A 57,671-nucleotide genomic window follows, 5' to 3' on the forward strand; every position below is an offset into this window, starting at 1 on the left:
GATCACCTCCTTCGACGAGCTGTCCGTCCGGATGCGCCTGGAGGAACTGACCCAGACCCAGATCCAGTTCACCTTCGACTACCTGCGGATCGACGGCGAACAGGAGAACCTGGTCGCCCGCGGCCGGCAGCGGATCGCGTGCATGCGCGGACCGAACACGGCCACCGTCCCCGCCCGGGTGCCCGAGGAGCTGCGCCTGGCGCTGGCGCCGTACGCCGAGGGGCCGGCCGTCGCGCGGGCCCTCGCGGCGCAGGCCGCGCCCGGCGGGCCGGTGGAGACGGGGCGGGCGCTGTGATCGGCAACGGCCGGCTGCCGGTCAACACCCGGCCGACGGGCGTGCGCACGCCGGCCACCGAGAACCGGGCCGTCCTGCCGGGCGCCCTGCGTGAGACGATGGCCAGGTTCGCCACCGGGATCACGGTGATGACCACCGGCGGCGAGTACGTCCACGGGATGACCGCCAACGCGTTCAGCTCCGTCTCCCTGGAACCGCCGATGGTGCTGTGCTGCGTGGCCCGCTCCGCGACCATGCACGAGGCGATCACCGTGACCAGGTCCTTCGCGGTCTCCGTGCTCGGCGCCGAACAGGAGCCGCTGGCACGGTACTTCGCGAACAAGAGCAGGCCGCGCGGGGCCGAGCAGTTCCACGGCCTCGACTGGCAGCCGGGACCGTTCACCGGCGCCCCGCTGCTGGCCGGCTCGCTGGCCTGGCTGGAGTGCAAGCTGGCCGAGCAGTACGACGGCGGCGACCACTCCATCTTCCTCGGCGAGGTGCTGGCCGCGGACTGGGCCGACGACCGGCAGGCGCTGCTGTTCTACCGCGGCGCCTTCCACCGGGGCATCGGCGGGAACCCGGACGGGATCGGCTGAGCGGGGGATGGCTCGATGTTGGTGAGCGTGACCGGCGGCACCGGGTTCGTCGGCATCCACTCCGTCGCGGCGATGGTCCGCGACGGACACCGGGTGCGGATGCTGGTCCGCGACCCGGCCGCGGCGGAGCGGGCCCTCGGCCTGCTGGAGGTGGACCCGGGCGCCGTCGACCTGGTCGTCGGGGACGTGACCGACGAGGGCGGCGCGGCCCGCGCGGTGCGCGGCGCCGACGCCGTGCTCCACGCGGCCGCCGTGTACTCCTTCGACAGCCGGCACAACGCGCGGATGCGCCGGACCAACGAACGGGGGACGGAGCTGGTGCTGGCCGCCGCCCGCCGGGCGGGCGCCGACCCGGTCGTCCACGTCTCCAGCATCGTCGCCCTGCTGCCGTCCCCCGGACGGCCGCTCGGGGAGCACTCCCCGGTCGGCCGTCCCCGGGACACGTACATGGCGACCAAGGCCGCGGCCGAGCGGATCGCCCGGGCCCACCAGCGGGACGGCGCGCCGGTGGTCATCAGCTACCCGCCCGCGCTGCTCGGCCCGCGGGACCCGGGGCTGGGCGACCAGAACGCCCGGCTGCGCAACGCCCTGCGCGGGCTGATGCCGATCTGGCCGCTCGGCGGCTTCCCGGTCGGCGACGTCCGCGACACCGCGCGGCTGCACGCCCGGCTGCTGACCGCGCCGCGGACGGGCTCCGACCGGCACTTCGGGCCCGGCCACCACCTGCCCACCCGGCAGTACGTGCGGACCCTGCGGGAGGTCACCGGGCGGCGCCTGCCCGCGGCCTTCCTCCCCGCCCGGGCGATGCTGCCGGTCGGCGCCCTGGCCACCCTGCTCCAGCGCGGCTGGCCCTGGCACATCCCCGCCGAGTACGGCGCCGTCTACACCTGCGCCTGCGCGACCCCGGTCGACCCCGCCGCGAGCACCGGCGGGCTGACCCCGAGGCCGACCGCCGAGACCATGGCGGACACGGTGCGCTGGCTGCACGCCGAGGGCCGGCTGACCGCGGCCCAGGCCGGCCTGCTCGGCGGGGACGGGAAGGCGTGAGACGGAAGGCCTGAGACGGAAGGCCTGAGTCACCTCCGGTGGCCACCCTGACGGCCGGCCGCGGCGGACCCGAGTCCGCTGCGGCCGGCCGTCGGCCGTTCCCGGTGCCCGGGCGTCGGACGCGGGCGTCCGCCGCGGCTCGACGCGGCCGCCGCCTGCTCGACGACCCCACCGCTTCCGTAGCACCCTGACGGGACCCTGCAGTTCCCGTCCCCCGCATCACCTGGTCAACGGAGAGCACTTCATGCGCACCCTCAGGCTCGGCCTGTTCGACAACGCCCAGACCAACGCGAGCGGCACCGCGACCTGGCGTCACCCCGACAGCCGCCGGCACCTGTTCGACACCCTCGGGTACTGGCGCGGGATCGCGCAGCTCTGCGAGGACGCCGGGCTCGACTTCCTCTTCCTGGCCGACGCCTGGGGCTGGTCGGAGATCGACGGGGTGCGCCCGCCGATCGCCACCGAGGAGGCCCTCGACCTGCCGCGCCTGGACCCGTTCGTGATCGCCTCGGCGCTGCTGGCGAGCACCACCGACCTGGGCCTGGTGGTGACCGGCTCGGTGCTGGTGGAGCCGCCGTACGCGTTCGCCCGCCGGCTGGCCACCCTGGACCAGCTGTCCGGCGGCCGGATCGGCTGGAACATCGTGACCACGGGCACCGCCGACACCGCGGTCAAGGCCTTCGGCATGGACATGGTGGCGCACGACGACCGGTACCGGATGGCCGAGGACTTCCTCGACCTGGTCTACAAGTACTGGGAGGGTGCCTGGGAACCCGACGCCCTGGAGAAGGACAAGGCCGGCCGCTTCGCCGACCCGGCCAAGGTGCACCCGGTCGAGCACGAGGGCCCGTACTTCCGCTCGCACGGCTACGGCAACACCGCCCGCTCCCCGCAAGGCACCCCGGTGCTGTTCCAGGCCGGCGCCTCCCCGGCCGGGCGGCGGGTCGGCGGGCGGCACGGGGAGTGCATGTTCGTCGGCAGCGGCACGGTGGAGCAGCTCGCCGGGCACACCGCGGCGATCCGCGAGGAGGCCGTACGGGCGGGCCGGCGCGCCGACGAGGTCAAGGTGATGTCGGCGTTCTCCTGTGTGCTCGGCGCCACCACCGCCGACGCCGAACGCCGTTGGCAGCGCGTCCTGGACTCCCAGCGCCCGGAGGTCGCCGTCGCCAGCTACGCCATGTTCACCGGCCTCGACCTGTCCTCCTACCCGCCGGACACCCCGATGTCCGAGCTGTCCACCGAGCTGTCGCGGACCCAGGTCGCCCGGTTCGCGGACCGGACCGTCGGCGACGTGCTCGCCGACTGGCACACCCACGGCGTCGGCGCCCGCCCGGTGGTCGGCACGGCCGAGGAGATCGCCGACGAGATCTGCGCCCTGGCGGAGGGCGCCGACCTGGACGGCTTCCTGCTCTCGCCGACCGTGCAGCCGGCGTCCACCGCGGAGTTCGTCGAGTCGGTGCTGCCGATCCTGCGCGCCCGCGGCGTCTTCCGCGGCGAGTACGCCGAGGGCGAGTCGCTGCGCGAGCGGCTGACCGGCGCGTCCGACCGGGCGCTGCCGGCCGGCCACCCGGCCGCACGGTACCGGCGCTGACGACTGACGACCCGTCAGGTGATGGTGCCCCACGGGCCGGACCCCGTTCCCGGAGTCCGGCCCGCGCCGGTGGCCTCGGTGGCCGCGGTGGCCGCGGTGGCCTCGTGCGTCAGGAGGCGGGGACGGAGTCGGTGAAGGACGTCCCGGCGGCGCGGTAGGCGGCGACGGCGCCGTTCACCTGGGCGGGGCTCAGCACCTGGTCCTTGACGTGCAGCACGTAGTCCACCTGTTCCTCGTAGGCACGCTCCTCGGTGCCGCCGTGGCCGGCCAGGTCGGTGAGCCACTGGTTGAAGGCGATCACCATCGGCCGCTCCGGGAGGTACCGGGCGTCGTGGCGGGCGAACTCGACGCCGTCGACGTGGTAGACGATGCCGCCGGCGTCGATGGTCAGGACGAGGTCGTGCCAGCCGGCGAACGAACTCCGGGACGTGGTGTACACGTTGTCGGAGCGTTCGGGGCCGTACGTCTCCCACGAGGTGGCGAAGAAGATGTTCGACGGCTCGCCCCAGCCGCCGTTGGGCAGGTACTCGAAGTCGTACTCGGAGTAGTCGTCGGCCATCGGGGACTTGAGGTCGTTGATCGCGAAGAAGCTCTGCACGAGGTGGTCGCCGTCCGGGCCGGTCACCGGGGCGTCGGCGAAGCGGACCCGGGCGGCGTACGTGCCGTACCGGAACTTCGTCGCCCGGCTGTGGAACTCGCTCTGCCGGGTGGACTCCGCCGTCCCCGCGGTGGTGGTGAGCAGGGTCATCACCGAGTTCCCGGCCTGCCGGGCGAAGGTGACGTTCTCGGCCGCCCAACCCGCCCCGCCCACGCCCGGTCCGCCACCGCCGGAGCGCGCGTTCCAGCCGTGGGCGGCGAGCGTCGGGTCGTCGTGGCCGGTGTAGTCGAGGTCGTCGAACAGCACCTGGCCGGCCGGGACGCCGGGACCGCCGGGGGCGGTGCCCCAGACCTGGACGCCGGCGACGCTGGCGGTGACCTTGGCCCAGTCCGCGTACCCGGTCTGCCCGGCGCCGAAGGAGTAGTCGTCGCCCTGCTCCACCGGCTGCCAGTCGGAGCGGTGGAAGCGCAGCTGCAGGTCCCCGCTGTCCGCCCCGGGGGCCAGCGTCCCGGCACCGGCGGTGAAGCCGATCTCCAGGTAGCGGTCGGCGGCCGAGCCGGGGGTGGTGACGGTGCCGAAGGTGCCGGTGACGTTGGCGCAGCCCCGGACGGCCCAGTCGCAGGCGAAGCGGTAGCCGGCGGGCGGGGCGTCGGCCGTGAAGTAGTAGCGCAGCTTGACCTGGCTCAGCGCGATCGGCGCGGAGCCGGTGTTGACGACCTTGAGCCACGGCGAGGCCTGGGCGTTGCCGCTGCCGCCGTTGCGGTACCGCACGGTGAGCGGTTCGCCGGCGGCCGCGGCCGGCAGGGCGCCGAGGAGGCTCGCGCCGAGCCCGGCGGCGACGGCGGCGGCGAGCGCCGCGCGGACGCGGGGGCGCCGGCGGCTGCTTCGGGTGTCCATGGGGGTTCCTCTCCTGACGTGGGGGCGGCGCGCGGCTCCTGCGGAGGGGAGCCCGGTCCCACCTCGGCGGTGGGGGAGGAGGTGGCGGGCCGCGCGATCAGAAAGTGGCATAGACCAATGTGGCCGTCAACCCCGTCCCGGCCGATCGGCCGGAACCCGGCCGTGCGCCGCCGGGAGTGGCCGACGGCAGGGCTGCCACGGCCGCTCCCCGGAAGGACACCGTCGGATTGACACCACCGTCAGGGGGCCACAGCGTGGCAGGTAGCACTTCTCCCGCCCTGGTCGGTCCCGGTTCCGCCGTGTCGACGAAACCGACGCGGACGGGGACGGCACGGCGGGCCCGTGATGCCCGCCGGACCCGAGAGGAACCGGTACAGACGATGTCGGACGGACGGACGGCCAGGCGCATTGCGAAGTTCATCAAGCCGCTGCGGGTGAAGCCTGGTTCGCGGGTGGACCTCGCGGAGGACTTCGACCCCCGCTACAAGGCGGGCTTGAGGAAGCGCGAGGGCGTCGAACTGCTGCGCATCGGCGTGTCGCTGCTCTCGGAGTACCAGGCGCGGCTGGCGGCCCAGGACACCTACGGGGTGCTGCTCTGCCTCCAGGCACTCGACGCCGGCGGGAAGGACGGCACGATCCGTCACGTCATGAGCGGGGTGAATCCGCAGGGCGTGCACGTGAGCAGCTTCAAGGTGCCCTCCGCGGAGGAGCTCGACCACGACTTCCTGTGGCGGTACGCCCAGCGGCTCCCGGCGCGCGGGGACATCGGGATCTTCAACCGGTCGCACTACGAGGAGGTCCTCGTGGTGCGGGTCCACCCGGAGAACCTCGACCGGCAGAAGCTGCCGGAGGACGCGAAGGGCCCGGGTGTCTGGCAACGCCGGTACCGGGAGATCAACGACTGGGAGCGCTACCTCACCGACAACGGGTTCAAGGTGCTGAAGATCTTCCTGAACGTCTCCAAGGAGGAGCAGCGCCGCCGCTTCCTGGCGCGGATCGACCTGCCCGAGAAGAACTGGAAGTTCTCCGAGGCGGACATCCGCGAGCGCGAGTACTGGGACGCCTACCAGGAGGCGTTCTCCGACATGCTGTCGGCCACCAGCACGCCGTGGGCCCCCTGGTACGTGGTGCCGGCCGACCGCAAGTGGTTCGCGCGCATCTGCGCGGCGGCGGTGCTCGCGCACACGCTGATCGGGATCGATCCGCAGTTCCCCACGCTCGACGAGCAGGCCCGGAAGGGACTGAGCGCGGCCAAGCGCCGGCTGGAGGCGGAGGCCTCCGGGTGACCCGTGCGCGCGGACCTGACGTTCCCGGACCTTGAGGAGTGAAGAATGCCGGATCAGGCAGGGCCGTCCGGCCCGCAGGAGTCCCCGGCCCCCTGGTACGCACGGACGCCCTGGGAGGTCGCGGTCGCGCTCGGGGTGGACCCGGGGGCCGGGCTCACCGCCGCCCGGGCGGCCGAACTGCTCGCCGCGGGCGGGCCGAACGCGCTGCCCGAGGAGAAGACGAGGCCGGACTGGCTGCGCTTCCTCGACCAGTACCGCAGCTACATGCAGATCATCCTGCTGGCGGCGGCGGTGGTCTCGCTGGCGATCAGGGAGTGGACCACCGGCATCCTGCTGATCGTCCTGACGCTGTTCAACGCGGTGGTCGGCCTGCGGCAGGAGGGCAAGGCCGAGAGCGCGATGAACGCGCTGCGGTCGATGATGAAGGCGACCGCGCGGGTGCGGCGGGACGGCACGGAGGCGGAGATCCCGGCCGAGCAGCTGGTCGTGGGCGACGTGGTGCTGGTCAGGGCGGGCGACGAGGTCCCGGCGGACGGACGGATCGTCGAGGCCAGCGCGCTGCAGATCGACGAGTCGGCGCTGACCGGCGAGAGCGTCCCCGCCGCCAAGGACGCCGGCACCCTGCCGGCCGAGCCGCTGGGCCCCGGCGACCAGACCAACATGGCGTTCATGAACACCCCGGTCACCCACGGCAGCGGGCTGCTCGTCATCACCGCGACGGGCGCCGGCACCGAACTGGGCAAGATCTCCGGGATGTTGTCGGCGACCGAGAAGGAGCAGTCGCCTCTCACCAGGGAACTCAACACGCTGACGCTGTGGATCGCGGCGGCGGCCGGTCTGACCATGGTCGTGATGTTCGCGCTCGGCCGCAGCCGCGACCAGGCGTGGGACGCCCTCTTCGTCAGCGCGGTCTCGCTGGCCATCGCGGCCATCCCGGAGGCGCTGCCGACGGTCAGCCAGGTCATCCTCTCGGTCGGCAGCCTCAACCTGGCCAAGCGCAACGCGATCGTGAAGGAGCTGCCGTCCGTCGAGACCCTCGGCTTCACCTCGGCCATCAACTCCGACAAGACCGGCACCCTGACGATGAACCAGATGACGGTCGTGGAGGTGCTCAGCCCCACAGACCGCTACACCGTCTCCGGCACCGGCTACCGTCTCGACGGGCGGATCCACCACGCGGTGGGCTCCGCCCCGAGCATCGAGGAAGCCGTGCTGCCCTACCTGGTCGCCAACGACGCGAAGCTGGTCGAGGGCGAGGTCGTCGGCGACCCGACCGAGGGCGCCCTGCTCGTCCTCTGCCACAAGGCCGGGCTGGACATCGAGGGCACCCGGGAGCGCTTCCCCCGGCTCGCCACGCTGCCGTTCGACCCGAGCTACAAGCTGATGGCCAGCTTCAACGAGGCGAAGGACGCGGACGGCCGGGCGGTGGTGCGGTGCTTCGTGAAGGGCGCGGCCCCCGCGGTCACGGCCCACGCCTCCTCGGCCGTCTCGGACGGCGTGGTCGTCCCCTGGGACGCGGACCTCGGCGGACGCGCCCTGGCGCAGACCGAGCGGATGGGCGGCGAGGGGCTGCGGGTGATGGCCGGGGCCGTCCGCGACCTGGACCCGGCAGACTTCGACCCGGACGGAGACCTCCTGGCGTACGTCCGGGACCTGCGGATGACCAGCCTGGTGGCCATGGTCGACCCGCCGCGCGAGGAGTCCCGGGCCGCGGTCGCCAGCGCGCAGGCCGCCCACATCCGGGTCCGGATGGTGACCGGCGACGACGTCACCACCGGCGCGGCCATCGCCCGCAAGCTCGGCATCGAGGGGGAGGCCGTCCTCGGCGCCGACTTCGCCGCCCTGCCGGAGCACGAGCGGCTGGCCCGGATCGACGGCATCGGCGTCGTCGGCCGGGTCGCGCCCGAGCACAAGGTGCTGCTCGCGGCCACGCTCAAGCAGAAGGGCGACGTGGTCGCGATGACCGGCGACGGCGTCAACGACGCGCCGGCGATCAAGGCCGCCGACATCGGCATCGCCATGGGCAGCGGCACCGACGCGGCGAAGAACGCGAGCCGCATGGTCCTCGCCGACGACAACTTCGCCACCATCGTCTACGCCGTGGCGGAGGGCCGGAAGCTCTACGACAACCTCACCAAGTACATCCGGTTCGTCCTGGTGCTGCTGGTGACGTTCGTGCTGACCTTCCTCGGCGCCACGGTCCTGAACATCGCCGCGGGCGAGCCGTTCACCCCGGCCCAGGTCCTGTGGGTCCACTTCGTGGTCAACGCCCCGTTCGGCTTCGCCCTGGGCTTCGACCAGGAGAGCCCAGGTCTGATGCGGCGCACCCCGCGCCCGCGCGGCGAGACGGTGCTGACCAGGCCCGTGATGGTCACCGTCGGACTCGCCGGGCTGGCGATCACGGTCGCCCTGCTCGGACTGATCAAGCTGGGCGAGGCGCGCTACCACAGCGCGCACGTCGGCAACTCGATCGCGTTCACCGCCTTCGCGCTCTGCCTGATCGTGGCGGCCTTCGAGTGCCGCAGCGAGCGCGCCACCGCGCTAAGCGTCCGCACCTTCGACAGCAGGCAGATGAACCGGGCGGCCCTGGGCGAGTTCGTCCTGGCGGTGCTGGTCACCCAGATGGACGCCTTCCACCGCGTCCTCGGGACCACCGACATCGACGCCCGGCAGTTCGGCTGGGCCCTGCTGGCCGCCGTCGTCCTCCTGCTGCTGTGGGAGCTGGGCAAGTTCGTGGCCCGCCGAACGCCGGCCGCCCGCGCCGCGGCGCCCGACCCCCGCCCGTGACGGTGTTCCGGAGCCCCTGAGGAGACGCATGGCCGCCGGTGCCCCCGACCGAGACCGGCGCCGCATCGTGCCGGCCCTGCCGGGACTCGCGGTGCTCCGCGGCTACCGGCGCGCCTGGCTGCGGGGCGACCTGGTGGCCGGTGCCACGGTGGTGGCCTACCTGGTTCCCCAGGTGATGGCGTACGGGAGTGTGGCGGGCCTGCCGCCGGTCACCGGGCTGTGGGCGATCCTGCCCGCGATCGTGCTGTACGCCCTCGTCGGCTCGTCCCGGCTGCTGTCGGTCGGGCCCGAGTCGACCACGGCGCTGATGACCGCCACCGTCGTCGGCCCGATGGCCGGCGGTGACACCGCCCGGTACGCCGTCCTGGCCGCGAGCCTGGCCGTCGTGGTCGGCCTGCTGTGCGTGGCGGCCTGGCTGGCCAGGCTCGGCTTCGTCGCCGACCTGCTCTCGCGGCCGGTGCTGATCGGTTACCTCGCGGGCGTGGCACTGATCATGATCGTGGACCAGCTGTCCAAGCTCACCGGGGTCGACGTGCGCGGGGAGGGGTTCTTCCCGCAGCTGGTGTCCTTCGCGTCGAACATCACCGAGGCCCACCTGTCGACGGTCGCCTTCAGTGCCGCCACCCTGCTCTTCCTGCTCCTGGTGGCCCGCCTCCTCCCGCGGCTGCCGGGACCGCTGCTGGCCGTCGTGCTCGGCACCGCGATCTCGGCGGCGTTCTCGCTGAAGGACCACGGCCTCGCGGTGATCGGCGAGATCCCGGCCGGGCTGCCCCGCCCGGCGCTGCCGGACCTCGGCGAGCTGAACCGGCTGCTGATGCCGGCGCTGGGCATCCTGCTGGTCGGCTACACCGACTTCATCCTCACCGCGCGCGCCTTCGAGAAGCCCGGGCAGGAGCGGCGGCTGGACGCCAACCAGGAACTGCTGGGCCTCGGCGCGGTCAACCTCGGTGCCGGGTTCTTCCAGGGCTTCCCGGTGAGCAGCAGCGCCAGCCGCACCGCCCTGGCCGAGTCGGCCGGCGGCCGCAGCCAGCTGTACGCGCTCACCGCCGGCGTCGGCGTGGTCGCCGTGCTGCTGTTCCTCAGCCCGCTGCTGCACGACACGCCGGACGCCGTCCTGGGGGCCCTGGTCGTGTTCGCCGCGCTGCGGATGATCGACCTCGCCGGGTTCCGCAGGCTGGCCTCGTTCCGGCGCCGTGAGCTGCTGCTGGCGCTCGGCTGCATGGTCGGCGTGCTGACCCTGGACATCCTCTACGGCGTCCTGGTCGCGGTCGGGCTGTCGGTGACCGAACTGCTCAGCCGGGTCGCGAGACCGCACGACGCGGTGCTCGGCCTGGTGCCGGGCGTGGCCGGGATGCACGACGTCGACGACTACCCCGAGGCCCGGACCGTCCCCGGCCTGCTCGTCTACCGCTACGACTCCCCGCTGTTCTTCGCCAACGCGGAGGACCTCAGGCGGCGGGCGCTCGCCGCCCTGGCCGAACAGCCGGAGCCGGTACGGTGGTTCGTCCTCAACACCGAGGCGAACGTCGAGGTGGACATCACCGCCTTGGACTCGCTGGACGCCCTGAGGCTGGAACTCGCCGCGCAGGGAATCGTCTTCGCCCTGGCCCGGGTCAAGCAGGACCTGCGCGACGAACTCGACGCGTACGGCCTGAGCGAGTCCGTCGGCGCCGACCGGATCTTCCCCACCCTGCCCACCGCGGTGGCCGCCTACCATGCCTGGGCGGGGTCGCAGTGACGCACGGCGGCCCCGCCCCGCGCACCGCGGGACGGGGCCGCACCCGGGCGTGCCGCTCAGTCGAGGCAGAACTCGTTGCCCTCGACGTCCTGCATGTTCTGGCAGGACTCGTTCACCCCGTCGGCCAGCAGCAGGGTGCCGCGCACCGCGCCGAGGGCGACCAGCCGTGCGCACTCGGCTTCGAGCACGGCGAGCCGCTCCTCGCCCACGAGCCCGGTGCCGACCCGCACGTCGAGGTGGACCCGGTTCTTGACGACCTTGCCCTCGGGGACGCGCTGGAAGAGCAGCCGAGGACCGACACCTGAGGGGTCGGTGCAGGCGAACCAGTCCACCGGCTCCTCGGACTCCTCCGGCGTCGGTGCGACGTACCCCAACACCTCGGCCCAGAAGCGAGCGAGGCGCACCGGGTCCGCGCAGTCGAAGGTGACCTGGAAGTTCTTGACCGATGACATCGGGCCACCCTAGCAAGGGCCCGTGGTGCTCGACTCGCAATAAAAACGCGCAGGTTGGCGTGTGGGGCGACCGCCACCGGCGCACCGTTGGGAAACTTTCCTAACGAAAGCCATTGACCCGGGCGCCCGGTACCCCGATTCTGTGAGGCATCTGACGGATCGACGAAAGCGAGTTGGCATGCGCACGACCATGGGAGTCCGTCTCGCCGCCCCGCTGCTGGCCGCCGCCCTCGGCTCGGCCGCCCTCCTGCTGGCCCCCGCGGGCTCCGCGACGGCGGCGGTGCCCGCGGCTCCCGCCGCGGCGGCCGTGCCCGGGATGGCCGCCGCGCCGTACGAGTACCTCGGCTGGGGCGACCCGCAGAAGCCGACCGACGTGATGAAGGCGACCGGCGTCAAGTGGTTCACCCTGGCCTTCGTCCTCTCCGACGGCGGGTGCAACCCGAAGTGGGACGGCAGCCGGGCGCTCACCGGGGGCTCCGACGAGGCCGCCGTCAAGTCGATCCGGGCGGCCGGCGGTGACATCGTGATCTCCGTCGGAGGGTGGAGCGGGAACAAGCTCGGCGAGAAGTGCTCCAGCGCGAGCGCGCTGGCCGGCGCCTACCAGAAGGTGATCGACGCCTACCGGCTGAAGGCGCTCGACATCGACATCGAGAACACCGAGTTCGGCAACGCGACGGTCCGTCAGCGGGTGGTCGACGCACTGAAGATCGTCAAGACCAGGAACCCCGGCATCGTCACCTACGTCACCCTGGGCACCACGCCGACCGGCCCGGACGCCAACGGCAAGGACCTGATCAAGCGCGGCGCGGCCGCGGGCCTGGCGAACGACGGCTGGGTGGTGATGCCCTTCGACTTCGGCGGCCACAGCGGCACCATGGGCCAGGCCACGGTGAGCGCGCTCGACGGGCTCAAGGCGGCGGTCAAGAGCGCCTACGGCTACACCGACGACGTGGCGTACCGGCACATTGGCGTCTCCTCGATGAACGGGAAGACCGACGAGGCGGGGGAGACCGTCACCACCGGCGACTTCCGCACCATCCTCGGCTACGCCCAGCAGCACCACCTCGCCCGCTTCTCCTTCTGGTCCGTCAACCGCGACCGCGCCTGCGGCTCCGGCACGGACGCCGACGCGTGCAGCGGCGTCGCGCAGGCCCCGTACGACTTCACCAGGATCGTCGTCCAGTACCAGGGCTGAGCCCTCCGGCGGGGGCGGGCTGCCGGAGGGTCCATACGGCCGCGCGCATGTCAACCATGGCGCACCTGATCGTGTGTCACAGTCCGGTCCCCGCCGTGTCCCGGCGATTGTGACGCCGTTCGTGGCACCGGAACCGGTCGACCGGCCGTCCTGTGGTGTGTCCGTCGCAAACAGCACGCACCGCCATCGGGGAGCCACCATGACCGTCCGCCGGAACCGCCGTCCGCTGCTCGCCTCCGCCGTCCTCGTCGTCGGCGCGGGGCTCGCGCTGACCGCCTGCGGACCCGAGAACACCGACGCGGCCGGCGGCTCGACGGCCTCCGCGGCCGCCACGGTGGCCGCCACGCCTTCCGCGGCCGCCACGGCCGGCGGCGCGCCCGCCGCCGGGGCGCCGTCGCACCCCGCTCCGCCGAAGCCGTCCGGCGCGAGCGCGTCGGGCGGCACCAAGTCCGACGGGGGGAGCGCCGCCGCCGCCCGCCCGTGTGACATCCAGAACCTCTCGATCCAGGTGACGGTCCGCTCCGGGGCGCCGAGCCAGCGGGTGATCGAGGTGCACAACACCGGTGCCGGCGCCTGCACTCTGAGCTCCTCCCCGGCGGTCGACCTGGGCAACTCCACCTCGGCCGACCAGAGCGGGAACATCCGGCCGGTGCTCGCCAGTGGCACCTCGCGCTTCCCGGTCCCGGCCGGTCAGAAGGCCTACGCGGTGATCGACCTCGACCCGAGCGGCGCCACCACCGGCACCGCCCCCGGCATCGACGAACTCAACGTGCTGGTCGACCAGGACGGCACCAACATGCCGCTCGCGAACACCCGGAACTTCCCACTCGACAGCGGCGTGCGCGTCCTGAACCCCAAGCTGGGTCTCTACCGCTCCACCGTGGCGGACGCGGGCTCCTCCATGGCGGCCGCCCCCAAGTAGCCCCCGATCGGGCCCCGGTGACCGGGGCCCCGGCGGCCCGGGCTCCAGTGGCCCGGGCCTCAGAGCGCGTCCGACGGCTCCCGCCGCCCGCCCGCCGGCGGGTGCGGCGGCAGCGTCATCCGGAGCAGCGCACCGGCCGGCGGCTCGGAAACGACGGTGAGTGCGCCGCCGTGGCCCTCGACGACGGCCCGCGCGATCGCCAGGCCGAGCCCGGTGCCGGGGCGGCCCGACGACCGGGGCCGGCCGCTCCCGTCGTCGGCCCGCGACCCGGCGAAGCCGATGCCGGTGTCCTCCACCTCGACCACGGCGCTGTCGCGGGTCGCCCGGCAGCGCAGCGCGACGGTGTCGCCGTCCACGGTGAACTTCACGGCGTTCTCCACCAGGGCGTCGAGGGCCGCCTCCAGTCGGGACTCGTCGCCCTCGACCAGGACGGAGGGCGCGTCCAGGAGCCAGTCGCGGTGCGAGGCGGGCCGCCACCGCTGGACGGTGCGCCGCAGGAGGGCGCCGAGGTCGACGGGCGCCCACTCGAACATCGCGGGCTCGTAGGCGTCGGCCAGGACGAGCAGCCGGCCGGCGAGGCCGCCGAGCTTGTCCAGCTCGTCCACCACGACGTCGAGGTCGTCCCTGCTCTCCGGGGTCGACAGCTCGTCGCGGACCATCTCCGCGTAGCAGCGGGCCACCGTGATCGGCGTGCGCATCTCGTGCGAGCAGTTGCGCACGAACAGCTCCTTGACCTCCTGGGCGCGGCGCTCGCGCTCGACGAGTTCCCGGGTCTGCGCGAGGGCGGCGGCCCGCCGTCGGACGTGCCAGACCATGCTGAGGAAGACCAGCGCCATCAGCGGCACCTCGGCGAGCTCGTCCCACTCGGCGCGGCCCTGCGCGATGAACCGGCCCAGTGCGGCGCCGGTGACCAGCGTGACCGCGGCCAGCACGGCGGAGGTGCGACGGGCCGACCAGTTCTGGAGGCCGTAGACGATGGACATGCTGATCCACACGAGGTGGAACACCACGGTCTCGAGGGCGGGTTCGACGAGCAGCAACAGCTGGCTGCAGCCGGCGAACAGCACCCAGCCGGCGAAGACCAGCCGCCCGGGACGCTCAGCCGGCACTGAAGGCGTACCCGACGTTGCGCACCGTCTCGATCACCGGCCGGGGCACCTTGCCGCGGATCCGGCGGACCGTCGCGTCGACCACGTTGCTCCCGAGGTCGTCGGTGTGGCCCCAGACGCTCGCGAGCAGTTCGCGCCGGCTGCACACCTCCCCGGCGCGCCGCATCAGGTGTCCCAGCAGCATGAACTCGCGGTGCGACAGGGGTACTTCCCTCCCGGCGAGGCTGAGCGCCTGCCGTTCGAGGTCGAGGGCGGCCGGCCCGACGTGGAGCCAGCGCTGGACCATGCCGGCGGACGGCGCGCGGAGCCTGGTCCGGGCGCGCTCCACCAGCTCCGCGGTCGCGAAGGGCTTGCCGAGGAAGTCGACGGCGCCGAGCCGCAGGCAGCGGACCCGGGTGGCGACGTCCACCACGGCGGACAGGACGAGGACCCGCTGGTCGGGCCGGCGGTCGAAGGCGCGCCGCATCACCTCGAAGCCGTCGTACCCCGGCAGCATGAGGTCGAGCACGACCAGGTCGAACTCGTCGTCCCGCAGGCGCTGCACGGCGTCCGGGCCGGATCCCGCGCCGTCGACGACGTGACCGTCGGCCTCCAGGGCGCGCTTGAGGTAGGCGCGTAGCCGTGCTTCGTCCTCGACGACCAACAGCCGGGCCATGATGGGCTGGTGCCTCCTCCCCTCGCCGCATCGCCCCCAGGGCTGCCGTCTGCGGCTGCGTCGGATCCTATAAGCGCCACACCTGGCATGACAGTCGGATGATAAGCCTGTCATCTTCGCTCCACTCCCGGCGGTTCGACCACAGACTTGTCGCGCGCGCGTCACCCGAGCACGCGAGCGGGGGCAGACCGCCAAGGGGAGAGGAAAGGTGTGTTCACCGAACAGACAATGAGGACGTCGGCACGGCGCACACGGCGCACCGCCGCACTGATCGGCGTCGGGGCGGTGGTGGCGGCCCTGGTGGGCCTGCCGCCGTCGCCGCTGCCACTGGTGCCGGAGGCCGCCGCCGGCGGGCCGAGCAGTGCGACGGACGAGACCAAGGCGCCGCACTACTTCGGCCCGTGGGCGAACTGGGCCAACAGTCCGCTGACCCGGTCGACGGCCGAGGTGTCCATCGCGTCCACCGTGATGGAGGTCGGAAACCCGCTGGTCGACCGGGCGTTCGCGACGGACTTCGCGACCCCGCCGGGCACCCTGGGGCCGGTCCTCGTCGTGCTCGGCGGCTCCCCGCTGCCGGCCGGCACCCTCAGGAGCTTCCGGACCTGGAACCAGGCCAAGCCCGCGGGCAGCCCCTCGACCTCCGAGGGCGGGCTCTTCCACGCCTACGTCCTGCGGCCGACGGGCGCGCCGGACACGTACACCGTCGTGGCCGACAGCGGGCCGAGGACGGTGCCCAAGCCGACCGCGGCGGCCGGGGAGGTCGCGACGTACGACGTCCCCGACGTCGCCGTGCAGGCCGGCGACCGCATCGGCTTCTACGGTCAGGGCATCCCGGTCGACACCGGCGTCGGCGCCGCCACCGACGCCTTCCTGTACCCGGCCGGCGTCGACGGCACCACGAATCCGCCGACCAACGTGCCGCCGGCCGCGGGCGGCACGGTGACGCTCGGTTCGGCCGCCTACCCGCGCTACCCGGCGCAGGACCGGACGTACTCCTTCGGGGCGCAGGTGCTCCCGGCGACCACCGGGACCGGAGCCACGGCGACGGCCACGGTGGACCCGCGGACCGGCGGCATCGCGAGCATCGAGGTGACGTCCCCCGGGCGCCACTACGTCGCGGGCGCGACCACCGTCACCGTCGGCGGCGGCAGCACGACGGCGACCGCGAAGGCCACCGTCAAGACGACCGGGAGCGTGGTCGGCCTCACCGTCGGCGCGGCCGGCAGCGGCTACGGCGGCTTCGCGGTCGGCATCACCGGAGGCGGCGGCAGCGGCGCCACCGCGACGGCCTCCGGCGGGGTGGACGCCGTGACGGTCACGGACGGCGGGGCCGGCTACACCATGCCGACGGTCGACTTCGACCTTCCCGACGACCCGAACGGCACCGCGGCCAAGGGGCACGTCGACCCGGCCGACCTCACCGCGGACGGCACGGTCACCAAGGTGACCGTCGACGAGCCCGGCAGCGGCTACGGCACCGCACCCGGCGTCGTGATCCGCAACGGGACGCTGTCCGACCCGATCAAGGGCGCGACGAAGGCGACGGCCGTCGCCAGCCTGAAGCTGCTCGCCGTCACGGTGGGCGGGATCGGCTCCGACTACACCGCGGCGCCCGACGTCACCGTCACCGACCCGACGGGCAGGGGCGGCACCGGGGCGGCGGCGACGGCCGTGACGGACAGCGGCGCGATCAGCGGGATCGAGGTCACCGACCCGGGAGCCGGCTACCTCACCGTCGGGATGAAGAAGTTCCAGGACACCCTGCCGCTGACCTGCGACCCCGGGACGAACGGCACCGGCTGCCCCGACGTCGCCCAGCTGCAGGCGCCGTCGACGAAGCCCTCGGAGAAGTTCATCCCGGTGGGCGTGCCGGAGCCCGTCACCACCAGTGGCAAGCCGGCCGACGAGTACGTCATCGGCCTCGTGCAGTACCTCACCCGGTTCTCCTCCGACCTGCCGCCGACCCTGGTGCGGGGCTACGTCCAGCTGTCCACGGACGCGGTGCCGGGACGGAAGGTCCCGCTCTACAACGAGCTGATGGACGGCACCAGGCAGCCGCTGCCGTACACGGGCGTGGCCTCACCGCAGTGGATGGGCCCGCTCATCGCCGCGACCAAGGACCGGCCGGTGCGGATCGTCTTCCGCAACCTGCTCCCGAAGGGCGCCGACGGCAACCTGTTCCTGCCGGTGGACAGCAGCGGCATGGGAGCCGGCATGGTCCCGATGACGATGCCCCCGCCGAAGAACGACGGCACCGTCACGGACGCGGTGCGCAACCCCCCGTGCACCGACGACAAGTCCGGCTGCTTCACGGACAACCGGGCCACGTTGCACCTGCACGGCGGCGTCACACCGTGGATCAGCGACGGCACCCCGCACCAGTGGATCACCCCGGCCGGCGAGACCACGTCGTGGCCGCAGGGCGTCAGCGTGCAGAACGTGCCGGACATGGTGGACGCCACCGGGGCGACGCTCTGCGAGGCGAAGGACGACGGCTGCTCGACCTTCTACTACACCAACCAGCAGAGCGCGCGGCTGATGTTCTACCACGACCACAGCTACGGCATCACCCGGCTGAACGTGTACGCCGGCGAGGCCGCGGGCTACACCATCACCGACGACACCGAGAAGGCCCTGGTCTCCGGCGGCACCATCCCGGGCGCGGCCGACACCATCCCGCTGCTCGTCCAGGACCGCACCTTCGTTCCGGACGACGCGCAGCTCAGGGACCGCAAGGACGCCACGGGCAGGACCGTCGCCTACGGCCAGGACCCGACCTGGGACGCCAAGCGCTGGGGCGGCAAGGGCAGCTTCTGGTACCACCACGTCTACATGCCGGCGCAGAACCCGGGCGACCCGTCCGGCATGAGCTCGTACGGCCGCTGGATGTACGGGCCGTGGTTCTGGCCGCCGGCCGGTGACACCAGGTTCGGGCCGATCGCCAACCCGTACCACGACCCGAAGTGCAAGCTGGACGACCCGTCCACCTGGCAGTACCAGGTCGCCCCGTTCTGCGAGCCGGAGCAGATCCCCGGCACGCCGAACATCTCCATGGGCATGGAGCAGTTCAACGACACGCCCGTCGTCAACGGCGTCGCCTACCCGAAGGTGACGCTGCAGCCGAAGACCTACCGGCTGCGGCTGCTCAACGGCGCGAACGACCGGTTCTTCAACTTCCAGTGGTACAAGGCCGATCCGAAGCAGGGCGACGGTACGACCGAGGTGGCGCTGAACGCGGACGAGCTGGCGGCCGCGCAGACCGACCCGAACGTGTCACCCACCCCGGCGGACGCCAACAACGACGCCGCCGGGCCGGACTGGATCCAGATCGCCAGCGAGGGGGGCTTCCTGCCCGCGCCGGCCGTCATCGACGGTCAGCAGCCGACGACCTGGATCACCGACCCGACCCGCTTCGACGTCGGCAACGTGGACAAGCACTCGCTGACCGTCGCGCCGGCCGAACGCGCCGACGTGCTGGTGGACTTCTCCAAGTTCGCCGGCAAGACGCTCATCCTCTACAACGACGCGCCCGCCGCCTACCCGGCGCGCATCTCGTCGTACGACTACTACACGGGCGCCCCCGACCTCACCCAGTCCGGCGGCGCACCGAAGATCCTGCCGGGCTACGGCCCCAACACCCGCACCGTCATGCAGGTGACCATCGCGGACACCGCACCCGCGCCGACCTTCAACCTGGCGAAGCTGCAGGCCGCCTTCAAGCACCACGCGGACGGCTCCGGCGTCTTCGAGTCCGGGCAGAACCCGGTGATCGTCGGACAGGCGGCCTACAACTCGGCCTACGGCACCGGCTTCGCGGCCGGCAGCAACTGCAACGTCAAGAACGGCTCGGTCAAGACCTGCGACGGCCTGGTCCGGGTGAACGACACGTCCACGTTCGGCTTCAACACGCTCAGGGCGCCCACCGCCAAGACCTCGATGCCGCTACAACCGAAGGCCATCCACGACGAGATGAACGCCTCGACCTTCGACGAGTACGGCCGGATGTCGGCCAACCTCGGCGTCGAGGCCTCGCCGCCGACGCCGGGGGCGCAGAACGTCACGCTGTACCCGTACGTCAACCCGCCGACCGAGCTGATCGACGGCACCGCCCTGCCCAGGGCGGACGCGAAGGTGACACCGATCGGCACCGGCGCGGACGGAACGCAGATCTGGCGGTTCACCCACAACGGGGTGGACACCCACCCGATGCACTTCCACCTCTACGACGTCCAGGTCCTCAACCGGGTGACCTGGGACAACATCGTCATCAAACCCGACGCCAACGAGCTGGGCTGGAAGGACACCGTGCGGATGAGCCCACTGGAGGACACGATCGTCGCGCTGCGGCCGACCGTGCCGACGGTGCCGTTCGAAGTGCCGAACTCCGTCCGGCCACTCGACCCGACGATGCCGCTCGGCAGCACGGCGATGTTCAACAACACCGATCCGCAGGGCAACCCGACGGCGGCCATCACCAACCGGCTGGTCAACTTCGGCTGGGAGTACGTCATCCACTGCCACATCCTCAGTCACGAGGAGATGGACATGATGCGCCCCCAGCTGCTGGCCCTGCCGCCGACGAAACCGAGCGGGCTCACGTCGACCGTCATGGGCACCGGCGGCAACGCCCGAATCCGGCTGGACTGGCAGGACAACTCGATCAACGAGACCTCCTTCGTCGTCCAGCGGACGAGTGACGGCGGAACCACCTGGGTTGACGCCGGGACGGTCGAGTCGCCACTGGACCAGTCCAACACCCACGGCACCCGCACCTTCGTCGACCTGGCGGCGCCGGTGACCACGCCGTACCTCTACCGGGTCGTCGCCCTCAACACCGTCGGGTTCGGCGGCGAGTTCCCCGGCATGACGGTGCAGTCGGTGTCGGACCCGCTCCAGGTGACTCCGGCACCGTGACCGGGTGATCGTGCACGACGGGAGGGCGGGCCTGGTGGCCCGCCCTCCCGCCTGTGCACGGAGAGTTGTCGGAGGCGTGTGCTAAGACTTCGTCCACCGACCCTCAGAGGTGCACGATGCAAGAGCTGATCCTCCGTCACGCCGCCGACCGCGAACGCAAGACCGCCTTCGCCGATGCCGACGGCGCGGTCGACTACGGCGAACTCGCTCGCCGCACCGCCCGGGTGGCCGGCAACCTGTGCGTCGACCGCGGCAGCCGGGTGGCGCTGCTCCTGTCCAACGGAGTGCCCGCGATCGCGGCCACCCTCGGCGTCTGCCGCGCGGCCGCGGTCGGTGTCCCGCTCGACCCGCGCGGCGGCGACGACGAGCTCAGGTCCCGTCTGGAGGACAGCGGCGCCGGGCTGGTGGTCACCGACCGCGAACACCTGGCGCTGGTGCGGCGGGTGGCCGGGGTCCGCGTGGTGACGGTGGACGAGCTGCTCGTGGCCACCCGTGACCGGCCGCGGGACGACCTCGCACCGGACGAGCCCGCCTGGCTCCACTACACCTCGGGGACCAGCGGGGAGCCGAAGGGCGTGCTGTCGACGCAAGGGGCCTGGCTCCGCTCGGCCGACCACGCATACCGGGGGCTGCTGGGCATGACCGGCGACGATGACCTGCTCTGGCCACTGCCGCTGTTCCACGCGTTCGGGCACTCGATGTGCGTGGTGGGCGTCCTGGCCCTGGGCGCGAGCGCCCACGTGATGGACCGCTTCACCGTGGACGCGGCCGCCGCCCTGCTCCACCGCACGCCGTTCACGGCCCTGGCGGGCGTGCCGACGGTCTTCGGTCAACTCCTGGACGCCGGGGCACCGTTGCCGCCGCTGTGCCTGTCCGCCGGGGCCCCGCTGCCCGAGGAGCTGCGGGCCAGGTTCCGCCGCACGGTCGGCCGGGAACTGCACGACGGTTACGGCAGCACCGAGGCCGCCGGGAAGATCGCCGTCGACGGCGTCGTCCTGCCCGGGATCGACCTCCGCTTCGAGAACGGCGAGATCCGGCTGCGGATGCCCGGGTCCGAGCGGTGGCACGCCACCGGAGACCTCGGCCACCAGGAGAACGGCCGGCTGGTGGTGACCGGCCGGGCGGGCGAAGTGATCATCCGCGGTGGGGAGAACATCCACCCGGCCGAGATCGAGCGGGTCCTGGCCGGCAGTCCCGGCGTCCGGGAGGCGGCCGTGACGGGCGAACCCGACGCGGTGCTCGGCGAGGTGCCCGTCGCCTACGTCGTGGGCGACGCGGATCCGGCGGCGCTGCTGGCCCTCTGTCGCCGCCTGCTGCCGGCGCACCGGGTGCCGGCCGGGATCCGCCCGGTCAGCCGGATCCCGCGGACCGCCACCGGCAAGCCGGTCCGGCGCCGGCTCCGGTTCCAGTACGTGCTCGACGCGGTCCGCCGGGAGACGGCGGCGATCACCGGTCGAGCGCCCGGGGCGGACCAGCCGTTCGCCGAGGTCGGCCTGGACTCGCTCGGCACCGTCCGGCTGCGGGACCGGCTGGCCGCCGAACTGGGCGTCGCACCGCCGCCCTCCCTGGTGTTCGACCACCCCACGCCCCGCGCCGTCGCCGACCACCTCACGGGCGCGGCCGCCGGCCCGCCGCCGCCCGTCCGCCAGGCGGCCACCGAGCCGATCGCGATCGTGGGCATGGCCTGCCGTTACCCCGGCGGGATCAGCAGCCCCGAGGACCTCTGGCGGGTGGTCGCCGCCGGCCGGGACACGATCACCGGATTCCCCACGGACCGGGGCTGGCCCCTGGACGAACTGTTCCACCCGGATCCGGACCACCTCGGCACCAGCTACGTCACCCGCGGCGGCTTCCTCGACGGCGCGGCCGACTTCGACGCGGCGTTCTTCCGGATGTCCCCGCGCGAGGCCCTGGCCACCGATCCGCAGCAGCGGCTGCTGCTGGAGACGTCCTGGGAGGCGTTCGAACGGGCGGGCATCGAGCCCGCCTCACTGCGGGGCAGCAACACCGGCGTGTTCGTCGGCGTGATGTACAACGACTACGCCGGCCGCTTCCGCGGCACCGCGCACCACCTCGAATCCCAGCTCGCCCTGGGCGCGGCGGGCAGCGTGGCCTCCGGGAGGATCGCCTACGGCCTGGGCCTGCAGGGGCCGGCGCTCACCCTGGACACCGCCTGCTCCTCCTCGCTGGTCGCCCTGCACCTCGCGGCGGACGCCCTGCGCGACGGCCGGTGCGACCTGGCCCTGGCCGGCGGCGCGACCGTCATGGCCACGCCGGACAGCTTCGTCGTGTTCAGCCGGCAGCGCGGCCTGGCCCCGGACGGCCGGGTGAAGCCGTTCTCCGCGGCCGCCGACGGCACCGCCTGGTCGGAGGGCGTGGGGCTGCTGGTCCTCGAACGGGTCTCCGACGCGCTGCGCAACGGCCACCCGGTCCTGGCCCTGCTGCGCGGCTCCGCCGTCAACCAGGACGGGGCCTCCAACGGCCTCACGGCGCCCAGCGGCCCCGCGCAGGCGGCCGTGATCCAGCAGGCGCTGGCCGATGCCGGGCTGACCGGCGCCGATGTGGACGTGGTCGAGGCCCACGGAACCGGCACCGCCCTGGGCGACCCGATCGAGGCGGCCGCGCTGCTCGCCACCTACGGGCAGGGCCGGTCGACGCCGGTCCTGGTCGGCACGGTCAAGTCCAACCTCGGGCACACCCAGGCGGCCGCCGGGGTCGCCGGCGTGATCAAGTCCGTGATGGCGATGCGGCACCGCACCGTGCCCGCCACGCTGCACGTCGGAGAGCCCACCCCGCGCGTCGACTGGTCGGCCGGCGCGGTCCGGCTGGTCACCGAGCCGATGCCCTGGCCGGAGCCGGGGGCGGAGCCCGGGGCGTCGTCAGGCTCGGAGTCCGCGGCGTCGTCCGGGGCGCCGTCCGGCTCGGGGTCAGGACCGGTGGCCGGGCCGGCCCGGAACCGGCCGCGCCGTGCCGGAGTCTCCGCCTTCGGGATCTCCGGGACCAATGCGCACGTGATCGTCGAGGAGTACGAGCAGCTGCGGGTGGCGTTCCTGTTCCCGGGGGAGGGGGCGCGGACGCCCGGCCCTGTTCCCGGCCCGGCCGCCCGGTACCCGGTGTTCGCCGCGGCCTTCGAGGAGGCGCGCGCCCACCTGGAACCGGCGCCGGGCGCGGCGGTCGGCACCGGCTCTGCGTTTCGGACGGACCTCGACCGGGCGGCCGTCTTCGCCCACGAGGTGGCGCTGTTCCGCCTGTTGGAGTCCTGGGGGTACCGCCCGGACGCGCTGCTCGGGCACGGCGTCGGGCAGATCGCGGCGGCCCACGTCGCGGGCGTGCTGTCCCTGCCCGACGCGGCGAGGCTGCTCACCGCCCACGGGTCGGCGGAGTTCGCGGAGGTGGCGGGGAGCCTGACGTACCACCCGCCGCTCATCCCGCTCGTCGGCGCCCGCCCGGACGATCCGGACCACTGGGCGCGGCACCTGCACGAGCGGGACGGCCTCGCCGACCAGGTGGCGACGGTCGCCGGCGCCACTCTGGTCGACCTGGGCCCGGGTGCCAGGCCCGCCGTGCCCGGCGAGGGCGTCATCCCCACCACCGACCCCGAGCGGGCGGTGGCCAGGCTGCGCGGCACCCACGCCTTCCAGCGCCGGCGCTACTGGCTCGACCGCGTCACCGAGCACCCGCTGATCGAGTCGACCGTCGTCGTGCCCGGCTCCGGGGAGGTGGTCTGCACCGCCGACCTCACCGCCGGGTGGCTGCGCGACCACGTCGTCGACGGGACGGCGATCGTGCCCGCCACCGCGATCCTGGAGGCGGTGCTGTACGCCGGGGAGCGGGCCGGCTGCGACACCGTCGACGAACTGGTCCTGCACACGGCGATGCCCCTGCCGGGGACCCGGCGCGCCGAGGTCGTCGTACGCCAGGAGGCCGACGGCGCGAGGCCGTTCGAGGTGTACGCGAACGGAGTCCGCTGCGCCGTCGGCCGGCTGACCTCCGGCGGCCCCCGCGACTCCCACCCCGCGCCGTGGCCGGACCTCGGCACGTGGCCCCCGCCCGGCGCCGAGGAGGTCGAGGTCGACCACGCCGACTACGGACCGGCGTTCCGCGGGCTGCACCGGATGTGGCGCCGCGGCGACGAGCTCTTCGGCGAGGTGCGCGGGGACTTCCCGGACGCGGGGCGGTTCGCGCTCCACCCCGCCCTGTTCGACGCGGCCCTGCACCCGGCGCGGCTGCTCTCGGAGGGAGTGCCGTTCGCCCTGCATGGAGTGCACGTGACGGCGCGGGGCGCCACGGGGCTGCGGGTCCGCATCCGCGAGGGGCGGATCGCCGTCGCCGACCAGGCGGGCCGGCCGGTGGCGTCCGTCGACTCGATCACCGTGCGGAAGACCGCGAACGAGGCCTGGGCCGGGGCGGGGGCCGCGACCGCGAACGGAGCCGGGGCCGGGGCCGCGACCGGGACCGGCCGGGGCGCGCTGTTCCGCCCGGAGTGGCACCGGACACCGGGTCGGCCACCCGGGCGGGTCCACGAGGTGCTGCCGGGCGACGCACCCGAGGCCTTGGCACTCGCCCTGCGGGAGCTGCAGACGGCCGGTGACGAGCACCTCACCGTCCTGGTGCGGCCGGGGGACCTCGCCGGAGCGGCGGTGGCCGGCCTGGTCCGGACGGCGCAGGCGGAGCACCCCGGCCGGTTCACCCTGGCCGAACTCCGCGACGGGCGGGCCGAGACGGTGTCCGAGCGCGCGGACCTGCTCCGGGTGCCCGGCGGACCGACCGGCTTCCCCTGGCGGGGAACCGTCCTGATCACCGGCGGCGGCGCGCTGGGCCGGGCGGTCGCCGACCACCTGTGGGGCAAGGGCGTGCGCGTCGTGGTCGCCAGTCGCAGCGGCGAGACGCGTTTGGATGTCACCGACCGGGCGGCACTGGCCGATCTGGTCGACTCGATCGAGGACCTGCGGGCCGTCGTGCACACCGCCGGAGTGCTCGACGACGGGATCCTGGCAGCGATGACCCCGGAGCGACTGCGGACGGTCTGGCGCCCCAAGGCCGAAGCCGCCTGGCACCTCCACGAGTTGACCGCACACCGCGACCTGGACGCCTTCGTGCTGTTCTCCTCGGCGGCCGGTGTGCTCGGCCACGCCGGGCAGGCCAACTACGCGGCGGCCAACGGCTACCTGGACGAACTCGCACGCCACCGCCGGCGGTCGGGCCTTCCCGCGCTCTCCCTGGCCTGGGGCCCGTGGACGGTCGGGATGACGGCCGGCCGGACGGCCGCCTCCGGCCCGCCGCCCCTCACGCCCGCCGAGGGCGTGGCGCTCCTGGAGGCGGCGCTCGGCGCCGACGAGCCGGTCCTGGTGCCGATCGCCTTCGACCGCCCGCCCGGGCCGGAGGCCCGGAGCACACCGCGACCGGCCGCGCCGGCCGACATCCTGGAGATGGTGTGCGCCGAGGTCGCCGCCGTCCTCAGCTACCCGGACGTGCACCCGGACACCCCGATCCCCGACCTCGGCTTCGACTCGCTGACCTCGATCGAGCTGCGCAACCGGCTGGAGGAGCGGACCGGCCTGCGCCTGTCCGCCACGGTGGTGTTCGACGCCGCCACCCCCAGGGCCCTCGCCGAGCAGCTGCGCCCGCCGCCGGCCCCGGGGTCGCTCGCCTTCCTCTACCGCAGGCTGTGCGAGCTTGGCCGGCCCCGGGAGGCGATGCACCTGCTCGTCTCGGCGTCGTGGGCGCTGCCCTCGTCGGCGACGCTCCCGTCCGTCGCCCCGCAGCGGCTCGGCGAGGACGGCCGAGACAGCGGCGAGGGCCCGGCCATCGTCTGCTTCCCCGCCTTCGCCTCTCCCCCCGGGGAGTACGGCGCCCTCGCCCGGCACCTGCCGGGCCTGTGGGTGCTTCCGCACCCGGGGTACGACGGCGGACCCGTCCCGGTGGACGTGGCGGCCCTGGTCCGGGCCCATGCCGCCTCGATCCGTCGACTCGGCCGACCGGTGGTGCTGTTGGGCCGCTCCACCGGTGGCCTGGTCGCGCAGGCCGTCGCGGAGGAGGCCGCGGAGGAGATCGGCGCCGAGGCGGTGGTGCTGGTGGACACCCATCCCGTCCGGGACGAGCAGTGGCTCACCGAGCTGCCGGTCCGCAGCGCGCTCGGGCTGGACGAGCCCGGCCTCGCGGCGATGGGCGCGTACGCCCGCATCTTCCTGGACCGGCCGGGGGAGACGAGCGTCCCCACCCTGCACCTGCGCGTCGGCGACGTGCCGGGTGACCACCACTCGATCCTGGACGAGCACGTGGCCACGACGGCGGAGGCGATCCGGCAGTGGCTCTCCCGGACGGTGTCCGCGACGCCCACGGCTGCCGCCGGCCCGCCGTCCACGCCGCCCGCCGACCCGCCACCTCCGGGGGCGGGCGGTCCGCATCGCACCGGCATCACGGAGAGTGGCCCCGATCACGGAGGGTGAGTCGGAACAAGGCCTCCAGCGACGGTGTTTCCCGGGTGAACGGGCACGGCTGTCCGACGGTGGTCCACCGCGGTAGGAGGCCGGGATGACATTCGACGACGCCGGATTCGGGGGAGTGGACGGCTCGCGCTACCTGCCGATCGCCGAGCACGGTCTGATCGGCGATCTCAGGTCCGCCGCGCTGGTGGGGACGGACGGCACGATCGACTGGTACTGCTGTCCGCGTTTCGACGCTCCCAGCGTCTTCGCGTCCATCCTCGACGCCGACCGGGGCGGCTCGTTCGAGCTGGCCGCCGACGTGCCGACGCGCACCCGGCAGTTCTACTTCCCCGACACCAACGTGCTGATCACCCGGTTCTTCTCCACCGACGGGGTGGCGGAGATCCAGGACTTCATGCCGGTCGTGGACGACTCGCGCGAGGCCGGCCGGCACCGGCTGATCCGCCGGGTGGTCTGCGCCCGGGGAACCCTTCCGTTCCGGGCCCGGGTGGCTCCCCGCTTCGGCTTCGGAACCGAGCCGCACACCGTGCGCCTGCAGCCCCACGAGGCCGTCTTCGAGTCCCCGTCGATGGCGCTGGCGCTGACGGCCACCGTGCCGCTGGAACGCGACGGCGCGGACGTGTGGTCGCACTTCAAGCTCCTCGAGGGCGAGTCGGCGGTGTTCGCCCTCGACCGGGTCGGCGGTGACGTCACCCCGAGGTCGTGTCCCCGGGCCGAGGCGGAGGACCAGTTCGAGGCGACGGTGCGGTTCTGGCGCCACTGGCTGGCCGGCTCCCGGTACCACGGGCGGTGGCGCGAGATGGTGCACCGCTCCGCGCTGCTGCTGAAGCTGCTCACCTACGCGCCGACCGGTGCGATCGTGGCCGCGCCGACGACCAGCCTGCCCGAGCGGATCGGCGGCGAGCGCAACTGGGACTACCGGTACGTGTGGGTCCGCGACGCGGCCTTCTGCGTCTACGCGATGCTCCGGCTGGGCTTCACCGCGGAGGCCGAGGCCTTCATGGGCTTCCTCTCCGAGCGGGGCATCCTCCGCGGCGGCGGTGCCGGCATCGGCGACGCGGGGCCGCTGCAGATCATGTACGGGATCGACGGGCGCAGCGACCTGCCCGAGCGCGAGCTGCCGCATCTGGAGGGCTACCTGGGGTCCGCTCCGGTGCGGGTGGGGAACGCCGCCACCGGCCAGCTCCAGCTGGACATCTACGGGGCGCTGATCGACTCCGTCTACCTGTACGACAAGTGGGGGCAGCCGATCAGCAGCGCCCACTGGGACGAGGTCGGGGCCGTGGTGGACTGGCTCTGCGACCACTGGGACCAGCCCGACGAGGGCGTCTGGGAGACCAGGGGCGGCCGCAAGGACTTCCTGTACTCGCGGCTGATGTGCTGGGTGGCGATCGAGCGGGCGGTCCGGATGGCGAACCGGCGCGGGCTGCCCGCGGACCTGACCCGCTGGCAGCGCAGCCGGGACGCGATCTACCGGCAGATCATGCGGGCCGGCTGGTCGGCCCGGCGCCGGGCGTTCACCCAGAGCCTGGGCGGTGACCTCCTCGACGCCTCCGTGCTGATGATGCCGCTGGCCAAGTTCATCTCGCCCAACGACCCCAAGTGGCTGTCGACCCTGGACGCGCTGGGCGCGGAACTCGTCTCCGACTCGCTGGTCTACCGCTACGACCCGGAGGCCAGCCCGGACGGCCTGCGCGGGGCCGAGGGCACCTTCTCGATCTGCTCGTTCTGGTACGTCGAGGCCCTGGCCCGCGCCGGACGGGTGGAGGAGGCCCGGCTGGCCTTCGAGAAGATGCTCACCTACGCCAACCACCTGGGCCTGTACGCCGAGGAGATCGGCCCGACCGGCGAGCAGCTCGGCAACTTCCCGCAGGCCTTCACCCACCTCGCGCTGATCAGCGCCGCGTTCAACCTCGACCGCACGCTCGGCTGACGCGGAGTCACCACCCCTCGCCGGGTCGATGTCCCGGGTTGATGCCGGGGTTCCGCGGGCAAGAAGAAGACAACCCGAAGCCGAATGAACAGGGATTTGCGTGCTTCGGGCGAATTGGGCGCTTATCATCTGAGGTCGTACGGGAATCAACAATTCCGGAAATGCTCGATCGCGCACCGAGTATCGACCCCCCTTGTTGTGACCTCTGCCACAACTCGACGCGGCTTCGCGCTTTCCCTGACGGGACTCTTATGGCCGAATCACTTCGTGATGGCCTGATGTCATATGACCGTTCGTCAAACGTTCATAATGAATGGCAGTGTGTAGGCGGTCGTACCCGACCCTTTCTGCACCATGTGTGTACCGATCGTGCACACGATGACGAATGGCTGAACTGTGCGCATGACCCGTTCGGATCGCAACGACGCGACCACGCGGCCCCGCCTCTTAGGCGCAGGCGAAAAGCTCACCCTCGAGGAGTTCTCCGGGCTGGCCGGCCAGGTCGGTGGCTATCCCTATGTGAAGATCGTGCTCGACCGTGACGAGTCGGTGCTCCACTTCATCGACAGTGCCGACGGCATGCTCCACGTCCGCTACATCGGGTGCGAGATCCTCGGCATGTCGATCGACGAACTGGCGGGGCAGCTCGATTCCTTCAACGACGACGTCTACCGGAATCCCGACCGTCGTTTCTGTCTCGGCACCCTCGCCCGCCACACCCGTCACGCCACGGAAAGCGGCGACGAGGCCGGGACCTTCCTCTCGCTGGAGACGGTCGACGTCGACACCATGTCCCAGGACATGCTGCGGTTCTTCTACCACCGGGTGCGCGAGCACATCGACCCGTCGCTGCGGCTGGTCCTCAAGCCGGCCAATCACGCGCAGGAGGTCGACCTCGCCGACATCCCGGAGAGCGAGATACCGCGCGTCCTGTCCCACGAGCTCTACTCCGCGGCCTCGTTCGTGCCGCTGAACCCCGGGACGGCCCACGGGCGGCTGCGGGTGTTCCGCTCGGAGGAGGAGTACCGGGCCGACCCCGAGCCGCTGGAGTGGTACGACATCGTGGTGATGCCCCGGGTGCCCGAGGACATCCCCCGGGTGTCCGGCATCATCCACACCGAGCACACCACGCCGCTCTCCCACATCAACGTGATGGCCGCCGGCTGGCGGATCCCCAACGCCGTCGGCATCGGAGCCGTCGACCGGATCGACCGCGCCGCTCTGGCCGGCCGGTGGGTGAACTACCGGGTCGAGGCCGACGGCGAGGACCTCCGGCTCGAAGCCGCCGAGCCGGGCGACCCCGGGGAAGCCCGGCCGACCCCGTCGGCCGACCTCGTCACCGTGGACCGGCCCGACCTCACGCCCACGCCCGTCACCGCGCTGTCCGAACTGCGCGAGGGCGACCACGTGCGGTTCGGCACCAAGGCCGCCAACCTCGGCGAACTCACCCACCTGCTGCAGCACGGCTCACCCCGCTGGCTCGGCTTCTACCAGGTGCCCCGGCCGCCCCGGGCCGACCTGCTGCGCTACCTGGCCCGGCAGCTCGACCTCCCGGAGGACACGGACGAGGCCGAACTGAACGCCGCCGCACGGCTCCTGGTGAAGGAGTACGCCCACGTGCCGCGCGGGGTCGTGCTGCCGTTCTCCCTCCAGCAGCGCTTCCTCGACTCCTCCGAGCGGCTCCGGGAGGCCGTCGACCGGCTGGCCGCCGCCCTCGGGGACGGGACCCCGCGGATCGAGGAACTCTGCCTCGACGTCCAGCGGCTGATCCGTGACACCCCGCTGCCCGACCCGATCCGCACCGAGATCGACCGGGCGGTCGACCGCCACCTGTACGGCGCCCCCCTCCAGGTCGTCCGCAGCTCCTCCAACGCCGAGGACCTGGCCGGCTTCTCCGCCGCCGGACTGTACGAGTCGGTGGCGAACGTCAGCGGCACGGACGCGCTCCTCGACGCCGTCCGGGAGGTCTGGGCCTCGCTGTTCTCGCCCCGGGCGGTGCTGCTGCGGCGCCAGGCTGGCATCCCCCTGGACCACTGCCGGATGGCCGTGATCGTCCAGGAGCAGGTCGGCGCCACCGTCGGCGGCGTCCTGGTCACCTGCAACCCCCTGAGCCCGCAGGACTTCCGGGACGTCTACCTCAACATCTCGCCGCGTTCGGTGACCGACGTGGTGGACGGCCGGGGCGCCCCGCTCCAGTACCTGTACAACACCATGGAGGGCGGCAGCCGGACCATCTCGCTGGGCACCGCCGCCACCGACCTGGACGCCGCGACCAAGGACGTCGTGCGCCGACTGGCCCTGATCAGCCGGCTGTTGCAGGCGCACTTCTCGCCCGACGAGACGTACGCGGCCCCGGTCGACGTCGAGTGGGCGATCGAGGGCGACCAGATCGGCCTGCTGCAGCTGCGCCCCTTCCGCACCGCCGGCTGACGCGGCCGGACCGCCGTACGGTCCGCCGCCGCCCCCCGGCCTGCCACGGTCCGGAGCGATCCTCCGGGAGCGCGCGCGGGCGAGCCCCACGGGCCCGCCCGTCGGCGTGCCCGTGGACGAGTGAACTTCCTTCAGGAGAAAGTACGTTGAACAAGATCCTCTACGTCTACGTCAAGGGCGGAGCCCCGCTGGAGTACGCGTTCCCGCGCATCGCCGCCTGCGGCGAGCTGCACGTCCTCGCGCTGGCGCCGCTGCCCACGGCCGGGGAGGACGTGTGGCGGCCCAGCTGCACCAGCATCGAGCTGGTGCCCGAGGCCCCGCGCGGCGACGACCTGGTCGAGCTGATCGTGGAGTACGCGAAGGCCATCGGGGCCGACGCGATGCTGACCCTCTCGGAGTTCGCGGTCCTGGCCGTCGCGCACGCCGCGAGCCGGCTCCACCTGGCCGGCCCGGGGGAGGGGATCATCCGCGCCAGGGACAAGCGGCTGATGCGGGAGGCGTGGGAGGCCGCCGGGGTGCCGATACCCGCGTTCCGCCGGGTCGACAGCCTCGCCGACCTGACCACCGCGCTCACCGAGCTCACGCCCCCGCTGCTGCTCAAGCCGGCCTGGGGCGCCGGGTCGGTCGCCCAGATCGTGCTGGACTCGGTCGAGGAGGCCGCCCCCGCGTGGGCCGGCATCGAGAGCGGGCTGCGGGCGGGCAGCCAGGTCGGCATGAACGAGCTCTACGCCGCGGACACCGACCGGGACCGCCTGGTCGAGTCGATCGCCCAGGGCTCCACCGAGGGCTGGTACCAGGAGCCCGGCTACGGCGACTACGTGAGCGTGGAGGGGATCGTCGCGGACGGCGTCTACCACCCGCTGGCCATCACCGCCAAGCTGCCGACCGTGCCGTCCTTCGTCGAGGTGGCCAGCACCTCGCCCTCCGTCCTCGCGGAGCCGCTGCAACGCCGGATCGAGGAGGTCTCGCGGCAGGCCGTCGACGCGCTCGGGCTGGAGAACTGCGGCACCCACACCGAGCTGAAGCTGATGGCGGACGGCGAGCTGGTGGTCATCGAGACCGCGGCCAGGTTCGGCGGCCTGCTGACGACCAGGCAGGTCCACGAGGTCTTCGGGCTCGACCCGATCGGCATGCTGGTGCGGCAGCTGCTCGGCGAGCGGGTCGACTACCCCGCGGTCATGCCCCTCGACGGCGTCGGGGCCGCCGCCTCGCTGGCCGTCGTCCCGGCCGACGCGGCGGGCGTGCCCTGGCGGACCAGCCCGGTCTGGAACCCGCAGGCCGTGGACTGGCAGAGCCTGCTGTCGCCCGGCAGCACCATCGAGGCCGTACCCGCCTTCGCGATGCCCGCGGGCCGGACGGTCCCCGCCTTCGACCCGTCCGCCGGATCGCGCAACTGGCTCGGCGTCTACCTGCTGAGCGCCGTCGACGCCGCCACCCTGCAGCGCGACTGCAACGCCGTGCTGAACGGCATGGAAGCCGCCCTCAACCGGGCCGCCTCCTGATCCCGCGCACCCCGGCATCCCCCCCGACCCCACGACCGAGGTTCCTCCATGCGTGTACTGTTCGCCGGCGTCCCCGGCATCGGCCACCTCTTCCCGCTGGTCCCGCTCGCCAGGGCGATGCGCGAACTCGGCCACGAGGTCGCGGTGGCCTCGATGGACGGTGGCGAGGCCGTCGCCGGCGCCGGGATGCCGTACCTGCCCATCGCGCCCGGGGTCGACTGGCGCAAGGTGATCAGGGAGGCCGGCCGCACCCGTCGGCCCGACCTGATGCAACGGGTGGTCGAGAGCAACTCGGCCGACCGCGAGGCGTTCGTCCCGCTGGCCGCCCACGTCAACAGCGACGTGGCCGACGCGGTGGTCGAGCTCGCCACCCGGTGGCGACCGGACCTGGTGGTGTACGACTACCAGTTCCCGGTGGCCCTGCTCGCGGCGACCCGCCTCGGCGTGCCGGCCGTCCAGCACGACCTGGGGTTCGTCCGAACCCCGAAGCTGCGCGCGCTGATGCTCGCGGAGATGGCGGACACCTTCGCCCGGCACGGGATCGACCGGCTGCCCGAGCCCGCGGACGTCATCGACCTCGCGCCCCCGAGCATGGCCGGCGACGAACGGTACGGCCGCTCGATGCGGCCCGTCTCCTACAACGGCGAGGACGGCCTCCCCGCCCACCTGGCCGTGCCCGCCGACCGCCCGCGCGTGGCGGTGACGCTGGGCACCGTCCCGCCCAAGACGGACGGCCTGACCAGGCTGGAGCGGGTGATCGCGGCGGCCGCCGACATCGACGCCGAGTTCGTGCTCGCCACCGGCGACCTCGACCTCGGCACGCTCGACACCCTGCCCGACAACGTCCGCGCCTGCGGCTGGGTCCCGTGGCGGGCACTGCTGGACACCTGCTCCGCCGCCATCCACCACGGCGGCGGCAGCACCGCCCTCGGCGCCCTGGACGCCGGCATCCCGCAACTCGTCCTCCCCGACGGCTCCGACCGCTTCGTCAACGCCGACGCGGTCCAGGCCAGGGGCGCCGGCCTGCGCGCCGCCGCCGAGGACATCGGCCCGGCCCTCCTCGACCGGCTGCTCACCGACGCCGACCTCACCCGGGCCGCGCGCGAGGTCAGCACCGAGATCGCGGCCATGCCGTCGCCGACCACCGTCGCGGAACACCTCACCCGCCTCGCCGTCTGACCCGGCCCGGCGGTGGAGCCGTCCGCACGGTAGGCACTGCCGTGCGGACGGCGGCCGACCGCTCAGGCCTCGCTCGCGGCGGGGGCCGTCAGCGGGTCGAAGGTCTGCCGGAGGTCGACGACCGTGGTCGGGCCCTTCACCCAGGCGAGCGGGGCGTGGTGCACCCGGACGCCGGCCGGGGGCTGGAGCAGGGCCTCGCCGGCCGTGTTCTGCGGCCACTCCACCGAGCCGGTGGCCGTCCGGGCCGGGACGAGCCAGTAGTCGCCGCGGGTGTACGCGCCGCCCGGCCGGAAGTACACCTGGGCGCCGTCCTCCAGGTCCAGCCAGGCGCCCTCCTGGATCCGCAGGGCGCCGCCGACCAGCGGCAGGGCGTCCCGGCCGCGGGCCGCCCGGTGGTCCCAGCGGCGCAGGAAGGGGTGGCGCTCGGCCAGCCGCCCGACCTCGGGGCCAGGCTCGGCGGACAGCCGTACCCGTCGGCCCGGCAGGTCGGTCTCCTCGACCTGGAGCAGGTCCGCCGGCTCGTCGCGGCTGACGTACGCGCTGTCCCCGACCTCGACCCAGTCGCCCACCGAGAGACCGAGCTTGTCGTCGTCGCCCAGCGTCGTGAGGTCGACCCAGACGCCCTCGATCGAGGCGACCGGAAGGACGACCGAGCCGTTCTCCCGGGACCACTTGAACGTGGCGCAGCCCTCGGCGGAGCCGCCCTGGTGGACCTCCACCCGGTACAGCTGGTTCTCCGGGCCCCGGTAGGCGTCCTCGGGGCGGGCCAGGCACGGGTCCTCGTTCGCCCGTTCCGGCCGCCGGGCGCGCGCGGCCAGCCAGGAGGCGGGCCGCTCGTGCGGTTCGGCCCACGCGTCGAAGGCCTCCCGGACCCGGGACACCCCGCCGTCCGGCACGCTCAACTCCGAGGCGGGCAGGGCGAGTACCTGCCAGACGACCTTGGCCCGGGCCGCCGTGTCGGGCATCGCCGCGCCGAGCGCGACCTCGCGGATCTCCGGGTCCTCGACCGCGGTGACGCTGCGCTCCCAGACCTTCAGGTAGACCAGGAACGGGAAGTCGCCGGGCAGCCGGTCGCCGGGGCGCTCCTCGTCCCGGTAGGCGTCCGGCTGGTCCCAGTACGTCCAGACGGCGGGCGCCTGCCGGGCCTCGCCGTCGCCGCCGCCGGTGCCGCCCCAGTCGCCGTCGTCGGGCACGGCGAGGCCCTCCTCGGGGCGGTAGGACTCGCACAGGATGCCGTCCACGTAGTACCGGCCGCCGCCGATGGTGAGGTCGTCGACGTCGTGGTTGCCCGGCACGTAGCCGATCGCGAACCCGGCCGCCGCGGCCGGCCCGCCGCGACGGCCGATCAGGTCGGCGGCGAGCGTGCGCAGCTGGTAGCGCTCGATCGCGGCCTGCTCGTTGGCGTCGGCGTCGAGCTGGACCCGGCCCTGCTGGGTCAGCACGGCGGAATAGTGCTTGCCGGGCCGGAACGTCAGGCGCGAGAAGTCTGCGTGCACGGTTTCCCTCTCACAGTCAATGGTCGAGCGCAGTCGATGGTCGGGCGGGAGTGGCTGGGCGGGAGTGGCTGGACGGGAGCGGTCGGGCGTCAGGAGACGAACGTCAGGAGACGAAGAAGATCCCGGCGTCGGTGCCGGCCGGGGTGTACTCGGCCAGCCGCGCCCGCAGGTTGTCCTCGCGCTGGGGCTGGAACAGGTCGTGGAAGGCGCCGAGTTCGGAGCGGTCCTCGGCGCCGCGGGTGATCTCCGGCGCGCACCCGGCGGCCAGCCGGCCGTAGTCGGGCGTGCCGTAGCGGAGGCTGGTGAACAGCGGGCGGACCCGCTGGGCCTCCACGTCGCGCAGCCGGGCGGCCTGCGCCGGGTGCAGCTCGCCGCGCTCGACCAGCCCGGTCACCGCCGAGCGCGCCAGGTCGGGCTGGCACTCGTAGCGGCGCGGGGTGCGCGAGCCCGGGGGGACGTAGCAGAACCGCAGGCAGCCGAGCGAGCGGCGGGCCACCCGCAGCAGCCCGGTGAAGACGCAGTCCTCGGCGAGCGGCACCGCGTGGGTGTGCACCTCGCCGACCACCGTGGAGCGGTGGGCGTGCAGCAGCGCGTGGGCGTGCTCGCAGTCGGGCCCGGAGAGCGCCGGCCGCCGGTGCCCGGTGGCGTCCAGGATGCTGTCGCTGAGGTGGATCTCCAGCGGGTCGTCGTCCACCTCGTCGCCGACGACCTGGATCGAGCCCAGGATGCTGCGCTCGATCCGGACGCAGGCCGTGGTGTGGTCCAGCACGAGGCTGGGTTCCTGCGGCGAGTGCGGTTCGCAGTGCGGCTCCAGCGACCAGCCCGGCACCAGGGTGCAGTGCCGCAGGGTGACGGAGGCGAGCGGCCCGGTGACGTTGACCCCGCGGCCGGTGACCAGCAGGCCGTCCAGGACCAGCCGCCCGCCCGGGCTGACGCCCCGGACGTTGAGCGCGTCCGGCCGGTTGCTGTACCAGTCGAGCAGCCGGATCACCGGCCGGGCGCCCTCGGCGGCGCGCAGTTCCAGACGGTCGTCGGCCTCCAGGTCGAAGTCCAGCTGTTCCTGGTAGGCGCCGCTGTGGGTGATCTCGATGACGGCGGCGCCGCCCGCGCCGCCGTCCTGCTGGTCGGCGCGCCACTGCTGGTAGGCGTCGTTGATCCGCTCGTACGGCCCGCCGGGGCCGACCCGGTAGACCGTGCGGTCCCGGGCCTGCGGGCGGTCGCGCGGGTACTCCCCGCCGCCGGTGTCGTCGCCGAACGCGTAGTGGTAGTCGACCCAGACGCCGCGGCGCGGGGCGGAGCGGGCGCCGAAGGCGATCCGGCCGAGCACCGGGTCGACGGCGACCTGGCCGCGCTTGGGCCGGTACGCCCAGTCGGTCAGGTCGGCCACCGTGATCTCGGCGGGCGGGACCGGCTCCTGGGCGCCGTCGCGCCAGATGGCGAAGCTCTTGCCGGGCCCGTAGTAGTCGGCCGGGCGCTCGGCCAGCTGCCGGCGCCGGATCGGTGCCGGCACGTTGTCGAGCGCCGCGAGGTGGGTGGCAGACGGCTCCGGCTCGGGCCGGGTGACCAGCGGGGCGTCGTTCCCGAGGACCGAGAACGTGAAGAGGTTCCTGGCCCGGTCGATGCAGTAGGCCGGCGCCCGGGTGACCGGGTACGGCTTCAGCCGCCACACGTACAGGGCGACACCGGCCGGTGTGCGGCCGCCCTGGCGGCGGGCGGAGGCGGCGCGGCGGACGTCGACGGTGTGCGCCTGCCCGTCGAAGGGCCCGCCGAGCAGGTCCAGCTCGGCGCCGCGCCGCACGTCGACCAGCCGGCCCCGGCCCAGCCGCCGGCGGTCGGCCGGCTCCTCGTCCGGGCGCAGCAGCCGCACCGGCTGGGTTTCGCCGAGCAGCCGGGAGAGTTCCACGGCGCGGGCCGGCCAGTCGGCGACCGAGGCGGAGAGTTCCTCCAGCAGGGCCAGGGTGCCCTTGCGCCGGCGGTAGGCGACGGTGTTCGCGACGTCGCGCCGCGGCGCCAGCCGGGCGGCGAGCCGGTCGCGGGCCGCCGCCCGCTCGGGGGAGGCGCCGCCGTGCAGCCCGGTGGCGAGCACCTCCTCGTAGCCGGGCAGGATCCGGTAGCCGACCAGGTCGCCGAGGTAGGCGACGGCCCAGTCGGCGGCGGTCTCCACGAACCAGTCCCGGTAGCCCTGGTCGATGCCGCCGCGGACGACGTCGACCTGCTCGGCGATGACGGCCAGCAGGGCGCGCAGCGGCTCGCCCGCGTCGGCGTCCCGCATCCGGTGCCACTGCGGCAGCAGCTCCAGCAGTCCGTCCGGGTCCCGCCCGCTCGGGTCGGTCATGAGCGGACCTCCTTGAGGATCAACGTGTCGGGCAGATTCGGTGACAGCATGGCGAGTTGGGCCGGGCGGATGCCGCGGAACACCGTCAGCACCCGGCCGGGCGGCAGCGGGCGGGTGTCGGTGACGTCCGGGTTGAGGCGCAGCAGCTCCGCGACCGGGATGCCGTTGCGGGCGGCGATGTCGGTGAGGGACTCCCCGGCCGGGTCCTTCACCCGGTAGCGCTGCTCCTCGAAGCGGGCGAGCCGGGCCGGGACGGTCGGCTGCGGCTGGGCGAGCAGGTCGGACAGCCGCTCCAGGCCCTCCGGGGTGAGGCTGCCGGGCACGCCCGTGAAGACGTCGACGTCGACCCGGTCCACGCCGGGGACGGCCTGGGCGACGGCGAGGACCTCGGACTGGTGGGCGCTCTGGCCGAGTTGGCGTCCGGCGTAGCCGAGGCGGTCGAGCAGGGCGCCGCGCAGCGCCGGTTCGACGAGGTCCCAGGAGTGGTCCGGGTCGACCTTCACGCTCAGGGCGACGACCAGCAGGACGAGTTCGCGCAGCGCGACCTCGACCGGCAGCCTCGGGTCGCCGTACGCGGTGAGCGAGGAGTGCAGGGTGCGGATCAGGTCGGAGTCGGCGGTGAGCGGGATGTCGTCCACCCCGGCCACCGTGACGTGGACGAGCTCCCGCCGGCCGTCCGAGAGCCGGGTGGCGCCGGCCCGCCCGATCCCGGCCCGGGAGCGGGTGAAGTCCTCGTAGTCGGTGACCGAGACCAGCCGGTCCAGGGCGGTGACGGCGAGCGGGATGTTGCGCCGGGCGAGGCCGGGGCCGTCCGGGCCGGCGCCGCCGGTGGCGGGCAGCGGGTTGACGACGGCGGAGACGCCGAGCGGGCGGGTGGTGAGCTGGGTGATCCGGCCGGCGCCGACGTTGCCCGCCTCGCCGATGCCGATCCGGTAGCGGGCGCGGACGTTCTCCCGGCCGGTGGGCAGGCGCGAACCGTGCACGCCGTCGCCGAAGGTGACGGTGGTGCGGCCGTCGCTCGCGGTCGCGGTGACGTAGACCCGTTCGTCCGGGCCGCGCCCGGCGAGGCTGTCGACCTCGTGCCAGCGCACCCCGTCGACCCGGACCTCCAGGGTGTTCTGCGCGCCCCTGGGGGTGTCGGCGGCCAGCCAGGTGAGCGGCGACTGCCAGAGGGCGAAGCGCTGGCCGGGGACACCGGCGTCGCCGCTGCCGATGGCCTCGTCGCGGGTGGCGCCCTGGGTGGCGCGCACCACGTTGCCGAGGACCTGGACGGTGTCGCGCCGGTAGCGGTAGGCGAGGCGGGCGCTGAGCGTGATCGTGGTGCGGACGGTGTCCCCGGGCAGCCGCGGGTCGACGCCCTGCTCGACGCCGGCGATCATGGCGAGTTCGGTGCCCAGCACGCCGGTGGTGTTCGGGATGTCGGTCCGCTCGCCGCCGACCGCGATCCACCGCCCCGGGGTCAACCCGTCGTAGAGCCGGGCGAGTTCGATCCGGTCGCCGTGGACCTCCTCGGTGACGGGCTCGTCGGCGAGCCGCAGCGACTCGCCGCGGGCGTAGACGGTGGCGTCCCTGATGTCCGAGAGCTGGGTGTCCTTGTCGTCCAACCAGGGCTGCTGCAGGGAGAGTTCGGTCACCTTGCCGGTGATGCCGAAGTCGGCGCGGGAGATCACCCGCACGTCGGTCACCCGGGTGATGACCTCGGCGAGGTCGCGGCTGCCCGGGATGCCTCCGTCGAGGCCCTTGCGCGGGCGCTGGACGACCACCCAACTGCCGGGCGCGATCTGGTCGTACACGGCGTCGAGGGTGAGGACCGTACCGGAGACCGGCTGCAGCTTGGTGGTGAACACGACCTCGACCGCCGGCGCCGACTGGTCGGTGCCGACGTAGCGGTGCACCCGGACGTTCAGCTCGCCGGACTCGCCGGTCTTCTCCTGGCCCGGGTCGAGCAGGTAGTCGAGCGCGGCGCCGGGACCGCCGTCGACCGTCACGTGGACGCGGTTGTCGGCCCGCGGGCGGGAGATGAAGACGGCGCGTTCCGGCAGCTTCGCCAGGAACCGGGCGCTGACCCCGGGTTCGTCGTCCGGGGCGGGCACGGCGGTGCGCAGGTGCGGTGGCGGAGGCGGCGGCTCGGTGGTGACCACCTGGACCTGCCCGGGGCCGAACGGGAAGGTGTGGTCCCAGGGCAGCGAGATGCCGCTGTGCACCAGGCTGCCGGCCTCGACGTACGTGAAGTCGGCGGTCTTCGGGACGGTTCCGGTGGTGTCGAAGGTGACCCGGACGCCGATCAGCGTGCTGCCGGCGAGCGGCCAGTCCACGTAGCGGTCGATCCGGCCGTCGTCGCCGTAGACGGGCTTGAGCGGCGCGGTGGCGCCGAACGGGGTGGCGACCACCCGCATCGCCTGGATCTCGTGCACGGCGAGCGGCGCCGTCAGGTCGACCTGCCGCCAGGCGGGGTAGAGGCCGTCGCGCAGCCGGGGGTCGAGCGCGGACAGCAGCTGGGCGCCGAGGTCCGATCCCGGCGCGAAGAGGCGCTGGGGGTCGCGGGTGAGGTCCCGGGAGCTGAGCGGCGGCCTGGTCGGGGCGGTGCGCAGCGCCGCCAGCAGCGAGCCGAGACCGCGGACGGCCGGGTCGGCGGCCCCGGAGCCGCCCGGGCCGGGCGTGGGCCGCTCCGGTGCCTGCGGCGGCTCCAGCTGGTGGGCGCGGTCCCGCAGGCCGTCCAGTTCGTCGCCGAGGCGGCCGAACCAGTCGGCCACCGGCTGCTGGGACCGGGCCAGTTCGGCCGCCTCGGCCGCCCGGGCGGTCACCGGGACGAGCCGGTCGGCGAAGTCCGCCGGGGTGCTCAGCGGACCGGTCGGCAGGTCGAGGTCGGCGCGCAGCGGGGCCAGCACCTGCTCGTCGAAGTCCCGGATGATCCGGCTGCGCCCGGGCCGGGGGTTCGGGGCGTTCTCGGAGACGGTGATCCAGTCCGCCAGTTCGGCGCGCAGGTCCTTGAGGGTGCGCAGGTCCCGGGGCAGGCCGATCACCGTGACGTCGTTCTCGCGGTCGATCCGCACCTCGGGCACCAGCCGCAGCACCCGGTGGACCGGGTCGGCGGCCCGGTCGGCGCTGAAGACGAACAGCAGCCGGTCGCCGGGCCTGATGTTGTTGGCGGTGCCGGCGGCGAACAGTTCGGCGCGTCCGCCGGGGTTCAGCTGGCCGGGCGTCAGCTGGTACGGGCGGCGGCGCAGTACGGCCAGTTCGTTCCAGGCGGAGCGGGCGGGCAGGTCCTCGGCGGTCTCGAAGGACTGCGGGTCCTCGCCGGGGCCGGGGACGCTCTGGCTGCGGGCGCCGCGCGGGACGACCACGGTCGGGTCCTCGGCGGCCCGCGGGTCGTGGTCGAGCGTGTAGGCGAGGTAGGTGTCGGCGGCCACGCCGGGCCGGGGCCGGTGGCCGACCAGCCGGCCGAGCAGGGTGAGCGAGTCCTCCTCGGTGGCGGTGCGCAGGTAGCCCTCGTTGGCGATCCGCTCCGAGTAGAAGGTGAGCACGTCGGCGAGCACGGCCCAGGAGTCCAGCAGGGCGATCGCCGGGTCGTCCGGGGTGCGGACAGTCAGGTCGCGCAGCGCCGGGTAGGCGGGGCCGGACAGCCGGGCGAGCAGGCTGTCGAGGAACTCCCCGTAGCGGCCGACGCGGTAGCCGACGGCGTCCAGCCCGGGCGGGTTGAACAGCGGGGCCGGGGTCGCGGTGGCGGTGCCCGAGCAGCCGCAGGTGCACTGGCCGGTCATCGGCCACCTCCGATCACGATCGAGAGCCGGCCGTTCTCCGGCCGGTCGGGGTCGTTGTCGCAAGCGGCGACCTCCAGCGCGCCGAGCCGCAGCAGCCCGTCCGCCAGCTCGCCGTCGTCCCGCCCGAACTGCCGCCGCAACCTGGTGACCTGAGCGCTGACCACGCCCGGTACGGCGGCGGCCGCGGCCACCAGCCGGGAGACCCGCACCGGGTCGCCGAAGCCCAGCGCGTCCGGGTGGAAGAATCCGACGCGGCCGTCCGGCAGCGCGCGGCTGCCCAGCACCCGGCGCAACTCGGCCAGGACGTGGCCGCGTTGGTGGCCGGCGGCGGCGCAGATCCGCAGTTCGAGGTCGATCGGTACCAGCACGGCCGGGCGGACCACCAGGTCGTGGCCGATCCGCCGGTAGGCCTCCAGGCCGTCCCCGACCGCCTCCAGCAGGGCGGGGTCGGCCGTGGCCTGCCCGTACGGCTCCACGGCGACGTGGACCTCCTGGACGCTGCCGGTCCAGCGCAGTTCGGCGGCGGCCCGCCGGACGCCCGGCAGGGCGGCGGCCAGCTCCGCGTAGTCCGCGGCCGTGACGGCGCGCAGCCGGGTGTGGCTCAGCGCGAGCGGGGCCGACTGCCGTACCTGGTCGAGCGGTTCGGGCTCGACGCCGCCGGTCGCGGGCAGCGGGTTGCGGACCCGCAGCACCGCGTCCTTCGGCCGGGCGGCGGGGACGCTCCCCGTCGGGCAGGGCGGCTCGTCCTGACAGACCACCAGGCGGTTGATGGCCTCCGCGCCCACGTTCCCGGCCGTGCCGTTGCCGATCCGGTACGCGACCCGCAGCAGCGCGCCGGGCGCGGGCGGCAGGCCGTGGCGGCCGTCGCCGAAGCGCAGCGCGAGGCGGCCGTCGTCCTCGGGCTCGCCCACGAAGTGCCGCTCCCGCGGGCCGTCGGCGAGCAGGTCCCGGCGGGGCGTCCACTCCTGGCCGTCGACGGCGGCCCGGACGGCGGGCAGCGCGGCGCGCGGGTCCTGGACGGCGATGCCGCTCGCCGGGCCGGCCAGCGCGGGGGAGTCGGCGGCGAGCCCGGAGGCGTACCGGGCGCCCCAGCTCTGGGCCACCTCCCAGACGCCGGAGCGCCGCAGCACCCCGCCGGCGCGGGCGCGCGCGGTGAGTACCTCCAGGCGGCGCAGCTTGGCGGCGAGCAGTCGGCCGCGGCGGGCCAGCAGCTCGCGCAGGCCGGCGGCGGGCCGGTCGGCGAGGCGCAGCGCGTGCACCACCTGGGCGCCGAACAGCACGGTCAGCTCGGCGAGTTCGGCGCGGGAGAGGTCGTGGCCGCGGCTCGCCCGGTGCCACAGCTCCTCCAGCCGCTGCCGGACCCGTTCGGGGATGCCGGCGAGCAGGGCGGCCTGCCGGGCGCAAACGTGCGCCAGGTCCGGGTAGGCGGCCGCCTGGGTGACCGGGGCGTGGCGCAGCACCGGGAGGAAGGGCTGCGGCAGGACGGGGTAGCGGGTCTGGTCGAGCAGCGTCTCCAGCGCCGCCGCCTGGGCGTCGGCGGTGGGCGGCTCGACCTCGGCCCCCTGGCCGTCCTCGCCCTCCGCGCCGGCGCCCGGCGCCAGGTGGATGCCCAGCCCGGCCCGCCGTACCGCCGGCTCGCCGAGCAGCGCGTACAGCTCGCGGACCTGCTCCGGGCCGAGCTGGCGGCCGGCCCGGGTCCGGTCGAGCAGCCCGTGGACGGCCTCCGCCGCGGGGCTGCCCTCGGTGCGGTCCGCGCAGCCGCAGCCGCAGCCGTCCGGTTCGCAGGGCGCGACCCGGACCGGCTCCGGCGGCACCGTGAAGGTCTCCGGGGCCCCGCCGCAGAACGTGAGGGAGCGGCCGTGGTCGACCAGGGCGACGTTGCCGCGGGCGACGCTCACGTCGGCGATCGGGCCGCAGTCGCTCCCGCCGCGGGTGGACAGGCAGACCGGGAAGACGAGCGCGTCCTCCGGCGCCCAGGTGACCTCGACGACGGGCTGCTCGTACAGCTCGTCGACCAGGTGGGTGACGGAGGTGAGGCGGACGGCCTGGCGGTGCGCGGGGTCGGCGTCGGCGGCGACGCCGGTGCGCGGGCCGAGCACCTCCTCGACGACCAGCAGGTCGCCGGGGCGCAGCGCCAGGTGCCGGGTGCGGTGCCGCGGCCGGGCGGCGTCGGGGCGGTCGCGGCGCCGCTCGGCGTCGGGGCGGTCGCCGTGCCGTTCGGCCTCGGGGTGGTCGCGGTGCCGGTCGTCGTGCCAGTCGTCGCGCAGGGTGGCGGAGGTCGCGCCCGCGGGCAGGACGCAGTCCTGGTCGCCCCAGGTCCAGAACCGGATGGTGTTGTGCGCGGGGTGCAGCACCAGGTCCGCCCCGCCGAGCGGTTCGAACACCTCGACGGCGGCGGTCCGGGCGAGCGTGTCCAGCTCCTCGTCCGGGATCACCGTGGACGGCTGCGGGCGTTCCTGCGGTCCGAGCCGGCTGACGTCGACGGCGGCGAAGCGGAAGGTGCCGTGCCGCAGGGTGAGGTGGCGGTCCGTCTCCAGCGCGACGAACGCCCGGGCGTTGCAGCCGTCGTGCACGGCGTAGTCGATCAGCCGGACGTGCCGGCGCACCGACACCCGGCGGCGGGCGGTGTCGAGGTAGGCCTCGGTGGCCACCGCGTCCTGCTGGTAGGAGAGTTGGTCGGCGGTGTAGGCGAGCAGCTCGACCAGCGTGACGCCGAGGTCGGGCAGGTGCCGCTCGGTCCAGCCGGGGGTGGTGAGGCTCATCCGGTCCAGCACCAGCCGCCGCAGGCTCTCGTAGTCGCGGGCGGTGTAGTCGATGACCGGGGCCGGCCGGTGGGAGGGCGGGCAGCTCTCCTCGGTGCGGCAGTCGTAGGGGGAGGGGCAGTCGGCGCCGAAGGAGAAGTCGGTGCTCGCGTACCTCGGGTCGAAGCCCGGGTACGGGCGGGTGCCCGGGCGGCCGTAGGCGTCCGCCTCGACCACGGTCAGCCGGTAGCGGGAGGTGTCGCCGGCCCGGTCGAGGGTGACGAGCATCCGGTCGTCCAGCTCCGGGTCGTCCGCGCGCTCGATGTCGACCGCGAGGGCGCGCAGGCCGGTGATCCGCCGGCCGCCGTCGACGCGGATGTTCTCCGGGCCGAGCTCGTCCGGCGCGCGGCCGAGGAAGGTCACGCTCAGGGTGCGCCCGTCGTCGTCCGGCTCGGCGCCGTCCAGGCCCAGCAGCCGGGCCGCGCGCACGTCGGCGCGACGCCGTTCGGTCCCGCACCGGACCGCCGGGCGTGAGGGCTGCCCGGTCACTTCGGATCGGCCGGTCATGCCGCCACCCCGCCCTCGAACACGTCCTGCCGCTGCGAACCGGTCAGGCGCACGACGTACGCCAGCTCGACCCGCACCACGTTGTCCTCGCTCTCCACGTCGAGCGAGACGACCTCGATCACGTCGCCGAGCCACCGCTGCAGCGCCGCCTGGACGGACATCTGCAGGGTGGCGGCCAGCTCCGGGCTGTTCGGCGCGAAGACCAGGTCGAGCAGCCCGCAGCCGAAGTCGGGGTGCATGACCCGCTCGCCGGGGCTGGTGAACAGCAACTGCTCGATCAGGTCCCGCACGTGGTCGTCGTACCCGGCCTCGGCGGTGCGCCCGCGGCTGTCGATCCGGAACGGGAACGCGAGGTCCGTCCGGGCGGGGCCGGGCGGCGGACTCGCCGGCTCGGCGGTGCGCGTGGCCGGGCCGTCGTGCCCGCCGTGCGCGGCGTTCCCGGCCTGGCCGGCGTTCCCGGAGTGGCCGGGGTTCCCGCCGTGCGTGGCGTGCCGTGTGATGCTCATACCCCCTCCGCCCGCTGTTGGACGACGGTCACGATCGGCGGCCCCTGCGGGACCTGTTCGGCGCTCTGGCACAGCCCGACGGCGGACCGCGGCAGGGCGGGGGAGCCGTTCACCCGGATCCGGGCGGACGGCACCACCCAGTGGATCGTGACGCAGGGCTGCGGTTTGCCGGCCACCGTGAACGGACAGCCGGTCACGGTGTACGGGTCGGCCGTACTGGTGACGGCCTGGCCGGCGACCAGCACCCGGGCCTGGGCGGGCCGGGCCGTCGCCTGGGCGCCGTGCGGGCAGGTCACCGTCGCGTTGACGTGCAGCAGATTTCCGGGCACGAGTCTCTCCCCCGTCAGGTCACGCTCAGGGCGTCCTGGTTGATGGAAACGGTGGCGCCGACGAGCGAGATCGAGGCGCCCTGGCCGTTGCTGATCTGGATGCCCGAGTCGTTGATCACGATCGAGGCCCCGCTCGGGGTGCGGAGGGTGATCCCCGTGGTCGGATCGTCGGACAGGATGATCACCCGCCGTCCCGAGGTCTCCAGCACCGCGTTCGGCGCTCCCGGCGGGCCCGTCCTCGCCTCCACCGGGACCTCCGAGGCGGAGCCGTACCAGCAGCCCGTCCAGATCGGGTAGCTCTGGTCGCCCTGCTCGAACTCCAGCCACACGCCCGCCCCGACCGGCGGAACGGCGTAGTGCCCCATGCCCTGGCCGGCCACCGGGAAGCACGGCATCGCCCAGGTCGACACGGCGTCGCCCAGCACGTCGGGCACCTGCGCCTGGATGCGGCCGATCCCGAGCGGGTCGACGTTGTTCACCACCGTTCCCCGGAACTTGCCGAGGTAGCGGGTCGGTTCGGCCATGCTGGCAACTCCTGGCAGTCGGTCGGGACAGCGGTGGGGCGGCTGTGGGACGGCTGGGGCGCGGCTGTGGGACGGCTACGGGACGACGGTCGGCTGGAGGGCGATCAGGCCCTCGCGGGCCAGCGTGAAGTTCTGGGTGTACGAGCCGCGTTTGAGGTTGTGGGTGGCGCTCTTGACGAAGTACAGCCCGTCGTAGGTGAGCCCGGCGCCGCGCACTCCGACCAGCTCGCGCGGCCGCAGGACGTGGCCGTACCGCACGACGTCGAGCTGGCCGGAGCCCGAGACGGCGTCCGCCGACTGCATCGCCTGGGCGATGGTCTCGGCGACGGCCTGGGAGGTGTCCTTCTTGGCGGTGTCGGCGATGACCTTCTTCTTCAGCGCCGGCGCGGGCCTGAGCGCGAGCGGCGGGCGCAGGATGCTGACCTCCGGCACCGGCAGGATCGAGGAGACCTTGGTCGCGGGCAGCTGGATGCGGGCCTCCGGCTCCTCGCGGGCGGTCCCGTCGAGGGCGAAGGTGAGCTGGTCGACGTTGGACAGCCCGTCCATGTTCACGTTCAGCGCGGGCTGCGGGACGCCGAGCCGGTTCTCCGGCCCCCAGTAGGCGCGGCTCACCCCGGGGGCCGGCCCGGGGTCGAGGTAGAACACGTAGCCGTTGGCCTTCGCCAGCTCGTTGACGTACCCGAGGTCGGTGCCCTTCTGGAAGTCGATCCGCCGGGTGGGCATCGGCGTCTGCGGCACCAGCTCGGGGATGACCAGCGGAACGATGCCGTACTGCCCGTACTTTCCGATGATCGCGGCGACCCGGGCCGCCGGGGACATCGCCGGGAACGGCACGCCGGCCTGCTCCTCCAGGTCCATCAGCACCGTCAGGTCCTCGCCGGTGACGGTGAGCGTGGACTGGCCGGGCTGGTTGCTGATGCCGACCTCCTGGCGGATGATCACACCGTCCATCAGCACGGTCGGGGTGCCCGAGACGATCACCATCAGCACGACCCTGATCTTCGGATCGAAGAAGCCGCCCGGCAGCAGCGCGGTGTTGATCAGCCCCCGCTTCGACAGGTCGAAGGCCAGCTGGAACCCGCTGCGCTGCCCGGACGCCACCGTGACCTGCGCCGACAGCAGGGCGTCCGTCACCGGCTGCGGCACCGGCACCGGGATCTGCGGGCCCATCAGCAGGGTGAGGTGGATCGACCCGACCGACCCGCCCCCCGTGACGGCCGAGGCCTCAGACACCCCCCACCCCCGGCACCCCGCCCGGCAGCGCGATGGTGATCCGCCGCCCCGGCGTCGCGGTCAACTCCCGTGGATCGAGCACCGGGTTGGCGTCGGCGATCCGCCACCACTGGTCGGCGCTGCCGAGGTAGCGGTAGGCGAGCAGATCGGGGCGGTCGCCGGCACCGACGACATGCTCGGTGAGCGGGGTCAGGCTGTCCGGGTTCGGCAGCAACCGCCGCCTCAGGTACGGCACCTGCCGCCCGTCCGGCTCCGTGTACAGCGCGACCGGGACGTCGTGGTACCGGCTGGTCGGCGGGTACGGCGAGGGCGCGGGCAGCGCGTTCAGCGGGTGGTCGGCGGTCATCACAGCCCCCCGCCCAGGCCGAGCGCGCTCAGCCGCCCGTCGGCCGCGGTGCCGACCAGCCGCTCCTGCTGCACCAGGTGCGCCAGGTAGAGTTCGGCTCCGCGGTGGCCGGCCGGCAGGTCGTTGACGGTCAGGACACGCAGGCCGATGGCGACGGTGGCCCTGATCGGGTTCAGGTCGATGTCGAACGCCTCCTCGGTGATGGTGAGTTCGGTCAACCGCACGGGCAGGATCCGCTTGCCGCCCCAGGTGAACAGCGTGAGCGGCGCCTCGACCGGCGTGATCTCCAGCGTCCCCACCGAGGCCAGCGCCTGGTTCGCCCGCAACTGCGAACTGGTCGGCTGCGCCAGCAACTCCAGCGCGGCCAACTGCGGATGGATGCCGTTCGGCGCCGGCACCTCCAACTGGTCCGTCGCGTCCAGCTCCGCGGTGAACTTCCACGTCTCCACCGCCGGCCCCTTCAGCCGCAACGCCTCCGTCCGGTCCCCACTCCCGTCCGCCCCCGCCACCTGCGGCGCCAACGACCGCTCCAGACTGTCCGGATTGAACTGCAGCACGACCACCCGCTGCGGCGTCCCGCGCAGCGCGTCGACGATGACCAGCCCGGCCCTGACCGGCCTGGGGGCGTCCGCGTACCCGGCCATCAGGAGTCTTCCTCCGGCCGGGCCGGCTCCTCCAGCAGCCGAAGGGCGATCCCCGCCTCGCGGACGACCTCGGGGTCCGCGTCGTGGGCGACCACGTCCGCCAGCGGCTCCCGGTACTCGGGCCACTCGGAGTACACCATGGCTTGAACCGCGGCCCGACGGACCCGGGGATCCTTGTGCCGGACCGCCTCCAGGACGCGCATGACCACGGAGCCCACCGCCCGCTTCGGGGATCCGGCGCCCAGGAGCAACACGGACCTCGCCTGCTCGATCGGGTAGACGCACACGTCGAAGTCGGTCTCCAGCTCGTCGACGCTCCAGAAGTCCAGCGCGGCCTCCAGTCGCGCCGACGCCTCCTGGACCCGCGCACCGTCGTCACCGGCGACGACCATGTACCGGGCGTCGACGAACTCGTCCGCGACGTAGTGCGCCGACAGGCCGCCGGGCAGTGACCACTTCGCCTCGTAGTGGGCCTGGGTCTCCGGATCCCGGGCGATGTCCCCTTCGTAGGTCCATCCGTCGGCCTCGGCGAAGGCCCGGATCTCGGCGTTGTCCACGGAATCGTGGAGAATCAAGCGCCGACCCGTGTGACGTCCGGTGGTCATCCACCCTCCAATTCGGTGCGTTCCAGGCCTCAGAGGCCGTAGATCTCGTAGATGTGAGCGCGGATGTGCGCGAACAGTCTCTCCTTGCCCTCGCTGCCCGCGAAGTCGAGCTCGAGCGTCGCGGCCCAGGCCTTGAGGAACGCCACCTCGCGTTCGGCCATGGCGTCGGCCTTGCGCGTGGTCCTCACTTCTCCCGTCCGGGCGGCCTCGCCCCAGGCGTGTTGGACGTAGGCCTGCTTCCAGGACTCCATCTCGGCGCGTGCCTTCGCCCGGTCCTCCTCGGACGCGTTCTTGTTGTTCATCACGGTCCGAACCTCCTTGCGCCTCTTGGCCGGTATCCCCTGGTTCGTGAGGAAGCGGGCCTGGCTGACGCCTGTCAGCTGCTGGAGCTCGGCCGGGCCGAGCCCCTCCTGCGCGGCGAGCGCCTGCATGCGTCGGGCGAGCACGTCGGAGTCGCTGGTCGAGGACTTCAACTCCTTGAACTTGAGGGCGAGATTGAGCTGGCGGGCCTCACTCTGCGCCCCCTTCGGTGCCAGCGGCAGTTTGTTGACGGCTTCGTCCAAGTTGGTCATTCCGGCGGCGCGCCGCTTCTTGTCGAACTTGCCGGAATCCTCCGTGGCGACCTTGTAGGCCATCGCCCGGTAGACCACGTCGCTGGGCGACCGGTTGTGCTCGACGGCACCGAGGGTGTGGAGGAACGTCCGCCTGCCTTCCGGGATGGCGTCCGCGCCCTCCGGTGCGGGGCCCCCGCCCAGATCGGCGAGCATCGCACGGGCGATCTTCTCCTGTTCCGGCCCCGACATGCCGTTGAACATGCTCGGATAGTCGTGAGGGAGCCGTTCGGCGGCGCTTCCGTGCGGCGAAACCACCTGGTTGCGTGGACTGTTGAACCCCTGTTTGAGTCCCACGGTCGCGCCGTTCGGGCCCTCGACCGTCTGGTAGCTCCCGTCCGGGAAGGCCAGCTTGCGGAACCTGTTCGCCATGGACACGGAATCGATCCTGTCGCCGGTGGATATCCGCTTGTTCTGCTGGTCGTACCCGATGTCCTCCGTGTTCTCCACGTGTCGTGACGAACCCCGGACCTCGTCCGCCACCGTGCGGATGAATTCCAGGAGTTCGGTGCGATCGAGCTCCACTCCCGCGACCGCGACCTTCTCCGGGTTCAGCAGCGCGCGGATGACGAACCGCGGGAGACCGCTCAGTTCGAGCCCGGTCAGCCGGTACCAGGCACGCAGCGCCCGCAGTACCGCTCCCAGGGCCTGCCTCCGGATCCCCTTGCCGAGGAGCCGCGTCAGACGCGGCTGCAGACGGGCCACGATCAGGTCGAGCCGCTGCTGCTTCGCCTGGGGCGAGTTCTCGTGGGCGCGGCGCTCGGCGCGCTGTTGTCGGCGCTTCTGCTGCCAGGCGCGGAGGCGGTCGCGTTGCCTGCGGTAGGCGTCGCGGATGCGGTGGGCGCCGTTGGTGAGGGCACGGCCGAGCTTGCTGTGGAGGAGCTTGCGGCCGAGGGTGCGGGCGGCGGTGCGGACGCGGTTGAGGGCGGCCTTGACGGTCTGGCGGGAGGCGTTGAGGGCGCGGCCGACGGGGGAGGTGGGCCGGCGGCGGGGGGTGGGCTTCGGGCGGGTGACCTCGCGGCGCGGGCGTCCAGGGGTGAGTGCCGGGGGCTTCGCGTGTTCGATGGTGTGCCGGGCGGGTCCGGTGCGGGCGGGGCGGGTGGCGGTCCGGCTGGGGGAGGGGCGCCGGCGGAGCGTCCGGGTGGCCCGGCGCAGGCTCGCCCGGGCCTTGTCGACGGCCCGGCCGGCTGCCTTGCGGGCGCCCTGGCCGGCCCTGGCCAGGCCCTTCAGGATCCGCTGGGCGATGCCCTTGAGCTTGGTGCCGACGGCCTTGCCGGCCCCCTTGAGCTTGCTGAGCAGGAAGTTGGAGATGAAGTCGAGCAGCGCGACCACGCCCGCCGCGACCGCGTCCGCGAACAGGCAGGCGGCCGATCCGGACTTGACGGCCTTGAGGAAGGCGACGAACTTCCCGATCGCGGCGATGATCTTGCTGATGGTGTTCCACGCCGCGACCAGGCCCTGGATGACGGCCATGATCGCACCGGCCGCCGGCACGATCATCGACACCAGCTTCTCGACGACGATCGAGACGATCATTCCGGGCAGCGCCGCCACGATCGCCTGCCAGGCCATCCGTCCGATCTGGGCCATCGAGATGCAGCCCTTGACCAGGACGTTGACGATGGTGGAGGTCAGGCCGACGACCGACTCCACCTTGTCGTTGAACCACTGCTTCACCGCGCTCTTGATCGCGCCCCACAGGTAGTGCTGGATGCCGTCGATCGCCGCGGTGCCGAGCTTCTTCAGCCACCCGCCCGGGTCGGGGGCGATGTCGCCGATCAGGGCCGCGAACTCGCCGAAGACCGCGATCGCCTTCTGCACGAAGTCGATGGCGTCCATCACCGCCTTGCGGACGGCCTCGATGGCGGCCTTCAGCCCCGCCTCCAGCGCGTCCAGCAGCGCGTTCAGCCCGGCCGCCAGCGCGTCGAGCAGCTTGTTGACGGCGTTCTTGAGCTTGTCGGCCCACTCGTTGACCTTGGCGACGGCCTTGTCGCGCCACTCCTCGATCTTCCTGCGGAACTTGTCCCGCAGTTCGGGGAAGGCCGCCAGCAGCACGTCGCAGATCTTGATCAGCGCGTCCGCGAGCTTGTCGATCAGGTCGACGGCGAACTTCCGCGCCTGGTCGATCGCCCAGTTCGCGAACTTCCGGAAGCCGTCGATGATGTCGTTGATCAGGCCGCGGAAGTAGTCGAAGACCTTGGTGACCGCCTCGACCAGCGCGTCGAAGGCCGCCTTGACCTTGGACTTGACCCAGCCCCACCAGCCCTCGGACTCCTCCTTCTTGCGGTCCTTCTCCTTCTGCGCCTTCTCCTCGGCCTCCTTCCGCTTGTCCTGGATCTTCTGGTTGTCCTGCTGCTGACGGTCCTGGACGTCCTTGTCGGCCTCGGTCCGCTTCCCGTCGATCTGCCCGGTCTTGTCCTTGTGCTCGGCGTCCGCGTCCCGGTCCGCGCCGGAGACCTTCCGGTCCTGCTCGGTGCGCCACTGCTCGCGCTCGGCCGTGACCTTCTCCGCGGCGTCGCCCCGCTCGCCGGCCTGGGCCTGGGCGTCGTCGGCGACCGCCTGGTCGATCTCGGCCTGGTTCTGCCGACGCGCGTCGGCCTCGCCCTGCTTCTGCTTGGCCTGTTCGGAGCCCAGCCGGCCCTGGCCCTCACCGACCGCGGCCTGGATCTGCGGCCCGCGCTCCTGCTGGGTGACGATGCCGATGCCCGGTTTGGTGTCGGCGGCGCGTCCGGCGCCGCCGCCCCCGCGCCTGCGGCCGCCGCCTGGTACGGAGGCGGTGAGGGTCTCCTTCGGCACGTCCGGGTAGATCCGGTCCTCGCCCATCGGCTTGGCGGCGTCCTCCCGGCCGACGCCGAGGATCCTGGCGGAGCTGTCCTTGAGCTTGCCCGCCTGCCGGTCGGTGCGAGCCGGGTCGCTCTCGCCGGTCAGTTCGACCCTGGGGGCCGGGCCGACGGTGGTGTTCAGCGCCGGGTCGGTCGAGGGAACCCCGTCGACGGCGCCCTGGACCTGCTGCACCTCCTGCGCCGAGACCTGGCCGCTCGCGTCGTCGGCGACGTGCGGATCGGCGACCCGGTCGGCGGGGTTGCGGCCCTCGACCTTCTTCTGCTCGGCCTGCTGCTGCCCGCCGTCCGCGCCCTCAGGACCGACCCGTTCCAGCCGCTCCGTCACCGCCTCGGCCGGCGGCGCGGCCTCGGGCGTGCCGGACTGGGTCTGTGGGGCTCCGGACGGGCGCTGGACGGCGGGCGGGGCCGCCTGCAGCCGGGCGTGCTGCTCGCCGACCGTACGGTCCACCGAACCGTCCACGCCGTCCAGCGTGGCGGCCATCTGATCGGGCGGCAGGCTCGCGGCGGTGGCGAGTGCGCCCTGGGGGTCCTGGCCGGAGACGTCGGGCGGGGCCGGCTTCTCCTGCTGCTCGGCGGGGGCTCCGGCGGCGCCCCCGGCCCCGGCCGCGCAGCCGCCTCCGGCGCCACCGGCGCCACCGTCCGGCTCCGCCTCGGTGGTGGGTTGCTGGGGGCCCGCGCAGGAGCCGCCGCCGGACTCCAGGGAGGCGTCCGGGGCGGGCTGGGCGGTGAGTCCGCCCGGCGCGTCGGACTGCTCGGCCGCCGGACCGGCGGCGGCGTCGGACGGTACGGCGGCGTCGGACGGTACGGCGGTGCCGGACGGTGCGGCGGTGGACGGCGCGGTGTCGGGCTCGGCCCCGGGCGCGCTCTCCGGGCCGTCGGCGCCGACCGGCCCTGCTCCGGTGGGGGCGGCGGTGTGTTCCCGGGTGCTCGGCTCGGGTGCGGAGGCGGGCTCTTCCGGCTGTTGTTCCTGTTGTTCGTGCTCTTCCTGCTGCTCGTGTTGCTCGTGTTGCGGCTCCGGGGTCGCGGCCGGGGCAGCAGCCTGACCCTGGGCCGGATCGGGGCCCACCTCCTGCTCGACCGGCTGCTCCGGCTGGAGGTCACGGCTGCCGCGGTCCTCGGCCTCCGCAGCCTGCCCGGCGGGCCCGTCCTGCCCCGTCGTTCCGGCCTCCGCGGCGGGGGCAGGCTCGGGCGAGGCCGCCTGCTCCTCGTCGCTCTCCGGCCGGCTCGCCCGCTCCTCCTGGACCTCCTCGGCCTTGGTCGCGGGCGGCTCGGGGAGCGCCGGTGCCTCGGTGTCCGCGGCGGGCGCGCCGTCCGCCGACCGCGGGATCCGCTCGACGGTCGGGACGGCGGACACGTCGGGGTCCGACGTGGGCAGGAAGTCGGCGGGCCCCAGCTCCGGCTCGGCGGCCGACTGCGGCTGCTGCTCCCGGTCCGCGCCGGGGGTGTCGTGGACCTCGGCCTCCGCGTCGGGCTCCATGCCCAACGGCCGTTCCTCGTCCCGGGTTTCGTCCTGTGGTTGGTCGTCCTTGAGCAGTCCGTGCCGGGCGAGCGGGCTGTCCGGGGCCTGTGCGATCGCGTCCAGGCGCTCGGGTTTGACGGGCGCGGGCTGCGGCGGCGCGACGGCGGCCGGCTCCTTCGGGGTCGTACCGGCCGAGGGCTGGGCGGGGGCCTCCGGCTGCCCGGCTTCGGGCGCCCCGGTCACGGGGGCGGCCGCCGCCTGGTCCGCCTCCTCCACCGCGGCGGGGGCCTCCGATGCCGCCTCGGGGGCCGTCGCGGACGCCTCCGGGCCGGCCTCGGGCTGCCCCGTCGGTGGTGCACTCTGCGGCGTACTCTGCGGCGCCTGCCCGTCCTTGCCGTCCGCGGGCGGTGCTTGCCGTTCCTCCTGCCGCCTCGGGCCCTGCTCGGCGCCCGCTTCGCCGTCCTGGTCCTTGCCGTCCCGGTCCTTGCCGTTCTGGCCCTTGCCGTTCTGGCCCTTGGGGTGCTTGCGCCGTCCCCTCGGGCCGTCCGTCCGGTCCGCCTCCTGGTCCGGCTGCCGGTCCTGTGCCTGCCCCGGCTGGTCGGCTCGTTCCTCGCCGGTCAGCTCCTCGTCGCCGCTCCGCTCGTCGCCGGTCCGCTCGGCGGCCCCGGTGACCGGCTCGGGCGTCTGCGCGCCGTCGATGTCGGCCGGGCGGTGCTCGGCGGCCTCGACCAGCTCCAGCACCCGGGTGTAGTCCGAGGAGGGCATCCGGTCCGCCAGCCGGGCGAGCACGGACTCCTGCAACTCCGGTGCGAAGCGAGCGAGTTGCAGGCGGACCCGGCCGGAGGAGTCGGTCGGGTCGCCGCGCAGCGAGCGCAGGATGCCGGCCGCCAGCCGCTCGACCAGGGTGGCCGGGTCGAGCCGCTCGGTGCGGAACCGGTCGGCGTCGACGGTCGCGTAGCGGAGCCAGCCCGGCGTGGCACCCGGTGTGGCACCCGTCGCCGCCGCCGTCGGCCGATCGGCGCGCGCGCCGTGTTCCGCCTCCTGTTCGATCGCGTCCAGCGGCAGGCTGACCGCGCCCAGGTCACGCCCGGCCCGCAGCGCGCCGAGCGGGTTCGGCGCCTGGACGGTGTGCAGCAGCTCGTGGGTGAGCAGCCGTCGGCCGTCCTCGGCGGCCGGCCGGTACTTGCCCTCGCCGAAGAAGAGGTCCGGGCCGACGGCGACGGCGTCCGCGCCGATCAGCTCGGTCAGCGCGGCGGAGTCCCGGTCGGTGTGCACCCGGACCCGGCTGAGGTCGTGTCCGAGCCGCGCCTCCAACTCCCGGCGCACGCCCGGGTCGAGCGGTTGGCCGGCGCCGGAGACGATCTCCTTCGGCTCGGGCGTGCGGGCCTTCGGCGTCCGGGTCCTGCGCCGCGCCGCGCCCTGCCTGGTGTCCGGCGTGGAGTCCTTCGCGGTGGCGGTGGGTCGCGTCATGTCCGCCCCCGTCCCGGCGGCCGGGCACCGCCGGATCGCCCTGACCGTCCGGACAGCCCGGACAGCCCGCTGTGCACGGCGCGGGCGAGGGCCTCGCCGAGCCGCTGCGGCGAGGCGCCCGCCGGCAGCGGAGGCAGCCCGGAGAGCACGTCCAGCATGCGGTCGCCGCCGACCGCGAGCGGCACGCCGCGCGCCTCGACCAGGCGGGTCAGTTCGCTCCGGAACGCCGCCGCCAGCCGGTCGTGGTCGATCCGCGCGAAGCCGTCGAGGACCAGCTCACCGATCTCGACCTCGATCCGCCCCACGCCCCCGCGCTCGGCCCGCCCGGCGCCCTCACGCTCGGCCCGCCCGGCGCCCTCAGACCTGGTGCCCTCACGCCCGACGCCCTCGGGCCCGACGCCGCGCCGCCCCGTCTCCGCCCCCTCGGTCAGATCCATCCGCCGACCTCCGAGGGCGTCAGCGAGCGCTCCAGCTTCAGGTACTCGGTGCGCGCGGCGGCCAGAAGGTGCCGCATCTGCATCGGGCAGCCCTCGTCGGCGGCCTGGAAGGCGGCGGACAGCGCGATGTTGCGGATGGAACCGCCGGCCACCGTCAGCTGGGCGAGCCGCTGCGGATCGATGCCCTCGCTGGGGGTCTGCTCGGGGATGACCCGCCGCCAGATCTCGGCCCGCTCCGGCACCCCGGGGAACGGGAAGTCGACCACGAACCTGATCCGCCGCATGAACGCCGGGTCCAGCGCCTTCTTCATGTTGGTGGTGAGCACGGCCAGGCCCCGGTAGGCCTCCATCCTCATCAGCAGGTAGCTGACCTCGAGGTTGGCGTAGCGGTCGTGGCTGTCCTTGATCTCGCTGCGCTTGCCGAACAGCGCGTCGGCCTCGTCGAACAGCAGCAGCGCGCCGCCGCGTTCGGCCGCGTCGAAAACCCGTCGGAGGTTCTTCTCGGTCTCGCCGATGTACTTGCTGACGACCTGGGAGAGGTCGATGACGAACAGGTCCACGCCGAGTTGCCCGGCCACGACCTCGGCCGCCAGCGTCTTCCCGGTGCCCGACCCGCCGGCGAACAGCGCGGTGACGCCGAGGCCCCGGCGTAGCACGGACTCGAACCCCCACTCCTGGTAGACCGTGCCGCGCCGGCGGACGTGGGCGACGATCTCGCGCAGCGTCGCGCGCTGGCGCTCCTCCAGCACCAGGTCCTCCCAGTCGGCGCGCGGTTCGACCCGCCGGCCCAGCTCCTCCAGGGACATCCGGGCCTCCACCAGTCCGGCCTGCCACGCCAGCGGGCTGACGTCCCGACCGTCCTCGGCCGCCCGCCGGGCCGTCGCCGCGGCCGAGCGGATCACATGGCCGGGCAGGGAGAACTGCGCGGCCAGCGACCGGAGTTCTCCCTCGGTGACGCCCGGCGCACCGTCCAGCGCCGCGCCCCAGATCGCCAGCTGCTCCTCGGGGCCGAGCGGGGGCACCGTCAGCCGGGCGCGGTCCGACACCCCCGCCGGCGGGGGCTCGTCGCCGGACACCACCAGCGGCACCCCCAGGCTCGCCAGGAAGGCCTCCGTACCGTTCGGGGTCGGCCGGCGCTCCCCGCCCGGCTCCCCGCCCTCGACCAGCAGCGCGGCCGGGATCAGGATCGCCTCCCGCTGCCACAGCCGGGCGAGTTGCTCGCGCTCGGCGGGCTCGGTGGGCAGGTCCTCGCGGTGGGCGGCGTAGAGGCCGAGCCCGGCGCGGTGGGCCGCCGCCGCCGCGATCTCCCAGCGGGTGCGGCGGTCGGCGCCGGTCAGTTCGGTGTGCGGCGGGCCGGTCAGCCCGGCCGCCGTCCACCCGTGTGCCAGCTCGGCCGCGCACCGCTCGTGCGGGCCGGGCAGCTCGCCGGGTGGCCCGATCCGGGTGAGCAGCCCGTGCAGCCGCACGTCCAGGTACGGCACGCCGACCAGGAAGTGCAGCACCCGCTCGTCGATCCGCAGTCGGGAGGCGGTGAGCGCCGTCTCGTCGTCCAGCTCGACCAGCCGGAAGCGGCGCAGCGGGGCCACCGGGGTGAGCGCGCTCCAGTGCGGCTGGTCCAGGGCGGCGAGGGCGAGCGAGAAGGTCGGGTACGCGCGCCCCGGGTCGCCGCCCGCCGCGGCGCAGCGGGCGGCGGCGGTGGGGTCGATCACGGGGGCGGCGGCCAGCACGAGGACGTCGCGCTCGAACGGGGTGAGCCCGAAGGAGGCGCTGAGCGCGTCCAGGGCGGTGGCGGCCGGTCGGCGCCCACCCCGGCGGCCGGCAGCGGTGGACGGCGTGGGTTTGCCGGCCGCCGCGGGCGCGCCGGACGATTCCGGCCCGGGCTCACCGGACGCCGTCGGCCCGGACCCGCCGGACGCCGCCCGGTCGGTGCGGCCCGCCGCGTGCGCGTCGAGCCGTTCGAGGACGGCGGCGACCGCGGCCGACAGCGACCGCAGGTGCGCATCGTCCGCCGGGCCGTCGCGGCCCTGCCTCCGGCGCGTGCTCATCTCTCCCCCGTCCTGCGGTCAGTGCGTCAGGTCCACGACGGGACCGGCGAAGGACCCGTCGGCGGACACCGTCAACTCGCTCGGCACGCCGTCCACTTGGACCCGGGCCAGGTACGCCGTCGGGCGCACGCCGACGACCGGCACCCGGACGGTGAACGGGTCGGT

The 57,671-nt window shown here is 73.8% G+C and carries 34 protein-coding genes (2 of these 34 cut by a window edge); 15 read left to right on the plus strand and 19 right to left on the minus strand.

All coding sequences use genetic code 11. The features are described 5' to 3' along the window. The 4 genes from ACIQ87_RS00995 to ACIQ87_RS01010 form a co-directional block, all read left to right on the plus strand. Nucleotides 1-295 carry the 3' portion of an acyl-CoA thioesterase gene (locus tag ACIQ87_RS00995; RefSeq protein ID WP_402399594.1) on the plus strand. The gene continues 203 nt to the left of window position 1, outside the view, so 295 of the gene's 498 nt are visible here — the last part of the coding sequence; its start codon lies beyond the left edge, outside the window; it ends in the stop codon at nt 293-295. Next, nucleotides 292-870: a flavin reductase family protein gene (locus tag ACIQ87_RS01000; protein WP_402399597.1), complete on the plus strand. Its 579-nt coding sequence runs from the start codon at nt 292-294 to the stop codon at nt 868-870. The genes ACIQ87_RS00995 and ACIQ87_RS01000 overlap by 4 nt, the downstream gene beginning before the upstream one ends. Before the next feature lie 15 nt (nt 871-885). Beyond that, nucleotides 886-1,917, plus strand: coding sequence for an NAD-dependent epimerase/dehydratase family protein (locus ACIQ87_RS01005; RefSeq protein WP_402399600.1), 1,032 nt, complete (start codon nt 886-888; stop codon nt 1,915-1,917). A gap of 244 nt (nt 1,918-2,161) precedes the next feature. After that, entirely contained in the window at nt 2,162-3,508 is a 1,347-nt protein-coding gene (locus tag ACIQ87_RS01010) for an NtaA/DmoA family FMN-dependent monooxygenase (RefSeq protein WP_402399603.1), read from the plus strand. 109 nt (nt 3,509-3,617) lie between these two features. On the opposite strand, the gene ACIQ87_RS01015 is transcribed toward ACIQ87_RS01010, so the two are convergent. Next, entirely contained in the window at nt 3,618-5,003 is a 1,386-nt protein-coding gene (locus tag ACIQ87_RS01015) for a cellulose binding domain-containing protein (RefSeq protein ID WP_402399606.1), read from the minus strand. Nucleotides 5,004-5,383: 380 nt separating this feature from the next. Here ACIQ87_RS01015 and ACIQ87_RS01020 point away from each other — a divergent pair, with 380 nt between their 5' ends. Genes ACIQ87_RS01020 through ACIQ87_RS01030 form a run of 3 tightly spaced genes read left to right on the plus strand, consistent with a single transcriptional unit; the run spans nt 5,384 to nt 10,814 of the window. Further along, nucleotides 5,384-6,289 (plus strand): polyphosphate kinase 2 family protein, encoded by a 906-nt coding sequence (locus ACIQ87_RS01020; protein ID WP_402399609.1) that lies wholly within the window; start codon nt 5,384-5,386, stop codon nt 6,287-6,289. A 45-nt stretch (nt 6,290-6,334) separates the two neighbouring features. Beyond that, a complete protein-coding gene (locus ACIQ87_RS01025; protein WP_402399612.1) occupies nt 6,335-9,076 on the plus strand; it encodes a cation-translocating P-type ATPase in 2,742 nt (913 codons plus the stop codon). 28 nt (nt 9,077-9,104) lie between these two features. Next, nucleotides 9,105-10,814, plus strand: coding sequence for a SulP family inorganic anion transporter (locus ACIQ87_RS01030; protein ID WP_402399615.1), 1,710 nt, complete (start codon nt 9,105-9,107; stop codon nt 10,812-10,814). Between the two features lie 56 nt (nt 10,815-10,870). On the opposite strand, the gene ACIQ87_RS01035 is transcribed toward ACIQ87_RS01030, so the two are convergent. Then, nucleotides 10,871-11,266 (minus strand): VOC family protein, encoded by a 396-nt coding sequence (locus ACIQ87_RS01035; RefSeq protein WP_402399618.1) that lies wholly within the window; start codon nt 11,264-11,266, stop codon nt 10,871-10,873. Nucleotides 11,267-11,444: 178 nt separating this feature from the next. Between ACIQ87_RS01035 and ACIQ87_RS01040 the strand changes: the two genes are divergently transcribed. Continuing rightward, complete coding sequence (locus tag ACIQ87_RS01040) at nt 11,445-12,461, plus strand: chitinase (RefSeq protein ID WP_402399620.1); 1,017 nt, start codon at nt 11,445-11,447, stop codon at nt 12,459-12,461. A gap of 199 nt (nt 12,462-12,660) precedes the next feature. Continuing rightward, nucleotides 12,661-13,383, plus strand: a complete 723-nt coding sequence (locus ACIQ87_RS01045; RefSeq protein ID WP_402399623.1) for a DUF4232 domain-containing protein — start codon at nt 12,661-12,663, stop codon at nt 13,381-13,383. A gap of 59 nt (nt 13,384-13,442) precedes the next feature. Here ACIQ87_RS01045 and ACIQ87_RS01050 read toward each other — a convergent pair whose 3' ends face one another. Both ACIQ87_RS01050 and ACIQ87_RS01055 read right to left on the minus strand, forming a co-directional pair. Next, nucleotides 13,443-14,492, minus strand: coding sequence for a sensor histidine kinase (locus ACIQ87_RS01050; RefSeq protein WP_402399625.1), 1,050 nt, complete (start codon nt 14,490-14,492; stop codon nt 13,443-13,445). Continuing rightward, complete coding sequence (locus ACIQ87_RS01055) at nt 14,482-15,147, minus strand: response regulator transcription factor (protein WP_402399628.1); 666 nt, start codon at nt 15,145-15,147, stop codon at nt 14,482-14,484. The genes ACIQ87_RS01050 and ACIQ87_RS01055 overlap by 11 nt, the downstream gene beginning before the upstream one ends. A 228-nt stretch (nt 15,148-15,375) precedes the next feature. On the opposite strand from ACIQ87_RS01055, the gene ACIQ87_RS01060 reads away from it, so the two are divergent. From ACIQ87_RS01060 to ACIQ87_RS01085, 6 genes are all read left to right on the plus strand, one after another. Further along, complete coding sequence (locus tag ACIQ87_RS01060; protein WP_402399631.1) at nt 15,376-20,061, plus strand: multicopper oxidase domain-containing protein; 4,686 nt, start codon at nt 15,376-15,378, stop codon at nt 20,059-20,061. 116 nt (nt 20,062-20,177) lie between these two features. After that, nucleotides 20,178-26,510 carry a beta-ketoacyl synthase N-terminal-like domain-containing protein gene (locus ACIQ87_RS01065; RefSeq protein WP_402399634.1) on the plus strand — a complete coding sequence of 2,111 codons (6,333 nt, stop codon included), beginning with the start codon at nt 20,178-20,180 and terminating at the stop codon, nt 26,508-26,510. Between the two features lie 85 nt (nt 26,511-26,595). Continuing rightward, on the plus strand, nt 26,596-28,443 hold the full coding sequence (locus ACIQ87_RS01070; protein WP_402399637.1) for a glycoside hydrolase family 15 protein: 1,848 nt from the start codon (nt 26,596-26,598) through the stop codon (nt 28,441-28,443). 402 nt (nt 28,444-28,845) lie between these two features. Then, entirely contained in the window at nt 28,846-30,873 is a 2,028-nt protein-coding gene (locus ACIQ87_RS01075) for a PEP/pyruvate-binding domain-containing protein (RefSeq protein ID WP_402399639.1), read from the plus strand. Nucleotides 30,874-31,019: 146 nt separating this feature from the next. Further along, nucleotides 31,020-32,375: an acetyl-CoA carboxylase biotin carboxylase subunit family protein gene (locus tag ACIQ87_RS01080; protein ID WP_402399642.1), complete on the plus strand. Its 1,356-nt coding sequence runs from the start codon at nt 31,020-31,022 to the stop codon at nt 32,373-32,375. A gap of 48 nt (nt 32,376-32,423) precedes the next feature. Beyond that, the gene (locus ACIQ87_RS01085; RefSeq protein WP_402399644.1) at nt 32,424-33,554 is read left to right on the plus strand and encodes a nucleotide disphospho-sugar-binding domain-containing protein; all 1,131 of its coding nucleotides are present in this window, start codon (nt 32,424-32,426) and stop codon (nt 33,552-33,554) included. 62 nt (nt 33,555-33,616) lie between these two features. Here ACIQ87_RS01085 and ACIQ87_RS01090 read toward each other — a convergent pair whose 3' ends face one another. The 15 genes from ACIQ87_RS01090 to ACIQ87_RS01160 all read right to left on the minus strand — a co-directional run. Next, a complete protein-coding gene (locus ACIQ87_RS01090) occupies nt 33,617-35,050 on the minus strand; it encodes a DUF6519 domain-containing protein (RefSeq protein WP_402399647.1) in 1,434 nt (477 codons plus the stop codon). A 103-nt stretch (nt 35,051-35,153) separates the two neighbouring features. Beyond that, nucleotides 35,154-37,385, minus strand: a complete 2,232-nt coding sequence (locus ACIQ87_RS01095; protein ID WP_402399650.1) for a hypothetical protein — start codon at nt 37,383-37,385, stop codon at nt 35,154-35,156. Continuing rightward, entirely contained in the window at nt 37,382-41,146 is a 3,765-nt protein-coding gene (locus ACIQ87_RS01100) for a putative baseplate assembly protein (RefSeq protein WP_402399653.1), read from the minus strand. Before ACIQ87_RS01100 ends, ACIQ87_RS01095 begins: the two co-directional genes overlap by 4 nt. Then, on the minus strand, nt 41,143-44,454 hold the full coding sequence (locus tag ACIQ87_RS01105) for a putative baseplate assembly protein (protein ID WP_402399656.1): 3,312 nt from the start codon (nt 44,452-44,454) through the stop codon (nt 41,143-41,145). The genes ACIQ87_RS01100 and ACIQ87_RS01105 overlap by 4 nt, the downstream gene beginning before the upstream one ends. Continuing rightward, nucleotides 44,451-44,789 carry a GPW/gp25 family protein gene (locus ACIQ87_RS01110; RefSeq protein WP_402399995.1) on the minus strand — a complete coding sequence of 113 codons (339 nt, stop codon included), beginning with the start codon at nt 44,787-44,789 and terminating at the stop codon, nt 44,451-44,453. The genes ACIQ87_RS01105 and ACIQ87_RS01110 overlap by 4 nt, the downstream gene beginning before the upstream one ends. Nucleotides 44,790-44,956: 167 nt before the next feature. After that, nucleotides 44,957-45,289, minus strand: a complete 333-nt coding sequence (locus ACIQ87_RS01115; RefSeq protein ID WP_392870837.1) for a hypothetical protein — start codon at nt 45,287-45,289, stop codon at nt 44,957-44,959. A gap of 14 nt (nt 45,290-45,303) precedes the next feature. After that, nucleotides 45,304-45,813 carry a phage baseplate assembly protein V gene (locus tag ACIQ87_RS01120; protein ID WP_402399660.1) on the minus strand — a complete coding sequence of 170 codons (510 nt, stop codon included), beginning with the start codon at nt 45,811-45,813 and terminating at the stop codon, nt 45,304-45,306. A gap of 75 nt (nt 45,814-45,888) precedes the next feature. Beyond that, nucleotides 45,889-46,983, minus strand: a complete 1,095-nt coding sequence (locus ACIQ87_RS01125; protein ID WP_402399998.1) for a hypothetical protein — start codon at nt 46,981-46,983, stop codon at nt 45,889-45,891. A 55-nt stretch (nt 46,984-47,038) separates the two neighbouring features. Beyond that, complete coding sequence (locus ACIQ87_RS01130; RefSeq protein WP_402399663.1) at nt 47,039-47,392, minus strand: hypothetical protein; 354 nt, start codon at nt 47,390-47,392, stop codon at nt 47,039-47,041. Continuing rightward, complete coding sequence (locus ACIQ87_RS01135; RefSeq protein WP_402399666.1) at nt 47,392-48,036, minus strand: hypothetical protein; 645 nt, start codon at nt 48,034-48,036, stop codon at nt 47,392-47,394. The genes ACIQ87_RS01130 and ACIQ87_RS01135 overlap by 1 nt, the downstream gene beginning before the upstream one ends. Beyond that, the gene (locus ACIQ87_RS01140; protein ID WP_402399669.1) at nt 48,036-48,593 is read right to left on the minus strand and encodes a HEAT repeat domain-containing protein; all 558 of its coding nucleotides are present in this window, start codon (nt 48,591-48,593) and stop codon (nt 48,036-48,038) included. Before ACIQ87_RS01140 ends, ACIQ87_RS01135 begins: the two co-directional genes overlap by 1 nt. A gap of 77 nt (nt 48,594-48,670) precedes the next feature. Beyond that, nucleotides 48,671-55,024, minus strand: a complete 6,354-nt coding sequence (locus tag ACIQ87_RS01145; RefSeq protein WP_402399672.1) for a DUF4157 domain-containing protein — start codon at nt 55,022-55,024, stop codon at nt 48,671-48,673. Further along, the gene (locus tag ACIQ87_RS01150) at nt 55,021-55,461 is read right to left on the minus strand and encodes a hypothetical protein (protein ID WP_402399675.1); all 441 of its coding nucleotides are present in this window, start codon (nt 55,459-55,461) and stop codon (nt 55,021-55,023) included. Before ACIQ87_RS01150 ends, ACIQ87_RS01145 begins: the two co-directional genes overlap by 4 nt. Then, nucleotides 55,452-57,506, minus strand: a complete 2,055-nt coding sequence (locus tag ACIQ87_RS01155) for an ATP-binding protein (protein WP_402399678.1) — start codon at nt 57,504-57,506, stop codon at nt 55,452-55,454. Before ACIQ87_RS01155 ends, ACIQ87_RS01150 begins: the two co-directional genes overlap by 10 nt. A gap of 18 nt (nt 57,507-57,524) precedes the next feature. Further along, nucleotides 57,525-57,671, minus strand: partial view of a DUF4255 domain-containing protein gene (locus ACIQ87_RS01160; RefSeq protein ID WP_402399681.1) — the end only. Its footprint extends 1,122 nt past the window's final position; only the last 147 of its 1,269 coding nucleotides appear in the window; its start codon lies beyond the right edge, outside the window; its stop codon occupies nt 57,525-57,527.

Origin of the sequence: Kitasatospora sp. NPDC096204, assembly GCF_044763205.1 — a bacterium.
Lineage (GTDB): Bacteria > Actinomycetota > Actinomycetes > Streptomycetales > Streptomycetaceae > Kitasatospora.

Excerpts from the sequence above, each read along its gene's own strand:
- ACIQ87_RS01005 (WP_402399600.1), top strand. The coding sequence starts at position 886 with ATGTTGGTGAGCGTGACCGGCGGCACCGGGTTCGTCGGCATCCACTCC.
- ACIQ87_RS01010 (WP_402399603.1), top strand. The coding sequence starts at position 2,162 with ATGCGCACCCTCAGGCTCGGCCTGTTCGACAACGCCCAGACCAACGCG.
- ACIQ87_RS01015 (WP_402399606.1), bottom strand. The coding sequence starts at position 5,003 with ATGGACACCCGAAGCAGCCGCCGGCGCCCCCGCGTCCGCGCGGCGCTC.
- ACIQ87_RS01020 (WP_402399609.1), top strand. The coding sequence starts at position 5,384 with ATGTCGGACGGACGGACGGCCAGGCGCATTGCGAAGTTCATCAAGCCG.
- ACIQ87_RS01025 (WP_402399612.1), top strand. The coding sequence starts at position 6,335 with ATGCCGGATCAGGCAGGGCCGTCCGGCCCGCAGGAGTCCCCGGCCCCC.
- ACIQ87_RS01030 (WP_402399615.1), top strand. The coding sequence starts at position 9,105 with ATGGCCGCCGGTGCCCCCGACCGAGACCGGCGCCGCATCGTGCCGGCC.
- ACIQ87_RS01035 (WP_402399618.1), bottom strand. The coding sequence starts at position 11,266 with ATGTCATCGGTCAAGAACTTCCAGGTCACCTTCGACTGCGCGGACCCG.
- ACIQ87_RS01040 (WP_402399620.1), top strand. The coding sequence starts at position 11,445 with ATGCGCACGACCATGGGAGTCCGTCTCGCCGCCCCGCTGCTGGCCGCC.
- ACIQ87_RS01045 (WP_402399623.1), top strand. The coding sequence starts at position 12,661 with ATGACCGTCCGCCGGAACCGCCGTCCGCTGCTCGCCTCCGCCGTCCTC.
- ACIQ87_RS01055 (WP_402399628.1), bottom strand. The coding sequence starts at position 15,147 with ATGGCCCGGCTGTTGGTCGTCGAGGACGAAGCACGGCTACGCGCCTAC.
- ACIQ87_RS01060 (WP_402399631.1), top strand. The coding sequence starts at position 15,376 with ATGAGGACGTCGGCACGGCGCACACGGCGCACCGCCGCACTGATCGGC.
- ACIQ87_RS01065 (WP_402399634.1), top strand. The coding sequence starts at position 20,178 with ATGCAAGAGCTGATCCTCCGTCACGCCGCCGACCGCGAACGCAAGACC.
- ACIQ87_RS01070 (WP_402399637.1), top strand. The coding sequence starts at position 26,596 with ATGACATTCGACGACGCCGGATTCGGGGGAGTGGACGGCTCGCGCTAC.
- ACIQ87_RS01075 (WP_402399639.1), top strand. The coding sequence starts at position 28,846 with ATGACCCGTTCGGATCGCAACGACGCGACCACGCGGCCCCGCCTCTTA.
- ACIQ87_RS01085 (WP_402399644.1), top strand. The coding sequence starts at position 32,424 with ATGCGTGTACTGTTCGCCGGCGTCCCCGGCATCGGCCACCTCTTCCCG.
- ACIQ87_RS01095 (WP_402399650.1), bottom strand. The coding sequence starts at position 37,385 with ATGACCGACCCGAGCGGGCGGGACCCGGACGGACTGCTGGAGCTGCTG.
- ACIQ87_RS01100 (WP_402399653.1), bottom strand. The coding sequence starts at position 41,146 with ATGACCGGCCAGTGCACCTGCGGCTGCTCGGGCACCGCCACCGCGACC.
- ACIQ87_RS01105 (WP_402399656.1), bottom strand. The coding sequence starts at position 44,454 with ATGACCGGCCGATCCGAAGTGACCGGGCAGCCCTCACGCCCGGCGGTC.
- ACIQ87_RS01120 (WP_402399660.1), bottom strand. The coding sequence starts at position 45,813 with ATGGCCGAACCGACCCGCTACCTCGGCAAGTTCCGGGGAACGGTGGTG.
- ACIQ87_RS01125 (WP_402399998.1), bottom strand. The coding sequence starts at position 46,983 with ATGGGCCCGCAGATCCCGGTGCCGGTGCCGCAGCCGGTGACGGACGCC.
- ACIQ87_RS01130 (WP_402399663.1), bottom strand. The coding sequence starts at position 47,392 with ATGACCGCCGACCACCCGCTGAACGCGCTGCCCGCGCCCTCGCCGTAC.
- ACIQ87_RS01135 (WP_402399666.1), bottom strand. The coding sequence starts at position 48,036 with ATGGCCGGGTACGCGGACGCCCCCAGGCCGGTCAGGGCCGGGCTGGTC.
- ACIQ87_RS01145 (WP_402399672.1), bottom strand. The coding sequence starts at position 55,024 with ATGACGCGACCCACCGCCACCGCGAAGGACTCCACGCCGGACACCAGG.
- ACIQ87_RS01150 (WP_402399675.1), bottom strand. The coding sequence starts at position 55,461 with ATGGATCTGACCGAGGGGGCGGAGACGGGGCGGCGCGGCGTCGGGCCC.
- ACIQ87_RS01155 (WP_402399678.1), bottom strand. The coding sequence starts at position 57,506 with ATGAGCACGCGCCGGAGGCAGGGCCGCGACGGCCCGGCGGACGATGCG.